The sequence below is a fragment of the Rhizobium sp. GW821-FHT14E12 genome, from assembly GCF_058803745.1.
On sequence record NZ_JBXAPH010000001.1, the window covers coordinates 1,559,654 to 1,617,324 of the forward strand.

48 protein-coding genes (2 of these 48 running past the window's edge) are annotated in these 57,671 nt (G+C 60.1%); 15 read left to right on the plus strand and 33 right to left on the minus strand.

Annotated elements, in window-relative coordinates; all coding sequences use genetic code 11:
- The 9 genes from AC1RO0_RS07665 to AC1RO0_RS07705 all read right to left on the minus strand — a co-directional run.
- A protein-coding gene (locus AC1RO0_RS07665) for an extracellular solute-binding protein (RefSeq protein ID WP_498592398.1) crosses the window boundary here: on the minus strand, nt 1-379 show its beginning. It extends 755 nt beyond the left edge of the window; only the first 379 of its 1,134 coding nucleotides appear in the window; it begins with the start codon at nt 377-379; its stop codon lies off the left edge, out of view.
- The gene (locus tag AC1RO0_RS07670) at nt 376-828 is read right to left on the minus strand and encodes a MaoC/PaaZ C-terminal domain-containing protein (RefSeq protein ID WP_498592259.1); all 453 of its coding nucleotides are present in this window, start codon (nt 826-828) and stop codon (nt 376-378) included. Before AC1RO0_RS07670 ends, AC1RO0_RS07665 begins: the two co-directional genes overlap by 4 nt.
- A 3-nt stretch (nt 829-831) precedes the next feature.
- On the minus strand, nt 832-1,905 hold the full coding sequence (locus AC1RO0_RS07675; RefSeq protein WP_498592260.1) for a Gfo/Idh/MocA family oxidoreductase: 1,074 nt from the start codon (nt 1,903-1,905) through the stop codon (nt 832-834).
- 162 nt (nt 1,906-2,067) lie between these two features.
- Entirely contained in the window at nt 2,068-2,397 is a 330-nt protein-coding gene (locus AC1RO0_RS07680; RefSeq protein WP_498592261.1) for an L-rhamnose mutarotase, read from the minus strand.
- Nucleotides 2,398-2,411: 14 nt separating this feature from the next.
- Nucleotides 2,412-3,524 carry a mandelate racemase/muconate lactonizing enzyme family protein gene (locus tag AC1RO0_RS07685; protein WP_498592262.1) on the minus strand — a complete coding sequence of 371 codons (1,113 nt, stop codon included), beginning with the start codon at nt 3,522-3,524 and terminating at the stop codon, nt 2,412-2,414.
- A gap of 16 nt (nt 3,525-3,540) precedes the next feature.
- Nucleotides 3,541-4,638: an ABC transporter ATP-binding protein gene (locus AC1RO0_RS07690; protein WP_498592263.1), complete on the minus strand. Its 1,098-nt coding sequence runs from the start codon at nt 4,636-4,638 to the stop codon at nt 3,541-3,543.
- 4 nt (nt 4,639-4,642) lie between these two features.
- Nucleotides 4,643-5,509 (minus strand): carbohydrate ABC transporter permease, encoded by an 867-nt coding sequence (locus tag AC1RO0_RS07695; protein ID WP_498592264.1) that lies wholly within the window; start codon nt 5,507-5,509, stop codon nt 4,643-4,645.
- Nucleotides 5,510-5,511: 2 nt separating this feature from the next.
- Nucleotides 5,512-6,405 carry a carbohydrate ABC transporter permease gene (locus AC1RO0_RS07700; RefSeq protein ID WP_034517464.1) on the minus strand — a complete coding sequence of 298 codons (894 nt, stop codon included), beginning with the start codon at nt 6,403-6,405 and terminating at the stop codon, nt 5,512-5,514.
- Nucleotides 6,406-6,584: 179 nt separating this feature from the next.
- The gene (locus tag AC1RO0_RS07705; protein ID WP_498592265.1) at nt 6,585-7,901 is read right to left on the minus strand and encodes a type 2 periplasmic-binding domain-containing protein; all 1,317 of its coding nucleotides are present in this window, start codon (nt 7,899-7,901) and stop codon (nt 6,585-6,587) included.
- Between the two features lie 156 nt (nt 7,902-8,057).
- Between AC1RO0_RS07705 and AC1RO0_RS07710 the strand changes: the two genes are divergently transcribed.
- The 3 genes from AC1RO0_RS07710 to AC1RO0_RS07720 all read left to right on the plus strand — a co-directional run bounded on the left by AC1RO0_RS07710 (nt 8,058) and on the right by AC1RO0_RS07720 (nt 10,971).
- On the plus strand, nt 8,058-8,876 hold the full coding sequence (locus AC1RO0_RS07710; RefSeq protein WP_498592266.1) for an IclR family transcriptional regulator: 819 nt from the start codon (nt 8,058-8,060) through the stop codon (nt 8,874-8,876).
- Nucleotides 8,877-8,939: 63 nt separating this feature from the next.
- Nucleotides 8,940-9,776 (plus strand): amidohydrolase family protein, encoded by an 837-nt coding sequence (locus AC1RO0_RS07715; protein WP_498592268.1) that lies wholly within the window; start codon nt 8,940-8,942, stop codon nt 9,774-9,776.
- A 28-nt stretch (nt 9,777-9,804) separates the two neighbouring features.
- Complete coding sequence (locus AC1RO0_RS07720) at nt 9,805-10,971, plus strand: CaiB/BaiF CoA transferase family protein (RefSeq protein WP_498592269.1); 1,167 nt, start codon at nt 9,805-9,807, stop codon at nt 10,969-10,971.
- A gap of 66 nt (nt 10,972-11,037) precedes the next feature.
- On the opposite strand, the gene tal is transcribed toward AC1RO0_RS07720, so the two are convergent.
- Nucleotides 11,038-12,003, minus strand: a complete 966-nt coding sequence (tal, locus tag AC1RO0_RS07725) for a transaldolase (RefSeq protein ID WP_498592270.1) — start codon at nt 12,001-12,003, stop codon at nt 11,038-11,040.
- 502 nt (nt 12,004-12,505) lie between these two features.
- On the opposite strand from tal, the gene AC1RO0_RS07730 reads away from it, so the two are divergent.
- A complete protein-coding gene (locus tag AC1RO0_RS07730) occupies nt 12,506-13,495 on the plus strand; it encodes a sugar-binding transcriptional regulator (protein WP_498592271.1) in 990 nt (329 codons plus the stop codon).
- A 237-nt stretch (nt 13,496-13,732) separates the two neighbouring features.
- Here AC1RO0_RS07730 and AC1RO0_RS07735 read toward each other — a convergent pair whose 3' ends face one another.
- Nucleotides 13,733-14,605, minus strand: a complete 873-nt coding sequence (locus AC1RO0_RS07735) for a methylated-DNA--[protein]-cysteine S-methyltransferase (protein ID WP_498592272.1) — start codon at nt 14,603-14,605, stop codon at nt 13,733-13,735.
- Between the two features lie 69 nt (nt 14,606-14,674).
- Nucleotides 14,675-15,178: a DUF2244 domain-containing protein gene (locus tag AC1RO0_RS07740; protein ID WP_498592399.1), complete on the minus strand. Its 504-nt coding sequence runs from the start codon at nt 15,176-15,178 to the stop codon at nt 14,675-14,677.
- Between the two features lie 22 nt (nt 15,179-15,200).
- Between AC1RO0_RS07740 and nth the strand changes: the two genes are divergently transcribed.
- A complete protein-coding gene (gene nth / locus AC1RO0_RS07745) occupies nt 15,201-15,980 on the plus strand; it encodes an endonuclease III (RefSeq protein WP_498592273.1) in 780 nt (259 codons plus the stop codon).
- Here the strand turns inward: nth and AC1RO0_RS07750 are convergent.
- Nucleotides 15,942-16,532: a TetR/AcrR family transcriptional regulator gene (locus AC1RO0_RS07750; RefSeq protein ID WP_498592274.1), complete on the minus strand. Its 591-nt coding sequence runs from the start codon at nt 16,530-16,532 to the stop codon at nt 15,942-15,944. The genes nth and AC1RO0_RS07750 overlap by 39 nt on opposite strands.
- A 79-nt stretch (nt 16,533-16,611) precedes the next feature.
- On the opposite strand from AC1RO0_RS07750, the gene AC1RO0_RS07755 reads away from it, so the two are divergent.
- Nucleotides 16,612-17,037 (plus strand): VOC family protein, encoded by a 426-nt coding sequence (locus tag AC1RO0_RS07755; RefSeq protein WP_498592275.1) that lies wholly within the window; start codon nt 16,612-16,614, stop codon nt 17,035-17,037.
- A gap of 14 nt (nt 17,038-17,051) precedes the next feature.
- Here AC1RO0_RS07755 and AC1RO0_RS07760 read toward each other — a convergent pair whose 3' ends face one another.
- Complete coding sequence (locus tag AC1RO0_RS07760) at nt 17,052-17,765, minus strand: sulfate transporter family protein (RefSeq protein ID WP_498592276.1); 714 nt, start codon at nt 17,763-17,765, stop codon at nt 17,052-17,054.
- A gap of 254 nt (nt 17,766-18,019) precedes the next feature.
- Here AC1RO0_RS07760 and AC1RO0_RS07765 point away from each other — a divergent pair, with 254 nt between their 5' ends.
- Nucleotides 18,020-18,871, plus strand: a complete 852-nt coding sequence (locus AC1RO0_RS07765; protein ID WP_498592277.1) for a MurR/RpiR family transcriptional regulator — start codon at nt 18,020-18,022, stop codon at nt 18,869-18,871.
- A 16-nt stretch (nt 18,872-18,887) separates the two neighbouring features.
- Here the strand turns inward: AC1RO0_RS07765 and AC1RO0_RS07770 are convergent, their stop codons facing one another.
- From AC1RO0_RS07770 to AC1RO0_RS07810, 9 genes are all read right to left on the minus strand, one after another.
- Complete coding sequence (locus AC1RO0_RS07770; RefSeq protein WP_498592278.1) at nt 18,888-20,483, minus strand: FGGY-family carbohydrate kinase; 1,596 nt, start codon at nt 20,481-20,483, stop codon at nt 18,888-18,890.
- Nucleotides 20,484-20,503: 20 nt separating this feature from the next.
- Entirely contained in the window at nt 20,504-21,178 is a 675-nt protein-coding gene (locus tag AC1RO0_RS07775; protein ID WP_498592279.1) for an HAD family hydrolase, read from the minus strand.
- A gap of 100 nt (nt 21,179-21,278) precedes the next feature.
- Nucleotides 21,279-22,760 (minus strand): mannitol dehydrogenase family protein, encoded by a 1,482-nt coding sequence (locus tag AC1RO0_RS07780; RefSeq protein ID WP_498592280.1) that lies wholly within the window; start codon nt 22,758-22,760, stop codon nt 21,279-21,281.
- A gap of 122 nt (nt 22,761-22,882) precedes the next feature.
- Nucleotides 22,883-23,881 (minus strand): ABC transporter ATP-binding protein, encoded by a 999-nt coding sequence (locus AC1RO0_RS07785; protein ID WP_498592281.1) that lies wholly within the window; start codon nt 23,879-23,881, stop codon nt 22,883-22,885.
- 11 nt (nt 23,882-23,892) lie between these two features.
- Entirely contained in the window at nt 23,893-24,735 is an 843-nt protein-coding gene (locus AC1RO0_RS07790) for a carbohydrate ABC transporter permease (RefSeq protein ID WP_498592282.1), read from the minus strand.
- A 1-nt stretch (nt 24,736) separates the two neighbouring features.
- Entirely contained in the window at nt 24,737-25,609 is an 873-nt protein-coding gene (locus tag AC1RO0_RS07795; protein WP_498592400.1) for a carbohydrate ABC transporter permease, read from the minus strand.
- A gap of 143 nt (nt 25,610-25,752) precedes the next feature.
- On the minus strand, nt 25,753-27,069 hold the full coding sequence (locus AC1RO0_RS07800) for an ABC transporter substrate-binding protein (protein ID WP_498592283.1): 1,317 nt from the start codon (nt 27,067-27,069) through the stop codon (nt 25,753-25,755).
- A 146-nt stretch (nt 27,070-27,215) separates the two neighbouring features.
- Entirely contained in the window at nt 27,216-28,169 is a 954-nt protein-coding gene (locus tag AC1RO0_RS07805) for a sugar-binding transcriptional regulator (RefSeq protein WP_498592284.1), read from the minus strand.
- A gap of 58 nt (nt 28,170-28,227) precedes the next feature.
- A complete protein-coding gene (locus AC1RO0_RS07810) occupies nt 28,228-28,683 on the minus strand; it encodes an RbsD/FucU family protein (protein ID WP_498592285.1) in 456 nt (151 codons plus the stop codon).
- A 229-nt stretch (nt 28,684-28,912) separates the two neighbouring features.
- Here AC1RO0_RS07810 and AC1RO0_RS07815 point away from each other — a divergent pair, with 229 nt between their 5' ends.
- The 6 genes from AC1RO0_RS07815 to AC1RO0_RS07840 all read left to right on the plus strand — a co-directional run bounded on the left by AC1RO0_RS07815 (nt 28,913) and on the right by AC1RO0_RS07840 (nt 34,476).
- Nucleotides 28,913-29,572 (plus strand): response regulator, encoded by a 660-nt coding sequence (locus tag AC1RO0_RS07815; RefSeq protein ID WP_498592286.1) that lies wholly within the window; start codon nt 28,913-28,915, stop codon nt 29,570-29,572.
- Complete coding sequence (locus AC1RO0_RS07820) at nt 29,569-30,909, plus strand: ATP-binding protein (protein ID WP_498592287.1); 1,341 nt, start codon at nt 29,569-29,571, stop codon at nt 30,907-30,909. The genes AC1RO0_RS07815 and AC1RO0_RS07820 overlap by 4 nt, the downstream gene beginning before the upstream one ends.
- A gap of 93 nt (nt 30,910-31,002) precedes the next feature.
- A complete protein-coding gene (locus AC1RO0_RS07825; RefSeq protein ID WP_498592288.1) occupies nt 31,003-31,929 on the plus strand; it encodes an ROK family protein in 927 nt (308 codons plus the stop codon).
- Nucleotides 31,919-32,629, plus strand: coding sequence for a copper homeostasis protein CutC (locus AC1RO0_RS07830; RefSeq protein ID WP_498592289.1), 711 nt, complete (start codon nt 31,919-31,921; stop codon nt 32,627-32,629). The genes AC1RO0_RS07825 and AC1RO0_RS07830 overlap by 11 nt, the downstream gene beginning before the upstream one ends.
- Before the next feature lie 140 nt (nt 32,630-32,769).
- Nucleotides 32,770-33,657, plus strand: a complete 888-nt coding sequence (locus tag AC1RO0_RS07835) for a DUF6030 family protein (protein WP_498592290.1) — start codon at nt 32,770-32,772, stop codon at nt 33,655-33,657.
- Nucleotides 33,658-33,780: 123 nt separating this feature from the next.
- Nucleotides 33,781-34,476: a class I SAM-dependent methyltransferase gene (locus tag AC1RO0_RS07840; protein WP_498592291.1), complete on the plus strand. Its 696-nt coding sequence runs from the start codon at nt 33,781-33,783 to the stop codon at nt 34,474-34,476.
- A gap of 6 nt (nt 34,477-34,482) precedes the next feature.
- On the opposite strand, the gene AC1RO0_RS07845 is transcribed toward AC1RO0_RS07840, so the two are convergent.
- Complete coding sequence (locus AC1RO0_RS07845) at nt 34,483-34,662, minus strand: hypothetical protein (RefSeq protein WP_498592292.1); 180 nt, start codon at nt 34,660-34,662, stop codon at nt 34,483-34,485.
- Nucleotides 34,663-34,709: 47 nt separating this feature from the next.
- Here AC1RO0_RS07845 and AC1RO0_RS07850 point away from each other — a divergent pair, with 47 nt between their 5' ends.
- The gene (locus tag AC1RO0_RS07850; protein WP_498592293.1) at nt 34,710-36,161 is read left to right on the plus strand and encodes a DHA2 family efflux MFS transporter permease subunit; all 1,452 of its coding nucleotides are present in this window, start codon (nt 34,710-34,712) and stop codon (nt 36,159-36,161) included.
- Nucleotides 36,162-36,173: 12 nt separating this feature from the next.
- Here AC1RO0_RS07850 and AC1RO0_RS07855 read toward each other — a convergent pair whose 3' ends face one another.
- From AC1RO0_RS07855 to AC1RO0_RS07865, 3 genes are read right to left on the minus strand one after another with little or no spacing between them, the layout of a single operon-like run.
- A complete protein-coding gene (locus AC1RO0_RS07855) occupies nt 36,174-37,724 on the minus strand; it encodes a SpoVR family protein (protein WP_498592294.1) in 1,551 nt (516 codons plus the stop codon).
- Entirely contained in the window at nt 37,721-38,992 is a 1,272-nt protein-coding gene (locus AC1RO0_RS07860; protein WP_498592295.1) for a YeaH/YhbH family protein, read from the minus strand. Before AC1RO0_RS07860 ends, AC1RO0_RS07855 begins: the two co-directional genes overlap by 4 nt.
- A gap of 18 nt (nt 38,993-39,010) precedes the next feature.
- Nucleotides 39,011-40,957 (minus strand): PrkA family serine protein kinase, encoded by a 1,947-nt coding sequence (locus AC1RO0_RS07865; RefSeq protein ID WP_498592296.1) that lies wholly within the window; start codon nt 40,955-40,957, stop codon nt 39,011-39,013.
- Between the two features lie 1,149 nt (nt 40,958-42,106).
- Here AC1RO0_RS07865 and AC1RO0_RS07870 point away from each other — a divergent pair.
- Complete coding sequence (locus AC1RO0_RS07870) at nt 42,107-42,583, plus strand: transposase (protein ID WP_498592297.1); 477 nt, start codon at nt 42,107-42,109, stop codon at nt 42,581-42,583.
- A 105-nt stretch (nt 42,584-42,688) separates the two neighbouring features.
- On the opposite strand, the gene AC1RO0_RS07875 is transcribed toward AC1RO0_RS07870, so the two are convergent.
- The 6 genes from AC1RO0_RS07875 to AC1RO0_RS07900 form a co-directional block, all read right to left on the minus strand.
- Complete coding sequence (locus AC1RO0_RS07875; RefSeq protein ID WP_498592298.1) at nt 42,689-43,000, minus strand: hypothetical protein; 312 nt, start codon at nt 42,998-43,000, stop codon at nt 42,689-42,691.
- A 520-nt stretch (nt 43,001-43,520) separates the two neighbouring features.
- The gene (locus AC1RO0_RS07880; protein WP_498592299.1) at nt 43,521-43,877 is read right to left on the minus strand and encodes a hypothetical protein; all 357 of its coding nucleotides are present in this window, start codon (nt 43,875-43,877) and stop codon (nt 43,521-43,523) included.
- A gap of 496 nt (nt 43,878-44,373) precedes the next feature.
- Nucleotides 44,374-44,721 carry a DUF7674 family protein gene (locus AC1RO0_RS07885; protein ID WP_498592300.1) on the minus strand — a complete coding sequence of 116 codons (348 nt, stop codon included), beginning with the start codon at nt 44,719-44,721 and terminating at the stop codon, nt 44,374-44,376.
- A gap of 2 nt (nt 44,722-44,723) precedes the next feature.
- Nucleotides 44,724-46,286 carry a hypothetical protein gene (locus AC1RO0_RS07890; protein ID WP_498592301.1) on the minus strand — a complete coding sequence of 521 codons (1,563 nt, stop codon included), beginning with the start codon at nt 46,284-46,286 and terminating at the stop codon, nt 44,724-44,726.
- Nucleotides 46,287-46,524: 238 nt separating this feature from the next.
- Nucleotides 46,525-46,947: a hypothetical protein gene (locus tag AC1RO0_RS07895; protein ID WP_498592302.1), complete on the minus strand. Its 423-nt coding sequence runs from the start codon at nt 46,945-46,947 to the stop codon at nt 46,525-46,527.
- Between the two features lie 7 nt (nt 46,948-46,954).
- On the minus strand, nt 46,955-57,671 hold the 3' portion of the coding sequence (locus AC1RO0_RS07900; RefSeq protein ID WP_498592303.1) for a two-partner secretion domain-containing protein. Its footprint extends 3,677 nt past the window's final position; 10,717 of the gene's 14,394 nt are visible here — the last part of the coding sequence; its start codon lies off the right edge, out of view — the gene reads right to left on this strand; the stop codon is at nt 46,955-46,957.

Sequence of the window (57,671 nt, forward strand, 5' to 3'; positions counted from 1 at the left end):
GCCGATCCGGTCGGTAAGCCTGGACTTGCGTTGCCGCGTCGATCGGCAAGGCCCATTGCCGGCCCTGCCAATGATAGCTCGGATAGGACCGGCCGACCGTACCGGCTGCGATGGCGGCGAGTTTGTCGGCATGGTCGGCGTCATCGAGCGGCAGCAGGCAATTCTCGCGGGTGATCTGGCCGACATGCGGATGGTCGATGACGATCAGGTCGTAAGCGGCGGCAAGCTCCTCCACCGGAAAGGTCTCGAAATCCTGCAGCGAGCGCTTTTCCCAGGCGATCTCGACGCCGGTCTTCTCCAGCCAGAGTTTTGAGCAGGCTACCATCGGGTCGTAGCCGCGCGGATGTGACCAGGTCATGCCTTTGAGCTTCGCCATCAGCCTGCCGCCTTGCGCTCGACGATCAGGATATGGTCGGCGGCGAGCACGACTTCATTGCGCTGATTGAGCACCTCGCAGCGCTCGACCACCCGGCCGGACACCGGGCGCTTCGGATCGTCCTCTTTCGCCGATATCGTCACCCGCGTGCGGATCGTGTCGCCGATATGGACAGGGCGGATGAAGCGCAGCCGGTCATAACCATAGGAGAAGGCGACGGGATTGATCAGCGACGCCGTCAGCCCGACGCCGATCGAGAAGATCATCGTCCCGTGCGCGATGCGCTGGCCGCCCGGTAGGGTCTTGGCGAATTCCGCATCCATGTGATGTGGAAAGAAATCGCCGGTATGGCCGGCATGGACGACGAAATCGGTCTCGGTGATCGTCCTTCCGGTCGTGATCCTGACATGGCCGAGTTCGTAGTCCTCGAAATGGATCGTCTGTTCGGCCATCACTCACACCTTCGGAAGTTCGGCAATCGGCGTCGCCGGAGCGGCGCTCGATTGATAGGCGGCCTCGACCAGCGCCATGGTCTGCCAGGCATCCTCAACGGAGCCGACCAGCATCTTGTCCTCGCCCGAGGCGAAGCGCTGCAGATTGGCCATGCGGTTGACGAAAGCATCCGGGAACCAGGCGCCTTCGAGCTTCACCTCGACCCACTCACTGCCGCCGGCAGGCTTAATCCACAGCTCGTCCGGCTCGCCACGCGGATAGTCGAGATTGACGCCGAGCTTGATATAGGCCGCACCCTTGGTGCCCGAAATACGAAACTCGCAGGCCTGGAACTTGCGGCCGAAATCATGGTCGTGGTTGACCGAGAGCACGCAGCGCACCCTGTCGCCATAGTCGAGGATCGCGGCGGTCCGCGTCTGCGCCATCTCATGGTTCGGATGGCCGATGGTCTTGGCATGCACGCCCAAGGGATTACCGAGCAGGCCGCGAATGAAATCGAGATAGTGGATCGAGTGCATGGCAATCTCGATGCGCGGCAGGCCTTTCAGGAACGGCCAGAGTCCCCAGGGCGTCGCCAGCGCCAGCCAGGCGTCGAAATCGACGACCTCGCCGAGATAGCCCTTCTCGACCGCATCATGCAGCGCCAGCATCATCGGCGCAAAGCGAAGCTGGAAATTCACCGCCGCCTTGATATCGAGCTCGCGGCAGACCTTCAATATCTCCGTCGCCCCGGCAAGATCGCTACCCATCGGCTTCTGGATCAAAGCGAAAGAACCGTGCGGCAGCTTGGCGAGAATAGCGGCATGAGCCACAGGTGGCGTCGCCAGATCGAAGATCGCCCCTTCGACGGCCAGCGCCTCGGCCTCGGTGGTGAAAGCGCGGATACCCCATTGATCCGCCAGGACCTTCGCCTTTTCCGCATTCGGATCATAGAGGCCGACCACCGGAAAACCGCCCTTCTTGTAGGCCGGCAAATGGGCATCGCCGACGATGCTGCCGGCGCCGAAGACTACGATCGGGCGTGGGGCACTGGGCTTGGGCCACCATTGGCGGAGGGATTGGGGATCGAAGGTCATCACACCCTCCCCTTAAGGGGGAGGGTCGGACCGAAGGTCCGGGGTGGGGTGATCTCTGCTCGCACGGAAACGTCAGATATGAAGATGCCGAGCGTCACCCCCACCCGCGCGTTCCGCGCGACCTCCCCCCTCAAGGGGGAGGTGGTCGCGTCATTCCGATCCCTAATCAAGATGAAACACCTCCTGCATCATCGCCCACCATTCCCCCTCCTTGCGGGTCTCAAACGGCTTCTGGCAGGGGATGCACACCGACCACCATTCCTGGTTCTTCGGGCTCGCCGCCATCTTGGCCATATCGGCCTCGAAGTCCGTGCCGACATATTCCCAATAGCCGAAGAGCAGGTTTTCCGGCTCCTTCAGGAAGATCGAATAGTTGGTGATATTGCATTCGGAGATCAGCGCCAGGATCTCGGGCCAGACAGCCGCATGAAGCGCCTTGTATTCCGTAACCTTAGCCGGCTCCAAGCCGATCACCATACCCATCCGCTGCATGACCGTGTTCTCCCTCAGCCGTGAATCTCTCTGGTGAATTCGCCGATCGAGCGCGCCTTCACCGCTTCCCAATCCCAGGCGATGCCGATGCCGGGCGCGGATGGCGCGATCGCCTTGCCGTCGACGATGTCCATGCCTTTCGTGGTAAGGTCGTCGAGCTGCGGGATATATTCGACATATTTCCCGTTCGGCACGGCGCAGACGAGGCTGACATGCAGCTCCATCAGGAAATGCGGGCAGACCGGGATGTCGAAGGCCTCGGCCGTATGCGCCACCTTCAGCCAGGGCGTGATGCCGCCAATGCGTGCAACGTCGACCTGGACGATCGAGCAGGCGCCCTTCTGCATGTATTCGCGGAAATGCCGGATTGAATAGATGGATTCCCCAACCGCAATCGGCGTCGGCGTCGAGCGGGTCAGCCGGATATGGCCATCGAGATCGTCGGCCGGCAGCGGCTCCTCGATCCAGGCGAGATCCAGCTCCTTGAGGCGCGCGGCACGGCGGATCGCCTCGTCGACGGTAAAGCCCTGATTACAGTCGGTCATGATTTCGAAACCGGAGCCGAGTGCCAGACGCATGGCCGAGAGCCGATCGTAATCCTCCGAGCCATGCGGCTTGCCGATCTTCACCTTCGAGCCTGAAAAGCCCTTGGCCTTCGCCTGCAAGGCATCCTCGACCAGGGCTTCCTTTTCGATGTGCAGCCAGCCGCCCTCGGTCGTGTAGAGCGGGCAGCGATCCCTGGCGCCGCCGGCGAGCTTCCACAGCGGCAGGTTCTGTTTCTTTGCGCGCAGGTCCCAGAGCGCCGTATCGACAGCGGCAAGCGCCAGCGCCGTGATCGCGCCGATGGTCGTCGCGTGGGTGGCGAATTCCATTTTGTGCCAGATCGCCTCGATGCAATCGGCATCCTCGCCGATCAACAGCGGCGCCAGATGGTCGGCTAAGAGCCGCATCACCGACGAACCGCCGGTGCCGATCGTGTAGCTGTAGCCGGTGCCGTCAGCGCCGTCGCTGTCGGTGATGGTGACGATCGGCGTCTCCTGGCTGACGAAGCTCTGGATCGCATCCGTCCGCTTCACCTTCGGCGGCAGGTCGACCATGCGCAGTTCAATTTTCTCGATGCGGGCCATGTCTCGCCTTCCTCGCTCAGATCGCCAGGCTCTTGCCGGTTTCGATGGAGAAAAGATGCGCCTGGCTGAAATCGAAGCTCATCTTCAGCTGCTCGCCGCTTTTCAGGCCGCGTGGATTGAGCATGCGCGACACCCATTCGCGACCGGCGAATTCGACGAAAACAAGGGTTTCGTTGCCGAGCGGCTCGGTGATGGAGACGGGCAGCGTCACCTCATGCACCGCTGCCTCGGGACCAGAATGCAGGCCGTGGCCAGTCGGGAAAATATCGTCCGGGCGCAGGCCAAAGGCGACCTTGTCGCCATCCTTGACCCGATCCGTGAATTGGCCCGGCAGCGGCAGCCTGTCACCATTCTTGAACACCAACGCGCCGGCAGACACCAGCGCCTCCTCGATATTCATCGGCGGTGAGCCGATGAAGCCGGCGACGAAGCGGGTGGCCGGGCGTTTGAACACCTCGTCCGGCGTGCCGACCTGCTCGATATAGCCGTCACGCATGATGACGATGCGGTCGGCAAGCGTCATTGCTTCCACCTGATCGTGGGTGACATAGATCACCGTCGACTGCACCTTGGCATGCAGCTTCTTGATCTCGGTGCGCATCTGCGTGCGCAGCTTGGCGTCGAGGTTCGACAGCGGCTCGTCGAAGAGGAAGACTTCTGGTTGACGGACGATGGCGCGGCCCATGGCGACGCGCTGGCGCTGGCCGCCGGAAAGCTGCGCCGGGCGGCGATCCATCAGCGTATCAAGGCCGAGGATGGCAGCGGCTTCATTGACGCGCTGGTCGATCTCCGTCTGCGGCTGCTTGGCGATCTTCAGCGAGAACCCCATGTTCTCGCGCACGGTCATGTGCGGATAGAGCGCATAGGATTGGAACACCATGGAGATATTGCGGTCGCGCGGCGGCAGGTCGTTGACGACGGTGTCGCCGATTTCGATCGTGCCGTCGGAGATATTCTCGAGGCCGGCGATCATCCGCAGCGTCGTCGACTTGCCGCAGCCGGACGGCCCAACGAGAGCGATGAATTCCTTGTCCTTGATATCGAGATCGATCCCGTGGACGATTTCCAAGGCACCGTAGCGCTTGACGAGTTTTTTGAGCGAGACCTGAGCCATGGGATCAACCTTTGACCGCACCGAATGTCAGACCTGACACCAGATGCTTCTGAATGATGAATGTGAGTGCGAGCGCCGGAACGATCATCACCACGGCGAGGGCACACATGCCGCGCCAGTCGATGGTGAATTCGGCCGTGTAGTCGAGCAGGCCGACCGGCAGCGTCTTGGAATTGACCGAACGCGTCAGCTGCGAGGCCAGGGCATATTCGTTCCAGCAGGTGAGAAAGGCGAAGATGCCCGCCGACGCGATGCCAGGGCCGGCAAGCGGAAACTCCACCTGCCAGAAGGCCTGCCAGCGCGTGCAGCCATCGATCTGCGCGGCTTCGGCCAGATCCTTCGGAACCTGCCGGAAGAAGCCGTCGATCAGCCAGATGGTGAAGGGCACGTTCAGCGCGACATAGGTGAGGATCAGGCCGAAATGCGTGTCGATGATCCCGAGCCGCGCATAGACCATGAACAGCGGCAGCGACAGGGCGACACCCGGCACGGAACGCGTCAGCATCAGGCCGAGGAACACGGTCGACTTGCCGGTAAAGCGGAAGCGGGCAAAGGCATAGCCGCCGGACATGCCGATGACGAGCGCAATGGCCGTGGAAGTAATGGAGATCACCAGCGAATTGCGGAAATAATCCCAGACGGGAATGCCGCCCTGCCCCGCACCGCTGAACATGGCGCGATAGGCTTCAAGGGAAAGTTCGTGCGGAATCCAGACCGGCGGTTTCGCCATGATCTCGACCGTCGGGCGCAGCGAGCTCAGGATGATCCAGAAGCCCGGCAGGCAGATGATGAGCATCGCGATGAAAAGGCCGATGAGATAGGCGACGTTTCCGATACGGCGGCGCAGGCGTTGTTCGGCGTTGCGATCCATGATTACCACTCCGCTCCGATCTGGGTGCGGGCAAGCGCCAGCTTACGGAAAAAATACACTGTGAAGGCGATCGACAGGATGATCGAGACATAGGCCATGGCGTTGGCGAGACCCATTTGTGCGTCGGCATAGGCGGTGCGCCCGACCAGCGTCCAGATCAGCTCCGTGCGCCGTGCCGGACCGCCATCGGTCATGATCTTGACGATGTCATAGGCGCGGGCGACGTCGAGCGAACGGATCGTCATGGCGATGAAGGCAAAGGGCATCAGGAACGGCCAGGTGACATAGCGGAAGGTCTGCCAACCCGTGCAGCCATCGACCTTCGCGGCCTCCACAGGCTCCTGCGGCATGGCGAAGAGGCCGGCGAGGATGAGGATGGCGAAGACGGAGGTGGAGGACCAGACTTCCGCAACGATGATCGAAAACAGCGCCAGATTGCCGTCGATCAGCCACGGAATGGCATCGTTTGTGATCCCGAGCGACTGCAAGGCATTGTTGATGATGCCGACATTGTCGTTGAACATGAATTTGAACTGGAAGCCGACGAGCACGGGCGAAAACATCATCGGAAACATCATCAGCGTGCGCAGGATGCGCTTGCCGTGGGTCGCCTTGTTGACCAGGAGCGCCAATCCTAGGCCGAGCAGCATTTCCAGATTGAGCGCGATCGTCAGCAGCACGACGGTGCGCACGAACGCCGCCAGGAAGACGGGATCGGTCAGAATGCGGATGTAGTTGCGCAGACCGATGAAGGTGAAGAGCGTCGACGGCCGCGTCAGGCGAAACGGCGTGAAGCTGGAATAGAAGGACAGGAGCAGCGGAAACAGCACCACCGCCACAAGCACGATGATCGCTGGAAGAAGCAGCAGGACCGGTGGGGATATTTTCTTGAACATGGTTTGCACCTGTCGGCATTCCTCAGCAGCGTGGTGTGACTGCGTGGAATGCGATTGCATGGGGCCGAGAGGCCGGATTGACGTCCGGCCGGACAGACCGGCCCCTAGAGGCGCAGGTCATAAGCATTTTTCAAAGACATCCCGCACCCGTTTCCGGGCGCGGGACCTGATTGCGTCGATCAGAGCGAACCGGCGTCCTTCAGAACGTCAGTCGCCTTCTGTGCGGCCGTGTCGAGCGCTTCCTTGGAGGTCTTGTCGCCAAGGATGGCGGCCTGAAGCTCAGGATAGACGACGTTGGAAATCTCGATCCATTGCGGCGTGCGCGGAACCGGGAAGGCGTATTTCATCGATTCCTGGAAGGTGCTCAGCACTTCCTTCTTGTAAGGATCGGACGCAGCCTGCTGGATGTCCCACTCCCAGACCGCCTTGCGGGTCGGCAGCGTGCCGTTGGCGGCTTCGAGCTTCTGCGAATCGTCATTGGTCAGGAACCAGACGAGCGAGGCGGCGGCATCCTTGTTCTTGCAGGCTTCGGTCACCGAGAAGCCGTGATGGCCGGACCAGCCGGTATGCTTGCCGGAGGAGCCGACGGGTTGCACGACGACGCCGACATTGCCGGCGACCTTCGAGGATTTCGGATCGTTGAAATAGGTCGCCCAGCCCGGCCAGTCGAGATCGAGCGCGACGGTGCCCGAGGCAAAGCCGGCGCCGAGATCGTCCCAGAGATAGTTGGTGGTGCCGGCCGGGACGGCTTTCGCCTTGTACATGTTCACGAACCAGTCGAGCGCGCGCGCACCGGCGTCGGAATTGAAGGCCGGCTTGCCGTCCTTGTCGAGATATTCGCCGCCTTCCGCGACCAGCATTTCAAAGAAGCGGCCGTTGATCGCCTCTTCCTTGCCGGGGAACTGCGTGCCGAAGAAATTCGGCGGATTGGCGAAGAACACCGCCTGATCCGACACTTCCTTCCAGGTCTTCGGCGGCGCCAGATCGTAGCCATACTTGGCCTTGAACGCCGTCTTCTTGGCTTCGTCGCTATAGAGGCTCTTCTGGTAGTAGAGCGCCGAAACGTCGAACTGCGCGCGCGGCAGCATGATCAGCCGGCCGTCGATGGTGGATGCCCCAATCGTCGAATCAACGAACTGGGCGATCTCTTCCTTCGGCAGCAGCTTGCCGAGATCGGTGTAAAGGTCGGGATATTGCGGCGCGAAGGACGAGTGGTTCGAGCCGACGCACCAGGAGATATCGCCTGACGCCATGTCCGACTTGATTTCCTTGTCGAGCTCGAAATGGTTCTTCTTGGAGAGGATATTGACCTTGGCGCCGGTCTCCTTCTCCCACTCGGTAATACGCGCATAGAGCGGCTCATATTGCTGGCCGCCGATCAGCTTGGCATCGATCGTCACGCCCGGAAACTTGCCGGGCAGGTCGGCGGCGAAAGCCGCGGAGCTCGCAAGCAATGCCAATATGCCGGCGGCAAGACCGGCCTTCAAATTCCTCATTGTCATTCCTCCCTAAAGAACCGGACTCCCCGTCCGATCGCCCTTGCGACCCAAATATGGATCATTGATTTATAAGTAAACATCTTATTCATTGGCCGTCAAGCCGGGATCAACGGCGCTTGCAAATCGCAATCATTCACATATGAATGATGATTCATGTTCATTGATGAGAGGCCCGCCGTGACCATTGAAGACGACAGCGATCGATATCGCGCACCGGCGCTGGACAAGGGCCTCGATATTCTGGAACTGCTGGCGCGTATCGACGGCGGGTTGACGCAGGCGGAAATTGCCAAGGCGCTCGGCAAGAGCCCGAACGAATTCTATCGCATGCTCGACCGCCTGGTGCGGCGCGGCTATGTGCAGCGGCAGGATGGCGACCGCTTCTACCTGACGCTGAAGCTCTTCGGCCTGGCGCATTACCACGCGCCAGTGCGCCGGCTCGTGTCCTTCGCCACGCCGCTGATGCGTGAATTCTCCAACCGCGCCGAGCAAGCCTGCCATCTGGCAATTTTCGACCGCGGCTCCGTCGTGGTCATCGCCCAGCAGGATTCGCCGACCTATTGGGGCATCTCGATCCGCGTCGGCGCCCAGATCAACCTGTTCAACACTGGCTCCGGCCATATCCTGCTCGCCTTCCGCGACGAGAAGCAGCGCCAGATGATGATCAACGAGCAGCGCCGCCAACAGGACCAGGAGGACGACCGACCGCCGGCCGATCTCGACGACAGGCTGCGGGTGCTTCGCGACAAGGGTTTCGAGACCATGGACAGCTTGCAGACCAACGGCGTGCGCAATATCTCCGCGCCGATCCTGGCCATGGACGGCAATGCGCTGGCCGCACTCACCTGCCCCTATATCCAGCCGGTCAATCCCAACGCGCCAACCTATGATCAGGTCATCGATTATGTGCGGGAAGCGGCAAAGCAGATCTCCGAAACGGTCGTCGGCACAGTGGATACCAGCGAGCTATAATTTCTATTTGAATAAATTATTCTTCTGTGAGTATATGCTGACCAGCATGATGGGAGGATCGCCATGCTTTTCGATAGCCACCTGCACATTGTCGATCGCGAGAAACTTGCATATCCCTGGCTGGAGGGGGCCGGCGCGCTAAACCGCGACAGCCTCTACGAGGACTATGCCCGCGAAGCGCATCGCTGCGGGATCACCGACACACTGCATATGGAAGTCGATGTCGCCGAGAGCGATATCGAACGGGAAACGGACTATGTCAAAGGCTTGAGCCAAAAGCCCGGCAGCCTGATCCGCGGCGCCATCGCCGCCTGCCGTCCGGAAGACGCAGCCTTTCCCGCATATCTGGAACGGGTGCTCGCCGAGCCCTTCGTCAAAGGGTTCCGCCGCGTCCTGCATGTCATGCCGGATGATGTCTCCGAAGGTGCTCTCTTCCGCGAAAACCTGAAGCGGCTGGCCGGCACGCGCCTTACCTTCGATCTCTGCGTGCTGCCGCATCAGATTTCCAAGGCAATCGCGCTCGCCGACCTCAATCCCGACGTCCGGTTTATTCTCGACCATTGCGGCGTGCCCGCGATCAAGAAGCAGCTCAGCGAGGTCTGGTCCTCGGGAATAGCTGCGATTGCCAAGCGTCCGAATGTCGTCGTCAAGATTTCCGGCATCGTCGCCTATGCCGATCCCGACAGCTGGACCGTCGACAGGCTGCAACCCTTCGTCGAGCATTCGATCGCAAGCTTCGGCTGGGATCGCGTCATCTGGGGCAGCGATTGGCCGGTCTGCACGTTGGGCGGCGGTCTCTCCACCTGGGTCGCCGCCACGCATGCACTGATGCAAGGGGCAAGCGCCGACGAACGCGACCGGCTCTATCAGCTGAACGCCAAGCGTCTCTGGTCTCTCTGAGCGCTGACGCAGAAATCGAAGGATCCAGATGCCGACGGAAAACAACGAAGGCCTGCTTGCCGGCATAGTGGTGCTCGATATGAGCCAGTTCCTGGCCGGACCGATGGCAGCCCTTCGGCTTGGCGATCTCGGCGCGCGGGTGATCAAGATCGAGCGCCCCGACGGCGGCGATCTTTGTCGGAGGCTCTATCTCAGCGATACCGAAATCGGCGGCGACTCGACACTCTTCCACGCCATCAATCGCGGCAAGGAAAGCTTTGCGATCAACATGAAGGACGAAGGCGATCTGCGAGATCTCAAGACGCTGATCGAGAAAGCCGACGTCATCATCCAGAATTTTCGCCCTGGGGTCATCGAGCGCCTGGGCCTCGACTATGCCTCGGTCACAGCGATCAATCCACGCATCGTCTATGGCAGCATCACCGGCTACGGCCCGGACAATGAATGGCGGCAGTTTCCCGGCCAAGACCTGCTCGCTCAGGCCCGCTCCGGCGCCATGTGGCTGAACGGCGAGGCAGATGGCGGCCCGGTGCCCTTCGGCCTTGCGGTCGCCGACATGCTGGCCGGCAATCTCATCGTCCAGGGCATTCTCGCTGGCCTTGTGCGGCGAAGCGTTACCGGTCGCGGCGTCCATGTCGAAACCAGCCTGCTGGAAGCGATGATCGATTTCCAGTTCGAGGTGCTGACCACGCATCTCAACGACGGTGGCCGTCTGCCGCAGAAATCCTCCGTGCGCAACGCCCACGCCTATCTTTCGGCACCCTACGGCGTCTATCACTGCGCCGACGGCTGGCTGGCGCTGGCGATGACGCCGCTGCCGAAGCTGGCGCAGCTGCTCGACCTGCCCGCGCTTGCCGATTACACAGCGGACGAAGCCTTCTCCCTGCGCGACGAGATCAAGAGCCTGATCGCCATCCGCCTGCATCAGAAGATGGTGGCGGAATGGCTCGCCATTCTCGAACCCGCCGATATCTGGGCGACGGAGGTGCTGGATTGGCCGCAACTGCTCGAAACCGCCGCCTTCCGCCAGCTCGACGTGCTGCAAACCGTGACCCGCGGCGACGGCATTTCCGTCCGCACGACGGCAAGCCCAATTCGCGTCAATGGCCAGCGCCACAAGAACGATCTTGCAGCCCCAACGATCGGCAGCGGCTCCGAGAAAATCAGGGCGGAATTCACAATCACCGCAGACTGACCGCAGCCAAAGAAAAAGCGCGGCCACCCTTCGGTAGCCGCGCCTTGTTCATCTCAGTCCAACTGCTTAAGCAGCAGCGAGCTGCAGTTCCTTGCTGACCATGGCGCGAAGCGTGCCGAGGTCCTTGGCGAATGCGCGGATGCCTTCGGCGAGCTTTTCGGTCGCCATCGCATCTTCGTTCATCTGCCAACGATAGGTCTTTTCATCGACGATGATCTTGGCAACGGAGGTCTTGTTTTCCGGTGAGAGCTTGCGCTCCAGCTTGCCTTCGTCCTTGGCGAGCTCGTCGAGCAGGTTCGGGCTGATCGTCAGGCGATCGCAACCGGCCAGAGCTTCGACTTCGGCAGCACTGCGGAAGGAGGCGCCCATGACGATCGTCTTGATGTCGTTGGCCTTGTAGTAATTGTAGATTTCGCGAACGGACAGAACGCCCGGATCTTCTTCCGGGGTGTAGTCCTTGCCGGTCGACTTCTTGTACCAGTCGAGGATACGGCCGACGAAGGGCGAGATCAGGAAGACCTTGGCGTCAGCGCAGGCGACGGCCTGAGCCTTGCTGAAGAGCAGCGTCAGATTGCAGTCGATGCCTTCCTTCTGCAGCACTTCGGCGGCGCGAATGCCTTCCCAGGTAGAAGCGAGCTTGATCAGAATACGGTCGCGCTCAATGCCGCGCTCCTTATAGGCAGCGATGATGGCGCGGGCCTTGGCGAGCGATGCCTGAGTATCGAAGGACAGGTCGGCGTCGACTTCGGTCGAAACACGGCCGGGAACGAGGCCGGACAGCGCGGAGCCAACGGAGATCGCCAGACGGTCGGCAACGGCAGCAGCAACTGCATCCGGCGTACCGCCCTGCTTCTTGCCCCAGGCGACGCCTTCCTTGATAGCATCGGCGAACATCGGCGTGCCGAGCGCCTTCAGGACGATGGTCGGGTTGGTCGTGCAATCGACCGGCTTCAGACGGGCAACCGCCTCGATATCACCGGTATCGGCCACGACCGTCGTTATGGCGCGAAGTTGGTCAAGCTTGGATGTCATGATACCTATCCTTGTTGAATTGAGCCCATTGGGGTGGGAAATGTTGACCGGCGATTCCGTCCGGTTCGATGGACGATACGAAGACTGCGAGCGGATCACGCCGCACTGTCTCCCATGCCTCGGTAACGGCAGAAACAGCGCGATGGTTCCATTTCCGGCGAACGGTCAGCGCTGCGAAGAAACAACTTTCCGGGACTGGCTTTTCGACGGGTAAGAGCGCCCTATATGGCTCCCTGCCCGACCAAGCATGCCCACGGCGCAGCACTCGCACATTGCCCTCCTCAACTGGACAAAGACCGTATTCCTCAGGCCGACTATCATCAATCTCGCCAGGAAAAGTCAAGCGACATTTGTGCATTTCAATTGACATAAGTTTCAAGCCATAGAATATCTCCAGGCGAAGAGCCGATCTCGCCGCCCCTGCCCTGTGCCACTGCGGCAACCTTGGTTGCTTGCGACCAGTATAACAGAATGGGTAGGCGAAAATCTTGCTGGAGGACCTGTGGCCAAACTCAGACGCGGGACACACACTGCCTATTCCGAGACGGCATCTTTGCGGCTACGCGCCGCCTGGCTCTATTATAATCAGGGCCTGACGCAGAAGGATGTCGCCGAGCAGCTCGGCATCAGCCGCACCACTGTCATCCGCCTGCTCGACGAGGCGATGCGCCGCAGCGAGGTGCAGATCTGGATCAATGAAGGCATTGATGACTGCGTCGAGCTGGCGATCAAGCTGGAGCGTATTTACGGGCTGGACGAGGCGATCGTCGTTCCGGCACCGGCCGGCGGCGACGTCAATGCCCAGGCGAAAAGCGTCGGCCTGGCGCTCGGCCAGTTTCTGACCGAAGCAATCCCTGACAATTACACTATCGGCGTCGGCTGGGGCCGGACGATGACCGCCTCGCTCGCAAGCTTCCGCCCGCCCCGCCGCGACAATTGCAAAGTGGTCTCGCTGCTCGGCGGCATCGTCGCCGTCCACCAGACCAACCCGATCGACTACACCTGGCGCCTGGCAAGCCAGCTCGGGGCGGAATGCTATATGTTCCTGGCGCCGCTGCTGGTCGATTCCATCGAGACCAAACGCAATCTGATCGAAAAATGCGGGCTGGAAGCGATCTACCGGCTGGCCGAAAACCTCGATCTCGCCATCGTCAGCTGCGGCGATATCGGCCCGCAATCCACTTCGCTGTCGGAAGGCTTCATCTCGAAACGGGAGCTGGATCAGTTGATCGAAGCCGGCTGCGTCTGCGACACCATGTTCAATTTCCTCGACGCCGAGGGCAATTCCGTCGACCACCCGATCAACAAGCGCGTCATGTCCGTCGATCTCGACACGCTGAAGAAAGCCAAGCACATCGTCATCTCCTCCGGCGGCGCCCACCGCGCCCAGGCGATCAGCGCCACCATCAAACGCATCGGCTGCAACACGCTGATCACGGATGAAAGCGCTGCCAAGGCATTGTTGCAGATGGCGATGGCAAAGGCGGCTTGAGGCATGGATCGGCTGGTCTGGCTGCGGGGCCGCCTCGTGGCTCGAGGCCCTGCCGTCCACGCTACTGCTTCGACGTCAGGGCACCTCACCATGAGGCGGGGAGAGTTGCCCGACCGAGCGCAAATGATTAGCCCTCATGGTGAGGCGCGAAGGTCCAGAGGACCGTAGCCTCGAACCACGAGTGCGAGTAGTTAGCGAAAACAGCTCTTCAAGCGCGCGCAAACCACGCCAAACCCCTCAAGCCTGCCCCGCCTCCCAGCCAAGCATCGCCCGCTTGCGCGTCAGGCCCCAGTGATAGCCGGTGAGATCGCCGTTCTTGCCGAGCGCGCGGTGGCAGGGGACGACGAAGGAGAGAGGGTTGCGGCCGACAGCGGCGCCGACAGCGCGCATTGCCGTCGGCTGGCCGATATCCCTGGCGATGTCGGAATAGGTGACGGCGCGGCCCATCGGGATCTTCAACAGGCTTTCCCAGACCCGCACCTGGAAATCCGTGCCGATCAGCACCACGCGCAACGGCTGGTCGCTCGACCATTTCGACGGCTCGAAAATCCGTGCCGCATAGGGCATGGTCGCCTGCAGGTCCTCGACATATTGCGCATTCGGCCAGCGGCAGGTCATGTCCTCCAGGCAGGCCTTCTCGTCGCCGGTATCGCTGAAGGCAAGGCCGGCAAGACCACGGTCGGTGACCATGATCAGGGCAAGCCCGAACGGCGAGATGTGGAAGCCGTAGCGGATGGTCAATCCACCGCCCTTCGCCTTCCATTCGCCGGGCGACATCGCCTCATGCGTGACGAAGAGATCGTGCAGCCGGCTCGGACCAGAAAGCCCCACTTCGAACGAGGTTTCGAGCAGCGGCAAATCTTCCTGGCGCAGCAACCGCTTGGCATGATCCAGCGTCACGGCCTGCAGGAAGGCCTTCGGCGACAGGCCGGCCCAGCGGGTAAAGGTTTTCTGCAACTGGGTCGACGATTGCCCGAGCCTGTCGGCGATCGCTTCCAGCGACGGCTGGTCGCGATAGTCCTCGGTGATGAGTTCGATCACCCGGCGGACGGTATCGTAATCCGGCCCTTCCGGCGTGATGTCTTTCTTCAACTGTGCAATGGCATTCATAATCTTTCTCCTTGGAAAGGAGAACACCACGAAGAGAAGGGCAAAACCACCCGTTTCTTGCGCAACCAACTATATCCTCTGGGTTACAGTCGCCAAGGCACGCTTGAAAGCCTTGGCAAAACTCTCGCGGTCTTCCGGATTGAGAAACGAGCCGACATCGGTGTCGTGGCTTTTGTCGCGGACATGCATCGACACCACGCCGATCTCGCTATGGCGACGAACGAGGAAGCGTGTCCAGAACGGATTGAAACGGTGCTCGACCATGCGGCCCGACGGCGAGAACTTGCGGATGGAAACATCGGTGCGCGACACCGTCACCTCTTCGCGCACCCGGCCCGAGCGATAATTCAGCCAGAAGGCGCCGTAGAGCAGGAAGAAGTCCGCACCGAAGAAGATGCCGATCGGCCATGCGCCGCGGATGACAAACAGGATGCCATAGACTAGGCAGAACGTGCCCATCAGCGCCAGCATCACCCTGAACCCCTTTCGCCCCAGCGAGCGATGAGGAAACAATTCGGCGGCAAAAACCGGCCTGCTGTTGTCGGCGCCAGGATCGGCGTTGCGTTCCATCATGGGTCTTGAGTATAGGTCGTTCATGGCAAACCCCAAGATCAAATCCAGCGCCCAAAACATGAAAAAGTCAAATGCGACCGCAAGCCGCAAGCCGGCTTTCAAGTGTCCTTATTCCAAGGCGGAGCTGGAGGAGATTTTCCGCCGCTTCTCCATCCAGCGGCCGGAGCCGAAGGGGGAGTTAGAGCACGTCAACCCCTTCACGCTCGTCGTCGCCGTGGCTTTGTCGGCGCAGGCGACCGATGTCGGCGTCAACAAGGCGACCCGCGCCCTCTTCGCTGTGGCTGATACACCGCAGAAGATGCTCGATCTCGGCGAAGACCGCATCCGCGACTACATCAAGACGATCGGCCTTTATCGCAACAAGGCCAAGAATGTCGTGGCACTGTCGGAAAAGCTGCTCCGGGATTTCGATGGCGAAGTGCCGCAGACGCGCGAGGAGCTGATGACGCTCCCGGGCGTCGGCCGCAAGACCGCCAATGTGGTGATGTCGATGGCCTTCGGTCACGCGACGCTCGCTGTCGACACCCATGTTTTCCGCATCGCCAACCGCCTGCTGCTGGCCCCCGGCAAGACGCCAGACGAGGTCGAACAACGGCTATTGAAGGTGATCCCGGATCAATATCTCTACCACGCGCATCACTGGCTGATCCTGCACGGGCGTTATGTCTGCAAGGCGCGCAAGCCGGAATGCGAACGCTGCGTCATCGCCGACCTCTGTCGCTCGCCGGAAAAGATCTGCGATGTGCCGGCACCGCTGGTTGAACTACCGCAGCAGATGATCACCGCCGAGGCCGGCAATTAGGGTCGCGACGGCCTGCTCGTAGTCCCGGCGGCTACCGCCCGCCTCGATCGCCAGTGCCGCGCGATCGAAAGCCGCAGACAGCAATGTTGTCAACTGAGGCAGCAACGCATCCGGCCCACCCATTTCCGCCAGAAATTCAGCCAGCCCCTCCCGCAGACTTGCCTCCGCATGCTCGCCGTCGATGGCACCGATCGCCTGTGCGCCAAGCACGGCGGGTCCATCCAGCAAGAGAAGTCGGGTACGGCCAGCGACCACCATGGCATCGAAATAAGCGGCGGCGCCGGCAAGCAACCGATCGTAAGCCGAGCCGGACGGTAGAGACCTCTCCTCGATCGCCCGGGTGACGGCCTCCGCCTCCTGCTCGACCACGGACCGGAACAGCGCCTTCTTGTCCTCGAAATGGTGATAGAGCGCGCCCCGCGTCACCCCCGCCGCCTGGACGATGTCGGGCGTGGCCGTCTCCGCATAGCCGTCCCTGACGAAGAGGATACGGGCAGCGTCGATCAAGGCCTGCTTGGTGGCTTCGGTTCGTTCGCGATTGCTGCGGCTCATATCACCTCTTTACATGCATGCTGTATGCATGTTAATTAAACACATACAGATTGTATGTGGAAATCAAACGGAGGAAAAGATGAAATCGACGAGCTACTATCCTGTCATCATGACTGAGGACGTTGCCGGCACAGCGGCCTTCTATTGCGCCCATTTTCGCTTTGCCGCCCTCTTCACCAGCGACTGGTATGTCCATCTGCAATCGACGGAAGATGAGACGGTAACACTGGCGATCCTCGACGGTAGCCATGAGACGATCCCCCTCGCCGGTCGCGGTAAGGTCTCGGGCCTCATCCTCAATTTCGAGGTCGAAGATCCAGACGCGGTATATGACGCCTGCCGCGCCGCGGGCCTCCCCATCCTCAAAGCCCTCTGCGACGAGGATTTTGGCCAGCGGCATTTTATCACCGCGGACCCCAACGGCGTGCTGATCGACATCATCAAGCCGATCCCGCCTAGCGCCGATTATGCCGCCATGTATGAGGCCACGGCTCTGCCCGCCTGAAGGGAGTTGGCGGCTCAGCTACGCTGAGCTGCTTCCTTCCGCGAAATCAGCTTGTGCAGATGCACCATCATCCCCGCAGCGAACAGCGGCGTCAGCAGATTGACCAGGGGAATGGCGAGGAAGGCGGCGATCACCAGTCCCGCGAGAAAGACGGTGAACGCATGCTTGATGCGGAACTGCCGCGCCTCGTCCGGCGAGCGAAAGCGCATGGCGGCGAATTCAAAGAATTCACGGCCGAGCAGATAGCCGTTGACCAGGAAGAAGGCGACAAGATTGACGCCGGGAATGAAGAGCAGAAACAGCGCGATGATGTTGCCGACGATCACGACGCCGAGGAATTTCAGCGAACCCTTCATCGCCGGCCCGAAGGGCAGTGCCTTTCCGGGCGGATCGGCCGGATAGTCCCGTTTCTCCACCACATCGGCGACATCGTCGAGAAACAAGCCCGCGATCAGTGCCGTCACCGGCGCGATCAGCAGCGCCAATGCGAGCGCCAGACCGAGGCCGGCCAATATCCCCAGAAACAAGGTAAGCCAACTCGTCCAGTCCGGCGCTGATGGCAGGAAGCTTTGCAGCCAGGGCAACACAACGGCCACGACGGTGCTGTTCAGCGCAAACCAAAGAGCAAGGAGCGCCAGCAACGTCAGGCCGAGCACCTTCCAAAAAACCTTGCGCGTTTCGGCGGCAAAGAGGTTGGCAAGGGAAAGACGCGCGGCATCAATGATCATTCGTTCGACATCTCCTGGGCAATCATCCGAGAGGTAGGTAGCGATTGCAAATATATCAATATCTTCCCGCCATGCGGGCGCGGATTACGGAAAATTGAATTATTGTAATAAAGTATCTACTAATATATTGTGAGCGTCATACTAAAAACAACAACCTAGACATGATCGACGACTTCGGTAACCTGCACGCTACCCGATTGTTCCCGCAATCGGTGCGATAGCAGATCGGATGAACCGTTAGCGAGGCGCAACATTTGGAAGACCTTGGTCACAAGCTTAGACAATATATGAAGAGCGGTACTCCCGCAGAGCGCCGAATAGCCAAGTATTTTTCCGAACACTTGAACGAGCTGCCTTTCGAAACCGCCTCTTCCGTGGCCGACAGGCTGGAGTTGAGCCCGATGACCGTCGGGCGCTTCCTGCGCTCGCTCGGCTATCAGGGCCTGGACGGGATCAAAGTCCACCTGAAGGAAAATGTAGCTCCGGTGACGCTGCAATTGTCGAGCCTTCTGGAGCAGTTACAGAAGGATGCCCTTGAGGGCCGCCCGATCGCCGGCCAGATCGTCGAGCAGGTCGAGATGCTGCAGTATCTCTACAATCTCACCGGCCAGTCGCAATGGCTCGGCGCCGTGACGGCGTGCTTGTCCTCCAGCGAAGTTTTCGTCGCCACCCATCTCAGTCTTGCGGGCCTTGGCCGCCATTTTTGCGATCGTCTCGAATTCGCCCGCGACCATGTGCGGTTCCTCGACGGCGCCAATGGCAGCTATATCGAGCTGCTCGGCCGCCCGGCAAACGATGCACTGGTGGTGATCATCGACTCACCCCGTTTCATCACATCGCGGCTGCTTGCGCGTTCCGCGCGCCGCGCCGGCTACAAGGTGCTGCTGATCACCAGCCAGTACACCGAATGGGCGCCGGAATTCGCCCACAGCACCTTGTCATTGCCACCCCTGCGCGTCAGCGGCCACGACAATCTGTCGGCGATGACGGCGCTCCTGGAATGCCTGGCCTCCGCCGTCATTCAGGCAGCAGGTGAAGAGGCGGAAAACCGCATACGAAAGATCGAGGAACTGGAAGGCATGTTCACTTACACGCCGCTTCGGTAGGGATCCGAAACAGCGATCAACTGCCGGCCCATTCCAACGAATCCAGCTCGGCACGGTGGCGATACATGGCAAGGAAGCGCCGATAGTCTCGATCGTAAAGCGTCTTCTTGGTGGTATCCGGCAAGCGTTCGTGACCACCGGGATACATCGCGGCACCGGCAGCAGCAAGGTTCTCGTAAAGCCCGCAGGAGACCGAAGCCGCCATTGCCGTTCCCAAAAGCACCGCCTCGTTCATCTTCGGCACCACAACCTTGCAGCCGGTGACATCGGAATAAAGCTCCATGAGCACGGCATTCTTCACATGGCCGCCCGCGACATGCAACGTGTCGGGCACGTAGCCGTAATCATGCATCTTCTCGAGGATATGGCGGATGCCGAGCGCGATGCCGACGCTGGTGCGCCAGTAGAGACGGCAGAGGCCATCGAAGGAGGTATCGAGCGTCAGGCCGCTGATGACGCCGACCGCATGCGGATCGGCAAGCGGCGATCGGTTGCCGTGAAAATCCGGTAGCACATGAAGGCGCTCGGCAAAGGCATCGCCCTCGGCAACACGCAACTCCGCGATGCGCCGGACGATGCGGTCATGCAGCGCCGCCGTCGGTTCGCCGCCGGCCGCATGCATGTTGACGATATGATCGAGCAGCGCGCCGGTCGCCGACTGCCCGGCCTCGGCCAACCATGTGTCGGCAAATACGACTTCGTAATATGGCCCCCATAGCCCGGTACTGCGCTTGCGTTCGCGCGAGAAGGCGACAATGCAGCTCGACGTGCCGGCGATCAGCGCCAGTTGACGCTCCAGCGCATCACGGTCGCCGGCATGGCCGCCGAGCGCACCGAGCGCACCGGCATAGGCGTCGACCATCCCCGCACCGACATGGCATTCACGGTCGAGCCCCAGGGCTTCGGCCGCTTCCGCCGTCAGCTGCCCGACGCTTTGCCCGACGGGCGCGGTCTCCTCCGGCAGGTTGCCGCGTTCCCGCAGATCGCCAAGACCGATCACATCGAGGAAATCCGCCTGCCAGCCCGGCCTGCGATGGGCGAGATAATTCCATTTCGCCGTCAACGTACAGCGCGAACGCGCCAGCGAACCGGTCGCCTTCCAGGTCATGAAATCGGCGAGATCGAAGAAATAACCGGCCCCGGCCCAGCTCTGCGGCAGGTTCTTCTTCAGCCACATCAACTTCGGCATCTCCATCTCCGGCGACATGAAGTGGCCGGAATGCTCGAGAACCTGATGTCCGGTCGCCGTGCAGAAATCCGCCTCGACAAGCGCCCGGTGATCGAGCCAGACGATGGTGTCAAACCGGTCCTCGCCACCGGTCGACACCGTAAGCGGCATGCCCTCCGTGTCGCGCACCACCAGGGAGCAGGTGGCATCGAAGCCGATCGCGCCGATGACGGAGGAGCTGACGCCGGAGGCCGTAACAGCGCTGCGCACAGCCGCGCAGACTGCGGCCCAGATATTTTCGGAACTGTGCTCAGCGTGGTTCTCACGCGGACGGTTCATGAGGATCGGATGTTCGCCCTTTGCAAGCAGGGCGCCGCGCGACGTGAACACGCCAGCGCGTGCGCTGCCAGTGCCGATATCGACCGCAACCACATGATCACGCATCAAAAAGGAGCCCCGTCCACTTATATCTTGTTACGGACAAGGTGTATCAAATCCGGCATCGCGTCAAACACCACCTCGGGCGAAAGTCGCTCCAATTCCGCCCGGTAACTCGGCGAATGGGCATGCGAACCGCCGGTGAAGGCGAAAACCGTCATGCCCGCCGCCCGCGCCGCCATGATGCCGGCCGGGCTGTCCTCGATGACGATGCAGTCCTTCGGCTCGACCCCCATTTGCTCGGCAGCATAAAGGAAAAGATCGGGCGCCGGCTTGCCGCGCTTGACCATGCTGGCGCTGAAAATATGCGGTTCCAACCGCCCCAGAAGGCCGGTGACGCCAAGCGATAGCCGGATGCGCTCCAACTGGCTGGAGGAGGCCACGCAACGCGACACGGTAAGCGCGTCCAGCGTCTCGGCAATACCGTCGATCGGCTTCAACTCATCGCGGAAGCGCTCATAGAGGTCGTTGCGGATGCGATCGAGAAAGACCTGGTCGATGAAGACGTCGAACTCGGTCTCCAGCGTATCGACAAGCGTGGCGAGGCTCTTGCCGAGGAAGCGGCTGTAGACATCCTCCTCGCTCATCTCCACGCCGACATCGCGCATGGCATCGATGAGCACGCTGACGGACAACGGCTCGCTATCGACGAGCACGCCGTCGCAATCGAAGATTACGAGTCCTTTATCCGCATTCGTCATAGCAGATCCAACCCGAACCCTGTTTTGGCCGCGCCTCTTACGAGCATCGACCTAGCCATAAAAATTCGGCCGGGACTTGGGCGCCCCGGCCGACAAACAATTAATCCGCGAGTTTGTTGTCGAGGTATAGCTGCAGGGTGGCGCGGGTACCCTTTTCCCACAGCGTTTTTAGCGCATGCGCAAAGCGCTTGCGGAAAAGATCCGATTTGGCGACGTCGCCGAAGATGTCGTCAAAGACGAGGAAGGCATCCGGATCGTCCTTGGCCTTCAGCGCTGCTGCATGCAGCCGGTCGGCGCTGGCATCGTTGAAGACGATGTCCTGGCCGCTGTCGGTCTTGCCGGCGAAATAGCGGCACCAGAGCGCCGAGACCAAAGCGAGACCGACGACATCCTCTTTGCGGGCAAGACGATCGGCGGTCGACGGCAGGATGAACTTCGGCTGGCGGTTCGAGCCGTCCTGCGCCAGGCGCGGAATGGTGTCGGCGATCTTCGGATTGGAGAAACGGTGCTCGATCAGCTTGAAATAATCGGCCAAAACCGTGTTCGGCACCGGCGGAATGACCGGGATGATCTCGTCATTCTCGAGCTTGGCGAGATAGGCGCGGATCAGCGGCTCTTCCATCGCCTCATGGACGAAATGCACATCCATCAGCGCCGCCGGATAAGCGATGGCCGCGTGGCCGCCATTGAGGATACGGATCTTCATGTGCTCGTAGGGCGTGACATCCGGAACGAAGGTGACGCCGACCTTTTCCAGCGCCGGCCGTCCGGCCGGGAAATTGTCTTCCAGCACCCATTGCTTGAACTCTTCGCAATAGACCGGCCAGTTGTCCTCGACGTCGAAGGCGCTTTTCAGGAGATCGATTTCGCGGGCGCCGGTTGCCGGCGTGATGCGGTCGACCATGCCATTCGGGAAGGCGACATTGGCGGCGATCCACTCGGCAAAGGCCGGATCCGAAAGCTTCGCTGTGCCGACGACGGCGGCTTTGGTGACACCGCCGTTGTGGGGAATATTGTCGCAGGACATGACAGTGAACGGCTGCAGACCGGCAGCGCGGCGGACCTTGAGGCCGGCAACGATCAGGCCGAATACCGTCTTCGGCGCATCCGCGTTCTGGCCATCGGCAACGATGGCGGGGTGAGCCGGATTGAACTTACCGGAGGCGTCGATGAAATAGCCGCCCTCGGTGATGGTCATCGAGACGATACGGATCGAGGGATCGGCAAGCTTGGCGATGATCGCCTCGGCGTCGCCGACCGGCAGGATGTCGACCATCGGCGCCGTGACGCGGGCGGCCGTACGATTGTTGTCCTGCTCGACCACCGTCGTCAGGAAATCCTGGGCGGCGAGCTTTTCGCGCATGGCGGCGTCAGAGGGCAGCACACCGGCGCCGATGATCGCCCAATCGTGATCCTGGCCAATATTGAAAAGATCATCGAGATAGATCGCCTGATGGGCGCGGTGGAAATTGCCGACACCGAAATGAACGATACCCGCCGATAGCGACTTCGGATCATAGGCCGGAATGGCAGCGGTTGTAGCCGCCTCCTGAAGCGTTGCGAGCGATAATTTGCACGTCATGTCTCAAGTCCTTCTGAAAGGTCTTTTTGCTCCGGATGGCTTGGGAGGCCCGCTCCGGTTGGGATGACCCCGGCCCGCCTGCATCGACAGATGCGGGCCGAGTTAAATGGCATTCGCCCCGCTTAGATCGCCAGTCCGTTTCCATCGAAGCGGTGGATGCGGGTCTTGTCGGGCGTCATGTACACGGTATCGCCGGCGCGAGCCGGGAAGTCGCCGGTTCCGCGCGCGGTGATGGCGCCGATGCCATCGGCCTCGATATGCAGGAAGGTGTCGGAGCCGAGATGCTCGGCATGGTTCACCCTGCCCTTCCAGTCTCCGCTTTCCGTCGACAGCAGCACATGTTCCGGACGAACGCCGATCGTGTCGGCGCCGAGCGCTTGCGCATAGGCACCCTTGACGAAGTTCATCTTCGGAGAGCCGATGAAGCCGGCGACGAAGAGATTGCGCGGGCTCTTGTAGAGCTCCAGCGGCGAGCCGACCTGCTCGATATTGCCGCGGTTCAGCACGACTATCTTGTCGGCCATGGTCATCGCCTCGACCTGATCGTGCGTCACGTAAACCATCGTCGTCTTCAGCTGATGGTGCAGATCGCTGATTTCGAGGCGCATGTTGACGCGCAGCGCCGCGTCGAGGTTCGACAGGGGCTCGTCGAACAGGAAGGCCTTGGGCTGGCGCACGATCGCACGGCCGATGGCGACACGCTGACGTTGGCCGCCGGAAAGCTGGCGCGGCTTGCGCTCCAGATAATCGGTGAGATTGAGGACACGCGCGGCGTCGGCAACCTTCTTGTCGATCTCGGCCTGCGGCATGTTCGCCATCTTCAGCGGAAAGGCGATGTTCTTGCGCACGCTCATATGCGGATAGAGCGCGTAGGACTGGAACACCATGGCAAGACCGCGCTGGGCCGGCGCCAGATTGGTGCCATCCTTGCCGTCAATCAGGATCTGGCCGCCCGAGACGTCCTCGAGGCCGGCGATCAACCGCAGCAGCGTGGACTTGCCGCAACCGGACGGGCCGACGAACACGACGAATTCACCTTCGTTGATCTCGAGGTCGATGGAAGGGATGACCTTGGCTTCGCCAAAGACCTTAGAAACCTTCTTAAGGACAATGCTACCCATGTTTCTCTTCCTTACTTAACCGCGCCGAAGGTCAGGCCGCGTACGAGTTGTTTCTGGCTGAACCAGCCAAGGATCAGGATCGGGGCGATCGCCATCGTCGATGCCGCCGAAAGCTTGGCGTAGAACAGGCCTTCCGGGCTGGAATAGGAGGCGATGAAGGTGCTGAGAGGCGCCGCATCGACGGACGAGAGATTGAGCGTCCAGAAGGCTTCGTTCCACGACAAGATGATGTTGAGCAGCATCGTCGAAGCAAGACCCGGGATCGCCATCGGCGTCAGCACGTAGATAATTTCCTTTGCCAGCGACGCCCCATCCATGCGGGCCGCCTCCAGGATCTCGCCGGGGATTTCCTTGAAGTAGGTGTAAAGCATCCAGACGATGATCGGCAGGTTGATCAGCATCAGCACGACGACCATGCCGAGACGGCTGGCGAACTGATTGTTGAGCAGACCAAAACCCTGGAACAGCAGGTAGATCGGAATGAAGGCGCCGACCGGCGGCATCATCTTGGTGGACAGCATCCACATCAGCACGTCTTTGGTGCGCTTGGTCGGCGAGAACGCCATGGCCCAGGCGGCCGGAACGGCGACGATCAGGCCGAGGATGGTCGAGCCGAAGGATATAATCACCGAGTTGGCGAAGTGGAGGAAATAGTCCGAGCGTGACTGCACCTCGAAGTAATTCTCCAGCGTCCAGTGAAAGAACAGGAATTGCGGCGGCGAAGCGATCGCGTCGCCTTCCGACTTGAAGCTCGTCAGGATCGTCCACAGGATCGGGAAGAAGATGAGGAGCGCGACGGCCCAGGCCGCCACCGATACGACCACCTTGCGCCGTGTAGAGACATTGCGTGCCATCTCAGGCCTCCAGGTTCTTGCCAACCGCGCGCATCACGAAGATGGCGACGATATTGGCGAGGATGACGGCGATGATACCGCCCGCCGATGCGCCACCGACATCCTGCGACAGAACGATCTGCGAATAGACGAGATAGGTGAGGTTGGTCGTCGCCGTGCCGGGTCCGCCATTGGTGGTGACCAGGATCTCGGCGAAGGCAGAGAGCAGGAAGATCGTCTCGATGAGGATGACGACCGTGATCGCCCGCGCCAGGTGCGGCAGGGTGATGTAGATGAACTTCGAAACCGCGCCGGCGCCGTCCATTTCGGCGGCTTCCTTCTGCTCTTCATCCAGAGACTGCAATGCCGTCAACAGGATGAGGGTTGCGAAGGGCAGCCACTGCCAGGCGACGATGATGACGATCGAAAACAGCGGCACGGTCTCCAGCCAGGTCAGCGGATCGAGCCCGAAAAACTTGAACAGATGCGCCAGAAGCCCGTTCACCGGGTTCATGAACATATGTTTCCAGATGAGGGCGGCGACCGTCGGCATGACGAAGAATGGCGCAAGCACCAGCATGCGGACGATGCCCTGGCCGAAGATCGGCTGATCGAGAAGGAGCGCGAGAGCGATGCCGCCGACCACGGTGATGACGAGCGCGCCGCCAACCAGCAGCAGCGTCACAATCAGCGAGTTCAGGAAGGCGGGATCGGTGACGAAGTATTCGTAATTGAGCAGCCCGATGAAATCGTGTGCGCCGGGCGACAGAAGATTGTAGTTCAGCGTCGAGAAGTAGATCGTCATCGCCAGCGGGACGATCATCCACGCGAAGAGCAGCAAGACCGACGGCGTCATCATGACGCGGGCAGCAGAACGGGTGTGTAACGTTGCCATGGCAAGTACCGACCTATCTTTTGAGCGGGAAAGGTGGCCGTAGACCGGCTGGATAAAGGGGCCGCCGAAGAACAGTTCAGGCATTCGGCGGCCAAGGGAAGGAAGCACCCGAAGGCGCTTCCCGCCATCCCTCAGAAGGCTGATTATTTCGGATAACCAGCCTTGGTCATTTCACGTGTGGTCAGCTGTTGCGCAGCCTTGAGGGCAGCGTCGACGGTGATCTGGCCGGCAAGGGCAGCGGAGAACTGCTGGCCGACGGCGGTGCCGATGCCCTGGAATTCAGGGATGGCCACGAACTGAACGCCGACATACGGGACCGGCTTGACGGTCGGGTGGGTCGGATCGGCCGAGTTGATCGAGTCGAGCGTCATCTTGGCGAAGGGAGCGGCCTTCTGGTAGTCCGCATTCGCATAGAGCGAGGAACGGGTGCCGGGAGGTGCATTCAGCCAGCCTTCCTTCTGGGCGACAAGGTTGGTGTAATCCTTGCCGGTTGCCCAGGCGATGAACTTCTCGGCCGCTTCGGTCTTCTTCGAGGAGGCTGGGATGGCGAGGTTCCATGCCCAGAGCCAGTTGCCGCGCTTGCCGAGGCCGTTGTCTGGAGCGAGAGCAAAGCCGACCTTGTCGGCGACCTTCGATTCCTTCGGGTCGGACACGAACGAGGCGGCAACCGTCGCGTCGATCCACATGCCGCACTTGCCGGTCTGGAACAGCGAGAGGTTCTCGTTGAAGCCGTTGGACGAAGCGCCCGGAGGGCCGGCGTCCTTCATCAGCTTGACGTAGAAGTCGAGCGTATTCTTCCATTCCGGCTGATCGAACTGCGCCTTCCACTTCTCATCGAACCAGCGGGCGCCGAAGGAGTTCGCCGTTGCCGTCAGGAACGCCATGTTCTCGCCCCAGCCGGCCTTGCCGCGAAGGCAGATGCCGTAGACTTCATGGCTCTTGTCGGTGATCTTGCGGGCAGCGTCGGCGATAAAGGTCCAGGTCGGCGCGTCCGGCATCTTCAGGCCGGCCTTGTCGAACAGGTCCTTGCGGTACATCACCATCGAGCTTTCGCCGTAGAACGGCGCGGCATAAAGCTTGCCGTCCGTGGTCAGGCCGCTGCGGATGGCCGGGAGAAGATCGTCGACGTCGTAGGTCTTGTCGGCGCTGAGCTTGTCGAGCGGCGCCAGCCAACCGAGCTTGCTCCAGATCGGCACTTCATAGGTGCCGATGGTCAGCACGTCATACTGACCGCCCTTGGTGGCAATGTCAGTCGTGACCTTCTGGCGCAGGACGTTTTCCTCGAGCGTCACCCATTGCAGGTCGATGCCGGGGTTCTTCGCTTTGAAGTCGTCCGTAAGCTTCTGCATACGGATCATGTCACCGTTGTTAACGGTCGCAATCGTGAGGGTTTCGGCAGACGCCATTCCGGCAAACATCAGGGCCGAGCAGGCGCTCAGCAGAAAGGTTTTCAATTTCATATCTTCCTCCCCAGAAGATCAAACTTGAGCATTCGCTTCGCTCGTGGGCAATTACTCATATCTTGCGACAAAATGTCAATGCAGATTCGTTGCTGCGATGCCGAACATGCAACTCATCCAATTGTTTTTATGGTGTTATTTTTTGCTCAGTTCTTGAGCAGAAATTCGGCTGTCGCCTCGTCGGTGATCAAACCATTGATCTGATGGCCGGTTACGGCGGCCCTGATCGCCTCGAACTTGCGTTTGCCCTTGGCTATTCCGATGACGGAAGACGTATCGCGCGGCGGGATGGAGGCACTGGCAACGCGATCGTTGACGGCGTCCGACATCAGCTTTCCGTCGCCGTCAAAAACCCAGCCGCAGATTTCCCCGGCCGCGCCCCGCTTCATCAGCGCCATCATCTCGTCTTTCTCGAGAAAGCCGTCGACGCAAAGCGGCGCCTCGATGCCCAGCTCGCCGACACCGACGAAGGTCACGTCGGCCTGCGCGCTGATATCCAGCGTCGAGCGCACCAGCGCCTGCGCATGCAGCAGTTCGCGCTCCTCGGCCGAGGAGACGAGCACCGGCAGCGGCATGGGATAGTGCCGCGCCTTGATCGCGTCGGCCATGCTGAAAATGACGTTGTAATAGGCAGCCGAACCGTCCGGGCCGATATTGCCGGTCAACGACACGATGCGGTGCTGCGGACATTCGATCGCCGGCAGCTGATCGACCGCGGCCTTCAGCGTGCGCCCTGTACCGATCGCCAGAACGATCGGATCGCTGCGCTTCAGCCAGCGCTCGATTTCGGCCGCCCCCGCCTCGGCGATGCCAACCGTGGACGACGTCCCATCAGGATCGCTCGGCACCACCTCGATATGTTTGAGCTTGAATTTTTCGCGCAGCGCCGCGCCATATTCGAGGCAGACGGCAATCGGGTGATCCAACCGCACCTTGATCAGCCGCTCGGCGACGGCGAGCGACACCAGCCGCTGCGCCGACTGCCGGGAGATTCCCATGGCGATGGCGATCTCGTCCTGCGTCCGTCCGGCCACGTAATACAGCCAGCCAGCTCGCGCCGCGTCGTCAAGCCGCCCCTGGGAATCCAACTTTCTGGCCATCATAGTCCTTTGCGAAAACAGCGCCTCTTGCCCAGGCCGAACGACCTGGCCTAGTCGCTCATTCAGTTTCCGGCGGGATGACGCCTTTGGTCAAGGTGAAACAACCGTAGAAGCGGCGCTCGCCGGTCTGGATCACGCAATAGGCCTCTTTCGCCCGCTCATAGAAAGCGTAGCGCTCGACGGGCACGAGCGGCCAGTGCTTGCCTTCGGCGCGATCGATGGCCGCCTGCACTTCATGCTGAACCTTCGGCATTTCCTCCGGCGCGCCCACCACTTCCATGCGCGTCGCGGCATCGTCGATGAAGGTGTCGAGCGGCATCAGCGACAGAAGCGCCTCGACGGCCTCGGCCGCCGACACGTTGTCGATCCTCAGAAGATGGCCGAGCATCGTCTGCTGCGCGATCGACTCGGCGGGGAAGTTCGTATCGACGACGACTAGCATGTCGCCATGCCCCATCGATGCCAGCGCGTGCAGCACATCCGCGTTCAACCGCGGCGAAATTCCCTTCAGCATGAAAGCCTCCTCCAGTGCGTAACCGGCGACGGCCCTGCCCTCGCCCTCTTCTCTTTGGGAGCAAACAAGTAATCGTGGTCACGATCTCTGTCCATAGCCGCCGTGAACCTTATCAGCCGGAGAATCCAGGGATCAGAAAAGCGCTTCTCATCCCGGCTTATTTCAGCCTTTATTGACCAGATAGGTTCGGCGGCGTTAACTGAAGCACAGGCACTGGTTGCGAGGGCAAGTGAGAATTCTTCTGGTTGAGGACGATGAAACGATCGGCGGCGCGGTTCGCGACCATATCGCGGCAACCACTCACGCCGTCGACTGGGTGAAAAATCTCGCGGACGCGACGGAGGTCACCAGCGCCGTGAAGTACGGCCTGATCCTGCTCGACCTGCAACTGCCCGACGGCGTCGGCATCGATTTCCTCAAGAAGCTGCGCCGCAAACCGGATGAGACGCCGGTGATCATCCTCACCGCCCGCGACCAGATTTCCGACCGCATCGAGGGATTGAACAGCGGCGCCGACGATTACCTCGTCAAGCCCTTCAACCTCGGCGAACTCTCTGCCCGCATCCTGGCGGTGGCTCGACGCTACAGCGGCAGCCCGCAACCGACCATCCGCTTTGCCGATCTGGAGATCGATCAGCCGCAACGGCGGGTCCGGCTGGATGGCAAGGATGTCGTGCTCACCGGCCGCGAATGGGCCGTGCTCGACCTTTTGGTGACGCGGCCGGGCGCCATCATCTCCAAGAATCAGATAGAGGAAGCGCTTTATGCCTTCGGCTCGGAGATCGAGAGCAACACGGTGGAGGTCTATGTCAGCCGCCTGCGCAAGAAGATCGGCAAGGACCGCATCCGCACGGCCCGAGGCGTCGGCTATTGCCTGGGTGAGAGATGACCCTGCGTCCCACCAGCATCACCCGGCGCCTGATCGCGGCACTCACGGGTACCGTCGTTGTGTTCTGGCTGATCGCCGTCGGGATCGGCGTCTATGTCGTCAATCATGAGCTTTCCGAAACCTTCGACGGCGCACTGCAGGAAACCGCCGAACGGCTGATGCCGCTGGTGGTCGACGATCTTGCCAATCGCGAACCCTCCAGCGATCCGCAAAGCCTTGAGGAGCGAAACAAGGGGCTGAACCGGGAATACCTGACCTATCAGGTGCTCGACGCCTCGGGTAAGGTCATCCTGCATTCGCACGACGCGCCGCCGGTGGCCTATGAGGTGCCGCTGAAGATCGGCTTCCATAATACGCCGAAGTACCGGATCTACACCGAATCCTCGATGAACGGCACGATCTTCCTGCATGTGGCCGACGCTTTCAAGAACCGGCGGGAGGCATCGCGCGAGAGCGGCGTCGCCCTGCTCTGGCCGCTACTCGCCCTCATCCCGGCCAGTATTCTCGCCATATGGTTCGCCGTCGGCCGCTCGCTGCGTCCGATCGACCGGTTGCGCGCGGACATCGCCACCAAGGACGGCGGCAACATGGTCCCGTTGGAAAGCGACGCGCTACCGCGCGAACTCCAGCCGATCGCCCGTTCGGTCAACCTGCTGCTCGAGCGCCTGCGCTCGGCGCTTGAAGCCGAGCGGGAATTCACCGCCAACAGCGCCCATGAACTGCGCACCCCGATCGCCGGCGCGCTCGCGCAGACACAGCGTCTAATCGCCGAACTGCCGAAAGGGCCGCTTGTCGAGCGCGCCGGCCGGATCGAAACCTCGCTCTCCAATCTCGGACGGCTGGCGGAGAAATTGCTGCAGCTCTCCCGTGCTCAGGCAGGCATCGGCACCGGCGACAAGCCCGCCGACCTGATGGCCGTCATCGAAACCATCATCGGCGACTACGACCGCGACACCGGCACCGCCGGCCGCATCCTCCTGGAAAGCAACCCGGGCGAGACGCTGATCCGCAACGTCGATATCGATGCCTTCGCCATCGTCATGCGCAACCTGATCGAGAACGCGCTGATCCACGGCCCGACCGACGACGAAGTGACCGTCAAGATCGATGGCAACATCATCCGCATCCTGAACGGCGGTCATGCGCTTTCCATGGAAGAATTGGCCGGCTTGAAAAAACGCTTCCAGCGCGGCAAGACGAAAGCCTCAGGCTCCGGCCTCGGCCTTGCCATCGCCGAACGCATCATCGGGCAGATCGGCGGACGTCTCGATCTCCTCTCGCCCGCCGCCGGCCAGACGGATGGTTTCGAAGCCCGGATCACCTTGCCAGAAGCCTGACCCGACCTCGGCGGATGTCGCGCGCTTATTGGCCTTGCAAAGAACGGCAAAGGGTGCGAGCAAGTGCCGCATGTTTCCTGCAGGTGAAGTTTTATGATCGTTTCCTTCGACATCGGCGGCACCGCCATCAAGGGCGGTATCGCCCGCTCCGTGACGGATATCACGCCGCTCGCCCGCCGCCCGACGCCGAAGGATGATTTCAGCGAATTCGTCGCGGCCCTGCGTGCCGTCATCGCCGAGGCCGGTGAGAAGCCGGACTGCCTCTCCTTTTCCATCGCCGGCGTCGTCGATCCCGACACGCAGGCGCTGATCTGCGCCAACATTCCCTGCATCCACGGCCGGCGTCTCGCCGCCGAACTGGAAGCGGAACTCGGCTATCCCGTCCTGATTGCCAACGATGCTGATTGTTTCACCATGGCAGAGGCCATGTCCGGCGCGGGGCGCGGTCATCGCATCGTCCTCGGTGTCATTCTCGGCACCGGCGTCGGCGGCGGCCTTGTGGCGGACGGCCGTCTCGTCAACGCTGCCGGTGGCTTTGCCGGTGAGTGGGGTCACGGCCCGATTATCGCCTCCTTCGCCGGCAATCCACCGGTCGCCATCCCTGCCTATCCCTGCGGCTGCGGCCAGAAGGGCTGCGTCGACACCGTCGGCGGTGCTCGAGGCATCGAGCGCCTGCACAAGACCCTGCACGGCCTGGAATTTTCCAGTGAGGAGATCATCGGCCAGTGGTTGGCGGGCGATGCCAATGCGGCGCGAACGATCGAGGTCCTGGTTGATCTCGTCGCCTCACCGCTGGCTCTGACCGTCAATATCACCGGCGCCACCATCGTTCCCGTCGGCGGCGGCCTTTCCAATGTCGAACCGCTGCTGGAGCGGCTGGACGCGGCGGTACGCACCCGCATTCTGCGCAAATTCGACCGCCCGCTCGTCGTGCCGAGCGAGTGCAAGCTCGAGCCCGGCCTGATCGGCGCGGCCCTGCTGGGGCTGAAATTCGTCGAGGAGCGGAACCATGCTGCTTGAGGTCTGCGTCGAGGATACCGCTGGCCTTGCCGCCGCCATCGCCGGCGGCGCCGATCGCATCGAGCTTTGCAGTGCGCTCGCCGTCGGCGGCCTGACGCCGAGCGCCGGGCTGATGGCGACAGCGGCCCGCGCGCCCATCCCCGCCTACGCCATGATCCGCCCGCGCGCCGGGAGCTTTGTCTACTCCGCAGACGAGCTTGCCGTCATGAAGGGCGATATCGACGCGGCCCGCCAAATGGGCCTGCCCGGCGTGGTCCTCGGCGCCTCGCTGCCGGATGGCCGCCTCGACCGCGAGATGCTCGATGCCCTCGCCGCTCATTCCGTAGGCCTCGGCAAGACGTTGCACCGCGCTTTCGATCTCGTACCCGATGTCGAGGAGGCCGTAGAACTCGCCATTTCCCTCGGTTTCGAACGCATCCTGACCTCGGGCTGCGCGAAGACGGCCGTGGAAGGCATCACCATCCTCGAACAGGCCATCGCCATCGCCGCCGGCCGCATCTCGATCATGCCCGGCTCGGGCGTCAATATCGAGACCATCGGCGCGCTGTGGCCGCGACTGGCGATCAGCGAAATTCATGCCTCCTGCTCCATCCCTCAGGCGGAGACGGATGAACGCCTGCTCGCCTTCGGTTTTTCCGCACCCACGACGCGCCGCACGGACACCGCGACCGTCAGGGCGCTCAAGGCGTATTTCGCCTGAACGGCAACCGCGAATTGACAAAGAAACGGTAGAATGATCAATCGTTCATAAACGTATATTCTGTAGCTATAGCTCGGCTGCGGAATGCCAAGCCATTGCAGTTAAGCGGGTTTCCTCTGGAGTAGCTGTAGATCTGAACCATGTCGGTGGCGCCACCTCGCAAGAAAAGCAGGGCTGTCTTCTGGATTGCGGCGATCGTCATCGGCTCGATCATTTTGGCGACGGCGCTGCTTGCCAATGACATGCGCAATCTCAGGGCGCTCGACACCCGTTATCATCTGAACCTGTTCAGCCAGCCGGCGCCTCCGCCTGCCCCTCCTGCGGCAGCCATAGCCGCCCCGCAAGCCGCCAACGTCACCCATCCCGCGCCGACCCCGGCCGCCACGTCAGCGCCAGCGCCCGCCAAGCCCGTCAAAGCGGCACAGGCTGCACAGACGGCGAAACCGGTGCATGCCCGGCCCTCGTCCCACATGCTCGACCCGCCCGTCGATGCCCTGCGCGGCGCATTCCTGCGAAGCTGGCGGATATCGGGCCAGGCGCTTTGCTCCAGCCTCGTGAAGTCCGGTTTGCCGGTCGGCGAATGGAAACAGAGTGCGCTCGGCGTTGGCACGTTCGAATGCAGCTACGCGATCCAGAAGGGCATCTACGGAGACCCCGACGCCGCCTCGTTCTTCATCATCGCGCGTGGCGCGCCAACCGGCGAACTCACCAATATCCGCATCAAGGTGATCATGCCCGACAGCACCGATGGACGCGCCGTCGCCGGCACCTTCATCGACACGGTCGTGCTGCTGTTGAGCGAAACCCACTGGCTCGACTTCCAGACGGCGTTGGACAATATCGGCAAACTACAGGATCTGACGCAAGACGCCTTCGGAGCGAGACTGAGCTTCCTCCGGGAATTCCAGAGCAACAGCAACTTCAACCTTCAACTGGAGCTGCGCAGAACGACGCCGGAACAGATCCGCACCGCCATCGTCTTCGACAAGGCACGATGGACGCTCCAGTCGGTCCCACCCGGCAACTAGGCTCAGGACTCCTCGTTCAAGGCTGAAAACACGACCTTGCTGGAGAAATTGCGTGTCTATAAGGTGGGGCTGTCAACCATATGAGATGCTGCTGAATATGCCGTTCCTCGGCGGGGAGCAACATTGTCTGAGAACAATTACGATGCGTTCGCAGCTGCTTATCAAGCTGACAACGAGAACAACGCCTGGAATGCCTATTATGAGCGACCGGCGATTCTTTCACTGGCTGGTGATGTGGCTGGACTTCGGGTCCTCGATGCGGGATGCGGTGGCGGGGCTCATGCCGCCGCACTCGTTGATCGAGGAGCGATCCTAACTGGAATCGATGCAAGCGCGGGCTTGCTCGAAATCGCGCAACGTCGCCTTGAGGGGCGTGCGAGATTGTTGCTGGCTGATTTGAACAAGCCGTTACCCTTCGAAGATGGCGCTTTCGATTTGATCATCGCCTCATTGGTCATGCACTATCTGCCCGATTGGTCGCCGGCTCTTTCACAGTTCAACCGTGTCCTGTCCGAGGGCGGTCGCCTGGTTTTTTCGACACACCACCCCTTCATGGATCATCAGTTGGCCGGCAGCGACAACTATTTCGAGACCTACAGCTTCAGCGAGACATGGCAGCGCGGAGGGAAGGCCGTCATGATGCGATTTTGGCACCGACCGCTCCATGCCATGTTTGATGCGCTCAAATCGGCTGGATTTCAGATTGATGTCGTGAGCGAGCCTCAGCCCGACCCTCAAATCAGCACCCTTTTCCCAGCGGCACACCAGAGCCTGACGACCAAGCCCCGGTTCCTCTTCTTCTCGACGGTGAAGGCATGAGCACACTCAAAGCCAGAAGATGACGGCGGCGGCGATAGAACGTCTCCATCGACCCACTTTTTGTTGCGCCGCGCCATCGATGGTGATCATATGGGCCTGATTTCGATGGCCGGCGGAAAGCGGGCCGACCACAGCATGATTCCCAAAAATGCGAAGCGGTTCTTGGATCAGATCATGCGCCAGCATTGACGCGCCGGACCTCCCATCCGGCCGTGGAAAGTCATAGCATTCCCATGGACTCGCCAGATACCGCCCCGCAAGGCCAGACCTTCGCGATCGACCGCGACCCTCGCCTGCGCTACATCATCCCCGCCGTGGTCGCCGTCGCATTCCTGATGGAACAGCTCGATTCGACGATCCTCATCACCGCCGTTCCAGACATCGCCAGAAGCCTCGGCACCACGCCCGTCCGCATGAACCTCGCGGTCACGACCTATATCCTGACGCTCGCCATGTTCATCCCGGTGAGCGGCTGGTTCGCCGACCGTTTCGGCGCCAGGCGCATCTTTGCCCTGTCGCTATTCATCTTCACGCTCGGCTCGATCCTGTGCGGCCTGGCGACAAGCCTGCCGATGCTGATCGCCACCCGTGCCCTACAGGGCCTCGGCGGCGCGATGATGACCCCCGTCGGCCGCCTCATCCTCATCCGCAGCTTCCCGCGCAGCCAGCTCGTCACGGCGATGACCTACATGACATTGCCGGCGATCATCGGTCCGGTGATCGGGCCGCTTCTGGGCGGTTTTCTGACGACCTATCTCTCCTGGCGCTGGATCTTCTGGGTCAACCTGCCCTTCGGCATTATCGGCATGGCGATGGCGTTGAAATATATCGAGGACACTACTCGCGACACGTCGATCAAGTTCGACTTTCCGGGCTTCATCATGGTCGGCCTCGGCTGCCTGCTGCTGCAATATGGCATCGAGAATATCGGCCGACCGACCATCCCCGTCTGGGCCATCGTCGCGGTGCTTGCCGCCGCCGGCCTGCTGCTCGTCGGTTTCGTCCGCTATGCCAGGACGGCGGAATCGCCGGCAGTCGATCTCACTCTGTTCAAGCTGCGCACCTTCCGCGTCGGTACGCTTGCCGGCGGCGTCTGTCGCATCGGTCTCAACGGCGTGCCCTTCCTGCTGCCCCTCATGCTACAGGTCGGCTTTGGCCTGAGCCCCATCATCTCGGGCACGCTGACCTTCGTCAGCGCCCTGAGTTCGCTTGCCGTGCGTCCGATCTCCTCGAAGATGCTGCGGTTGTTCGGTTTCGATCGCGTGCTGACCGCGAGCGCCATTTTCGGCGCCGCCATCGTCGCCGGCTTCGCCCTGATCGGGCCGGATACGCCGCACTGGGTCATCATCGTCTATGTCTTCATTTTCGGCCTGGCGCGTGCCTCGCAGTTCATGACCTCCAACACGCTATCCTATTCCGATACCCCGGCCGCCCAGCTCAGCCGCGCGACCAGCCTCGGCGGCGTGCTCCAACAATTGAGCGTCAGCTTCGGCGTCTCCATCGCCGCCATGCTGCTCGGTCTGGTCACGCTGGACGGCTCTGCACTGACGCCGGAAAAATTCCATATGGCTTTTCTGCTGATGGCGGTGATCCCGCTGCTCGGCTTGCCCGGCTTCCTGAAGCTGCGGCCGGAGGACGGCCGGCAGGTCAGCGGCCATTATCGCCGGTCGAAGGAGGTGGCGTAAGACCTCACGCCATCAGGCTGCAACGGAAGACAAGCGCGGATGGGCGAGATGCTCGCGCAGCACCAGACCGGTGCTGTCGATCTCCTGCATCAGCACGTCGTAGCTCCAGAGATCGGCAAGGTGTTGCAGCACGCGCTTGGCGTCGGCATCCTCCAGAAAGCCGCCGTTCAGCACGGTATGCTTGACCAACAGCCTGCGATCGCCGGCGAGATCGACATCGACGATCTCGATATGCGGATCGATCCAGCCGACATCATATTGCCGCGCCAGCTCGCGCCGGATGCGGCGATAGCCGCGCTCATCGTGGATCGCCGCCACCCGAAGCCCCTCCTCCTCTTCCGGATCGTCGGTGAGGTGGAACATGCGCATCTTGCGCATCAAATGCGGGCTGAGGAACTGCGACACGAAGCTTTCGTCGCGATAGTTGGCCCAGAGATCGCGTAGCACCGCCATAGCGTCGCCGGTACCGGCAATATCGGGGAACCATAGCCGGTCCTCTTCCTTCGGCTTGGTCACGATCCGCTCGATGTCCTGCATCATCGCAAAACCGAGCGCATAGGGGTTGAGGCCGGAATAGCGCTGATCGTTGAAGGCCGGCTGGAAGACGACATTGGTGTGGGATTTCAGGAATTCGAGAAAATCACCATCGCCGATGCCGCCGAGCTCATGCAGCCGCGTCATGATGCGGTAGTGCACATAGGTCGCCGTACCCTCGTTCATCACCTTGGTCTGGCTTTGTGGATAGAAATATTGCGCGACATGCCGAACGATGCGCAGGATCTCCCGCTGCCAGGCCTTCAGGCGCGGGGCCATCTTCTCGAGGAAATAAAGGACGTTCTCCTGCGGCAGACCGGCCAGCGAACGCCGGCGCTCGAAGTCCAGGTCGGGCATGACCTTGCCTTTTCCGACCGGAACCGTGCGCCAGAGATCGTTGAAGATCCGCTCGTCATATTCGCGGCGTTCGCGCTCGCGCGTTTCTTCCTCGCGCAAGCTCGGCGTCTTCCTGCCGGCATAGCGATGGACGCCGTGCGACATCAGCGCATGCGCGGCATCCAACGTCCGCTCGACGGCGGCATGGCCGTAGCGCTCCTCACAGCGGGCGATATAGCCCTTGGCGAAATTGAGATATTCCAGAATGCCCTCGGCATCCGTCCAGAGCTTGAACAGGTAATTGTTCTTGAAGAAGTGATTGTGACCAAAGGCGGCATGCGCAATCACCAGCGCCTGCATCGTCGCCGTATTCTCCTCCATGAGATAGGAGATGCAGGGCGAGCTGTTGATCACGATCTCATAGGCAAGCCCGCGCAGACCCTTGCGGTAGAAAGCCTCGTGATGGGCGAAATGCTTGCCGAAGGACCAGTGCTTGTAGAACAGCGGCATACCGATCGAGGAATAGACGTCCAGCATCTGCTCGGCGGTGATGATCTCGATCTGGTTGGGATAGACGTCGAGGCCGAGCTCGTCGATGGCGATCCGCTCGCAGGCATCATGGATCCGCTGAATGGTGGAAAAATCCCAATCCGCACCATCAAAAAGCCGTTCCATCGATGCTTTCGCCATCATCCGCTCCTTGTTTCCGCCGCCCGCCGTTGAAAGAGATCATGGAAGACCGGGTAGATCTGGCTGCGATCGCTGACGCGCCGCATCGACAGCACCGGCCAGCCCGCCTGGATGCGCTCGTAGAGCGACCAGAGCGCCGAGCCGGAGGAGATCGCGACGCTCCGCGCCTCACCCACTTCGAGATAGGCGAAATACTGGCTGACCGGCAGGATGGCGTCGGTGAGCAGCGCCGCCGCCGTTGCATTGTCGGAATAGGCATTGTCGCCATCCGACGCCTGCGCGGCATAGATGTTCCAGTCCGACGGCGGGAACCGGTCCTGAACGATCCGCCGCATCGCTTCGAGCGCGCTCGACACCTGCGTGCCGCCGGTCGCCGGGCTGCGGAAGAACGTCTCCTCGTCCACCTCTTCGGCCACATCCGTGTGGCGGATGAAGACGATCTCGACGCGGCGGTACTGCCGGGTCAGGAAGATGTAGAGCAGCATGTAGAAGCGCTTGGCGAGATCCTTCATGTGTTCCGACATCGAGCCGGAAACGTCCATCAGGCAGAACATCACCGCTTGCGCCACCGGCTTCGGCTCGTTCTCGAAACGACGATAGCGGATATCGATCGGATCGATATAGGGAATACGCCGAACCTTCGATTCCAGCATCTTGATCTCAGCTTCGAGCGCCGCGCGGCGCTCGTCGTCCTTACATTCGGCAGCCTCGGCGGCGAGCTTGGCGACCGTCTCCGGTTTCGGGCGATGCAGCGCCACGCGCCGCATCATCGCCAGCCGCATGGTGCGGTTGATGGCGAGATTGGCAGGCGACCCGGTCACCGAATAGCCGGACCGAACCGGATTGATCTGATCGGCCGACACCAGCCGCTTCTTGGCGAGATCGGGAAGTTCGAGGTCGTCGAGGAAAAGATCGAGGAATTCGTCGCGGGTCAGGATGAAGCGGAAGGCGTCCTCGCCGCTGCCCTCGCCGCCGGCTTTCGGTTTGCCGCCGCCGCTCTCCGGCCGTGGAAGGATGTCGCCCTCCAGGAATTCCTTGTTGCCGGGGAAAATATGCTCCCGCAGCCCCTCCGGGCCGCGATGGAACCGAGGCTCCTCGGTTCCATCTAGGGGAATGCTGATCTCGCCACCCTTCAGAATGTCCTGAATGTCGCGATTTTGAGAGGATTCATAGACCGCTCTCTGCACCAGCGCTTTTGCTCTTCGCAAAAACCGTTGACGATTTTCTAGACTTTTTCCGCCTGGGTTCAGGCGTCGGTCAACAATGTGCATTCCTTCTTCCTTGGTGGCTCATCCTGCCTGTTTCACACGCATGTACCATTCCACAAGCCGCCGAACCTGACGCTCGGTATAGCCGCGCGCCATCATGCGTTCGACGAATTCGCCATGTTTCTTTTCCGAGTCGCCGTCCTTCTTGGACCCGAACGAGATGACCGGCAGCAGATCCTCGACCTGGGAGAACATCCGCTTTTCAATGACTTCGCGGATCTTCTCATAACTCGTCCAGGATGGATTCTTGCCGCTATGGCCCGCCCGCGCTCGCAAGCAGAACTTGACGATCTCGTTGCGGAAATCCTTCGGATTGGCGATGCCCGCCGGCTTCTCGATCTTGGTCAGTTCCTGGTTGAGAAGCTCTCGGTCCAGAAGCTGGCCGGTGTCGGGATCCTTGAAATCGACATCCTCGATCCAGGCGTCGGCATAGTCGACATAACGGTCAAAGAGATTCTGGCCGTAGTCTGCATAGGATTCCAGATAAGCCTTCTGGATCTCATGTCCGATGAATTCCGCATAACGCGGCCCGAGCTCGCTCTTGATGAATTCGATATAGAGCTTCTCGGTTTCAAGTGGCAGTTGTTCGCGACGGATCGACTGCTCCAGCATATACATCAAATGTACCGGATCGGCGCCGATCTCCGTCGTATCGTAGTTGAAGGTCGCCGCCAGCACCTTGAAGGCGAAACGGGTAGATGCCCCGTCCATGCCTTCATCCACACCGGCCGAGTCGCGATACTCCTGCACGCTACGCGCCCTCGGATCGGTCTCCTTCAGGCTTTCGCCGTCATAGACCCGAAGCTTGGAGAAGGCCGTCGAGTTCTCGTGCTTGGCGAGCCTCGTCAGAACCGTGAAGCGGGCGAGCGTTTCCAGCGTCGACGGTGCGCAGGGCGCATCGCTGAGTTCGGATTCCTCGATCAGCTTCTCGTAGATCTTCTGCTCTTCGGTCACCCGCAGGCAATAAGGGACCTTGACGACGCAGATGCGGTCGATGAAGGCCTCATTGTTCTTGTTGGCCTTGAACGTCTGCCATTCCGACTCGTTCGAGTGAGCGAGAATGATGCCGGAGAAGGGAATGGCGCCGATATTCTCGGTGCCGATATAATTGCTCTCCTGCGTCGCCGTCAGCAGCGGATGCAGCATCTTGATCGGCGCCTTGAACATCTCGACGAATTCGAGAATGCCCTGGTTGGCGCGGTTCAGAGCCCCGGAATAGCTGTAGGCGTCGGGATCGTTCTGTGCCAGGCTTTCGAGCTTGCGGATATCCACCTTGCCGACCAGCGAGGAGATGTCCTGGTTGTTCTCATCACCCGGCTCGGTCTTGGCGATGGCAATCTGCCGCAACCTGGATGGCTGTATCCTGACAACGCGAAAGCGGGAAATATCGCCCTCGAACTCTTCCAGCCGCTTCAGGCACCATGGACTCATCAGCCCGGTCAGTCGGCGGCGCGGAATGCCGTAGCGCTCCTCGATCATCGGTCCCATGGTGACGGGGTCGAAGAGGCTGAGCGGGCTTTCGAACACCGGACTGAGCTCATTGCCGGCCTTCAGCACATAGATGGGATGGACTTCCATCAATGACTTTAGCCGCTCGGCAAGCGAGGACTTACCTCCGCCGACCGGGCCGAGCAGATAGATGATCTGCTTGCGCTCCTCCAGCCCCTGCGCCGCATGGCGGAAGAAGGCGACGATACGTTCGATCGTCTCCTCCATGCCGAAGAAGCCGGCAAAGGCGGGATAGGTCCGGATCGTCCGGTTCATGAAGATACGCCCAAGGCGAGTGTCCTTGGCCGTATCGATCAGCAACGGTTCTCCCATCGCGGCCAGCAGGCGCTCCGACGCATTCGCGTACATGAGCGGATCGTCCCGGCACGCTTCCAGGTATTCAGAGAATGACATCTCGACTTCGCGCCGTGCTTCGAAAGAACGGGCGAACGTGTTGAATAGGACATCGTTGTTTGACATGGCGCCTCGTTAGCTTGCTACTGCAATAAACGTGGACTTAGCGAGACACTTTCCCGCTAGTATCTAAGGTGCGGTAATAGTCGCTTCGAATCAATAGGTGACCCTTCAATAATTCGTACGCTTGATTACGGCGGCCATCAATATCTTGAAAGGTTCTTTCACCGGAATTAATTTTAATTTCACCCAAAGTTGAATGAATTTTATAAATTCCATCAATAGGGGCATGCACCGGATCGCGGAAAACGCGAATCCGGATTTACCCATGCGGTCCGGCCCGGGTCACGGCATCCCGATCGAAACAATGGGAAATTCGGGACGAGGAATACCAGCGGCACCGGAATCTCCGCTTCCATTCTCGGCCGTCATGCACACCTATTGCGATCCTGCCCGGCACTCCATCGCCGCCACAACCGTCAAACAACATCTAGTGCGTCACCAAGGCGCAAATAATCCAGGCCGAACAGGCGGGAAAACCACCATCAAATTCGCCGCATATCTGAAAGTTTTGTGATTTCTTGCGGAAAGTGGTGGCCAGAGCCGGAATCGAACCAGCGACACGCGGATTTTCAATCCCCGCCTAACCCTTTCCTTTCACCTCAACGCGCCTGCAGTCCTTCACGACCTGGGCGTTGGTCAGGAGCCACCCATCCGACGTAACGGCAAATCCGGTCCCCGACGAAGTTGGATCGCCGGCAAGACAATTGGAAGCGATAACTGTGGACAAGCCGGCAGCGAGAAGTACGCGATATAGGACAGACATCTGAAGTTCCCCATGCGAGTGGAGCCTAGAATTTCCGACACATCATACGCAACCTTATATTGCAACGATCATTAACGCCGGGACTTCCATGTCTCTAGGCTGTCTTCGACCGACAGGTTCCAATCCTGCGGGCCAAAGGCATGTCCCGGAGCTGACCGACCGTAGCCGTGTCTGCGTTCGAGTTGAAAGCTTTGCCCTGCCGTCCGTCGGCGCGTTAGATAAGCTTGAAAAGCTGGTGTCCAAGGGTGCATCGCGGGCCGCCATCGAGGCGGAAATTGCAAGACTTTATGAGATTGGTGACGCATGCTTGACATCCTAGCCTGGCCCGACACTCAGGTCCGATTACGTGAAATCTTTCCTGAGGGCACCCCGCACAGGAACTATGCAACTTGGGAAATCGCAGCAAAACGGTGTTCGTGATGATTTACGTCGATGCCGTCGAAGGTCGGGATCAATGGCTTCGACCGGACCAAGTGCGCCGTATGACGGATGCCCAATCAGTCCAGACCGATGAAAATGATCGAGATGCGTGGGCAAAGCACTCGGTGATCCTGGTGGTGGCAATCGAAGTGAACGTTCCTGAACTGATAGTCGCCCGCACCGTCATTGGCGACTTCCAATCCATGATCCGCTCGAAGACAGTACGAAAGCTCGATGAATGGCTTGAAGTTGCTAAAAACAGCCTGGTCGGATCGTTTGCCACCGGCGTCGAGAAGGACCTCAACGCTGCGAGAAACGCAATCATCTCACCTTGGTCAAATGGGCAAACGGAAGGTCAGATCACACGACTGAAGCACATCAAACGACAGATGTACGGGAGAGCAAAACTCGATCTTCTGCAGGCGCGATTGATCGGCACATCGTAGGATCTGCACGTCAGCAAAAGTGCGTCAGAGCCATTTCGCGACGGAAAGTAACACTATTGGCCGCCAATATCTGCAGGTTGCAGTATAAGGGAAAATTCCATCATCTTAGAATTTCGGATGCTTCACGTATTGCCTTAGCAGGGCGTGAATTTCGTCAATTTTTCTAGCCGCACCCCAGTTGCCGGAGTTGTCAATATCTGGTGGAGGAATCATTCCAACTTCAATCTCAAACCGTGGGTGAGTCCATTCATATAGCTTATCTATGTCCGTATCATTCGCTTCTCCGGCAATGGCGCGCTCAATGGGCGGAAATAACGAGGAAATATTCCTTTCCGATTTGTCCCAGCCGTTGCGAATGAAGTTATCCCTCATCCAGACCAAACCACTCACGGTGCGATCATCTAATAATGCGGTCATTTTAATGATCCTCCGGGAACAAAGACTTGCCATCCGCACTTTGGCGCCGGGTAGCGGTATGGTATCGACACAGCTGTCTGCAACCATAGGCTAGCAGTTTTCCGTGATAGTGAAGCGTCCTGGACCTGACCATTCGACCCTTCGATAACTTCCGATCAATAAACCTTGGTCCCTTAAGTACTCGAATACCTCTGAGGGAGACCAAGCTGCTCCCCCAGAAAAACACACCCCATAGTCTCGCAGATCCACCAAAACCTTCACCTTCGCATTCGGCTCTGGGACGCTCTTGGAGAATGTGTTTAATCGCCCGTCTCCAACTGGTGAGAAGCCCATTGTAAGAAGCTGTTCCAAAAACGTGTCATCCAAAAGCCGCACCAAGACACGAGACATGGAGGCCTCCGCCACAAACGCTTTCACGGAAGATTTTTCTGGGTTCATTTTACTCGTCAAGAGCCGTCAGTAAGGCGCGTCCCAGATCGGGGCTATTCAAGTCGCATTCGATGGTTTTCTCTGGAACGGATTATTTCTCACGCAGATAGCCGGTCTTTGCATAGGCCCGCCAGTCATGGACCCAATCCATATCGGCGCAGCGAGCCTTGTATTGGCTCATGCCGTTTAGCAATGGCTGCTTCAAAACACCCAGTTTGTCTGACCATGTGAGTTCCGCAAGCGTCTTATCGACCTTTCGACGCTCATCGCTAGAAAGGACATGACACTTGTCGTCAATTTTTGCGGTGTGGCCTGCAAGTATAAACACCAACCCAAACCGGGATGTTTGGCCTTGCGTCGCATCGACCTGACCGCAGAAAGATGCACCGGGGGCGATCAGCATGGCTATCGCGAAAATAATGATGTTCAACTTTGTCAGGGGCCGCATTTTCTACTCAGATCGTTAAAAGCGTACTGATGCACCCTAGCGTGTCTGCGGGAACAGATCTTGTTCTAGCCCCATAATACTGAACACTAGATATTTAACCTTTGCTTTAGAAGCTCAACCCTTACGCTGTCTTTCAGGTCGAGTACGTAGAAATCCTTGATATAGGATAAAATTTCCATCTCCTCTTTTTGTGACCGTGCCATCGATGAGACCACATGAATGGCTTTCATAAACTTCTCAGCGTAAGCTGTTTCAACACTACTGAAGTCTCGTTCAGAGATCGTGAGTTCATAGATGAGATTTATAGCGAACATGGGGACGACTCCTTCGCAAGTATGTCACTCCAACGGAAAGAATGGTTGACGTGCATATTTTGCCTGACTCAAGCCGAGGTATAAGATTATACGGCACTGACCGCTATTCGCGCGGCAAGGTCAGGCGGCGCCGACATCTAATTGCGTGGCAGAGAAAAGGTTTGTAATAGACTAGAGGCTCTTCAGATCCCGAAAACTACACGATACTGCTTTCTTAAATTTGGCCCAAGTGCATCAACTAGCCAATGTCCAGCATCGGTCGAGGCAGGCAAGTGTTCGATAAACGAAACTGCAATAAGCTCACGAATCTCCGCTTTTTCTTCAGTCATTGCCTGTTCGAGGCACTCTAAAAGGGCAGATTTCCATTCTGCAAGCTCTGAGTTGTCTTCAACCATTCTCAAGTAGTCAGCCATGATTAAATGCGGAAGAACTTGACCTCTATTGTCATTCAAACTCTCTGCCAGAGTTGGCATCAATTCTCGGCAAACGAACGCCAAGTGGCAAATAAAAGAAACCGTCAACGCGCTCATTTTTACTTTCCTGCCAATGCGTTTTGAAGATCATACAATATATCTTCAGCGACTCGCCTATCGACCGCGAGAGCGTCCGGATTATTTGCAAGCCAGTTTTGGAGACCATTTATGGTTTGCTCGGCTTTGATCGAATGGTATGAACCGTAAACTGGTTGCCCTGTGCGAAGCTCGTACCTCACTGTGTCTCCTAAAGTGCCATCACCAATCAGACCCTCCGTGTGGACGATTCCTTTGTAGACGTTGTCAACAAGGTTTTGCAATTTTTGATCCATGACTTGCGGCTTTATCGCCGGCTTATTTTTCTCTTGGTCCCCTCCAGAGTTGTTATCATCGTCTGGATCTGGCGATCCAGTGGCTGCAACCGAACCACCAGTCGTGGTGCCATCGCCGTTCCCCGATCCGCTTTTCTGGTTATAGACGACCAGCTTCTTTCCGTCGCGGGACATCATGTTGGCCCAGTCGCCGAGATCGGCCGCCGACATTGGTGTGCTACCAATTTGGCCTCCGATCAGGGTGAATGATCCATCGCTCTCTTCGCGCAGCGTCAGTGACAGAGATATGCTCCCGCCTCCCGGCAATGGAACATCGGTCGATACCGTGGTGCCGAAAGAGTAGGACGTCCAGGTCAGGGTCGTGCCATCATCCAGACGCTGCGTTTGAGCACTCAATTTGCCCTTCAACAGCTCATAGCCCATTCCCGTCACGAACGAAGTAACCGCGAGAACCTGTTTCGTCCTGTCGGCAATCTGGTTCAGGATGAGCGTCGCAAGCGATGGGGTCAGATCGAGGATATCGCCGTCGGGTGTCGTGACTTTGCAGGAGGGCGCATCCGCATAAGCGGGCGTGATCAGCCAGTCGAAGATGCTGTGCCTGATTTCGCCATGCTGGCCGCATGTTTGCAGACCAGCCATCATTTTCGGATCATCCTTGTACTTGATGATCTTCTTGACGACCTGATTTTCTTCCGGCGTGATCTGCTTTGCCGCCTCCAACTTATCGAAGGCGTCGCCGATTGCCTCCGCAATCGTCTTTCCTGCAGCGACGACTGCAAGCGCGCTCTGCACCGAGACATATGGCTCAAGCAGAATATGCTTGTCCTTGGTGATAACGCTCTGCAGTGCCGGATCGGTGTTGATCTGATCCACCGGCCGGGTCGTGCCGTTTTGTTCGAGCGCCGCCTGCTGGTCGGGGTTGCGGATGGTAATGTTGCCGGGAGCTCCGCTGCCGCTGATCGTCGCCTTGACGGACTGCTCGACATCGTCAAGCTGGTATTTGCCCTCCGCGCTCGAATTGTTCTGCGTCTTGCCGTTGGCATCCTTGCCGCTGTAGAGGTCGATATTGGCATCGACCTGATAGCCCTGATATTTTTGCGTGCCGACAAAGTCCGGCCAGGTCAGCGTGCCGGTGTCGAGATTGACCTGTCCATCGCTGGAGATCAGGCCGGAGGCGGCCAGGTTGGTGTTGCCGCCGACGGTGATGGTCTGGTCGCCGGTCGAGTAGAGGCCGGACGGCTGATCAATCCAGCTGGTCGAGCCGCTGCCCTTTCCGAAGCCCGGCTGCACGCCGCCGAGCGTAAGACCACCGAGCGCCGTCTTGGCGTTGTCCGTCGTCAGCAGTGGCGAACCGTCGTCACTCTTGCCAACCGTCGGGCCGGTGAAGGAGAAGCCGAGGGATTGTGAGCTGTTGGACTGACTGCCGAGAGTGTGGACGCTCTTTGCACCGAGGACGGTGAGATAGATACACTCATTGTGTGTCTAATCATCAGCTATACACGGGATAGATTGCAACGATGATATCTGTCTAAATTTTAGCATATATAGCTGACAACGCCGCACAGAGGCCTTCATGTTCGTCCGCAGCGAATGAATCCCAATTGTGTAGACCGAACCTATTTATCATATCAATTAGTATTTTTGTTCCGCTGAAATACAAAGAATCCCATAATATGTCAGCGCCTACATCGCTTTCCCTGTCTCCACCCAACAACAACTCCCTTAAATATTCCGCGCCCATAATTGAAGAAAATTCTGGCCGATTCGTACTTTCAATAAACCCACATTTCAGATTAGTATCCAAAAATTCAACTACAGCTAGTCGCCAAGTGCCAGAATCCTTACCGAACTGGCCTCCGCAATAATTTGGGAATGTTGCATTTGGTGTAAAGTCATCAAGACTCGCAAATATTAACTGCCGTTGATATTCAATCTTCAGGAATTCTTCCACAGCGCCCTCACTGTCCTGGAAATTTGAACTTCGCCACATTTCCATTATTAATTGACTTTATCGCGGAACTATTAATTTCAACTGTAGCAGTTGTTGGATCGGTTTGCGAAGATGCCTGACCTGCCGGCCTATAAGTAATTGCAGTCCCATCGGGCATGATGGCCACCCAGCTCCCTTGACCGGTTATATTGTTAACTACTCTTGTTGGAGCTTGGCCATTAAATGCCGCTGTAGCAAATTGTTCCGCAGTTGCATCTGGATTCGCGCTAACTGGCATTGGAATCGGTGTACCACGTCCGCCAATTCCCGGCGGTAGACTGCCGTCAGTCCCCAGGATGGAGGGTGGGATACTGGCGCTGTCGTTTTGAGACGAATTATTACCAGCGCCGGGCGGAACGATGACGAGTTGCGGTCCGCCGCCATTATTATTTCCGCCATTTGGTTGATTGGTACTCACACCCGCATCATCAAGCGGCGGACCACCATTGTGACCAATCCCACCGTTCGACCCGCTCTGCTGATTATAGACGACGTCCATTCCGCTTTGCTGGGAAATCTGTTGGGCCAGAGCGTCAAGCATTGACGCAGGCATGATACCGCCCAAAGCAGTACCCGACATTATTTCAAATCCACCATTGCCGGTAATTTGTAGCGTCAGCGATATGGTGCTCTTATCAGGCAACGTAATGGTTGCCGTGCGCCTCAACTCGCCAGTCTGCCCCATCAAATGGACAACCGTCCCATCGCTGAGCGATTTAGTCTCATCAATGGCGCCGGCGGTTGAGGTCGCCGACATGAGAAGGAAGCCTCCCGTCAATAGGCCGGCAACAACAGTCCCTCCGATTGTTGCATCTGCGACGACCATCTTTGTCACGTTCTGGAACAACTGCAGGCAGCTCTGCGCGGCATCCGGTGAGATAACGTAACTGCCGCTGGCTGTGTTGATGACGCAACTCATCGAGTCGGCGTAAGCGGGCGTGATCAGCCAGTCGAAAATGCTGTGTTTGATTTCGCCATGCTGGCCGCAGCTCGCCAGCGCGGCCAGTACTTTCGGATCGTTCCGATAAGCGGAGAGTGCTGCTGCCGATCGCAGGTCTTCCGGCGAAAGTTTCTTATCCCCCGCCATTTTGGCAAGAGCGTCACCGATCGCCTGTTCGATCGTCTTGCCTGCGGCCACCGCCCCCTTCAAACTCTGCACCGAAACATACGGTTCCAGATCGATATGCTTGTCCTTGGTGATGACGCTCTGCTGGGCCGGATCGCTGTTGATCTGATCCACCGACCGGGTCGTGCCGTTCTGCTCAAGCGAGGCCTGCTGGTCGGGATTGCGGATGGTGATATTACCGGCGCCCCCGCTGCCGCTGCCGCTGATGGTCGCCTTGACGGACTGCTCGACATCATCGAGTTGATACTTGCCCTGCGCACTGCTGTTGTTCTGCGTCTTGCCGTTGGCGTCCTTGCCGCTGTAGAGGTCGATATTGGCATCGACCTGATAGCCCTGATACTTCTGCGTGCCGACAAAGTCCGACCAGGTCAGCGTGCCGGTGTCGAGATTGACCTGTCCATCGCTGGAGATCAGGCCGGAGGCGGCCAGGTTGGTGTTGCCGCCGACGGTGATGGTCTGGTCGCCGGTTGAGTAGAGGCCGGACGGCTGATCAATCCAGCTGGTCGAGCCGCTGCCCTTTCCGAAGCCCGGCTGCACGCCGCCGAGCGTCAGGCCACCGAGCGCCGTCTTGGCGTTGTCCGTCGTCAGCAGTGGCGAACCGTCGTCACTCTTGCCAAGCGTCGGGCCGGTGAAGGAGAAGCCGAGGGATTGTGAGCTATTGGACTGACTGCCGGTGCCAGGCGTCGAGACGATGGAAAGATCGCCGCCGACAGCCCCGATGATCGTGCCTACCGAGAAAATCGTGTTGTCGAGCGTCGTGTTGCCCTTCGACGTGAAGGTGATGCCGTTCGAGGCACTAACGACCGACACCACAGGCGTCGTCGAGGTGGAACTCGACTTCGACTGTCCGGCCGAAACGCTGCCGGTCGGAGTGATGCCGGTCACGCTGCCAGCACCGACGCCGACAGAGACGCCGATGCTGGCCCCCGCCGACTTGCTGCTGCTGGAAGCCTCACTCGATGCCCACGCGCCGCCCATATCAATATTATTGGCCGAGATCGACACGCTGCCATTGTCTGGATCATCGGCATGGTCGGAGCTGGCCAAGGCCGAGATTTGCAGGCCGCGGCTAACAAAGTCGCCATTTGTCGAGATATCGACCGAGCTGGCGCTGATTGTCGGCACGACCGGCGTCGAGGTGGTGAGAGATGTCTCCGTCTTCGAATAGGTGAAGCCCGCCGTCAGCGAAATCGAGGCGAGGTTGCCGGCTTTCAGGCCGTCGGAAAGGCTCGACAGCGCGTCATAAGCCTTCATGCCGGCAAAGGCGGCGTTGGCTGCCGAGTAGCCGTCCGTGACATTGCCGATCTTCGATGCCAGGTTCTGCACACTTTGTCCGGCGCTGAGGATGCCTGAGGATACACCGAGGCTGACGCCGGCAAAGAAGCTGGTGGCCACCTGGTCGAAGTTGCTGACATCATTGCCAGAAAGGAAGTTGACGCCGTTCTGGCCGAAGATGGTGACATTGCCACCGGCAGAAATCTGGCCGGCCTGATCGTTGAAGGTATCGCCCGCCTTGAGGGTGATATCGCCGCCGGCTTTGATCGTCGATACCGCATTGGTGTCGGAGCTCTGGGTCGTCTTGTCGGTGAAGCGACCTGCCCCGATGCCGATCGAGACTCCAGAACTGCTGGCCGATACCTGAAGGCCGAAGCCGGAGCGCTTGTCGTCCTTTGAGCTCTCGGTGCTTTCATGGCCGGGCAGGATGTTGATGTTGCCGGAAGCGATACCAGTCACGTCGCCCATGTTTGCCGTGATCGACGAGCCGATGACGTTGAGATCGCCCGCCGTTGCCGTCAGATTGACATTGCCATTGGCGGCGGAAAGTTGCGATCCAACATTGTCGGTCGAACTCTCGCTGATCGTCTTGCTGTGGCTGCCATAGATCGAGATAAACCCGCCACCAGAGCCCACGCCAATGCCGGATTTCTTGGTCTGCTTGTCGCTCTCGTGTTCTTCCTCTGCCCCCATGACGGTAACGGTCGAGCCCGAGAGGCTGAGATTGTTGCCCGCCGCCATACTTGAGCCGGAAACAACGGCCTCATTGGCGGCGTTAACATTGACATTGCCCGTTGCCGAGATCGACGATCCAACATTGGTCTCGTCGTAGGTATGGGTGTGGGTCTTCGAGGACGACAGGAAGCCGCTCTTCTTGCTGTCGGAGGTGGTTTCGTCCGTGTCCTTGCCGGAGGCGATGACGATGTTGCCGGCGGCCTGGATATTGGCGTCGGCTATGTGCGTGGCATCACCGGCCGTGACGTCGGAGGCCGAGATCGTAACGTTACCGCCGGTTGAGGCGATATTGACCCCGGTTTGGCCGGAAACCGACGAGCCCTCTGCCGTCGTCGTCGCCTCGCTCGCTTTCTTCGAGCCGGACTTGCTGGACGACGAGGCAATGCCGGTTGCCTCGCCAATAGTGACATCGCCCTTGGCGCTGAGGGTGGCCGTGCCGCCCTTGGCATCGATATCCGAGCCGATGACACTGATATCGCCCTTGTCGGCCTGGACGCTCACGTTGCCGTTTTGCGAGGTAATCGACGAACCGTTGCTGGTGACCGAGGTCGAGGACGAACTTCCGCTCTTGTAGTCGTTGGCCGAGCCAGCCTTGGTCTTCGAGCTCGAACTCGTCTGATCCTGGGAGGCTGTGATGGCGATATTGCCGTTCTGCGAGACGATGCCGAGATTGCCGCCGGCATCGAGCGACGAGCCGCCGATCAGAACACCCTGGTCGCCAGATACGAGCATGGTGCCGCCAGAAACAAGCGACGATCCCTGCTGCGTCTGGCTGGTGGTCTTGGTGGTGGTGCCTCCTTCGGCAAGGCTCAACCGATCCTTGCCGAGCACAGTGTTTTCCACACCGGCAGAGATGATGTTGACCGCACCGTTCGTGGAGAGGACGGAGAGATCGCCGCCGGCCTTGGCGGAGCTTGCGATAATGTTGACGCCGCTTGCGCCGGCGATGCTGAGATCGCCGCCCGTCGTCACCGTCGTGCCAACCAGCGTCTGGACGCCGCCATTATCCTGTTTCACAGCCCCGACTGTCACAGTCTGACCGGAGAGCTGTGCGGAGCCACCGCTCGTCACCTTGGTGCCGGCAAGTGTCAGGCTGCCGGCGCCGGCATCGACCTTCAGGCTGCCACCGGCTGTTATGCCGCCATTGGCAGCGACGATCGTCTGGCCGCCGATGTTCATGGTCTGCGCGGCGAGCGTGATGCCGTTGGAGGCATTCAGGTTCATATTGCCGCCGGCAAGGAAGGCACCGCCATTCGCCTTGATGTCGGTGGCGTTGATGGTCATGCCGTCGGCCGCGGCGATCGCGCCGGAATTGTCGACGGAGCCAGCGTCGATGCTGACGGTATTGCCGGCGATGGTGGCGGCGGACGTGGTCTTTGCCCGATCGGCGGCCGAGAGATAAACGACGGGCACCAGCACCGACGCACCATCGACGACTTCGGTCTGGTAGATCACCATCGACTGGGTGAGATTGGCCGCTTGCTCGGGGCTGAGCGCCTGCCCAAGGCCAAGTCCGTTCGCCTCGGCATAGGCAACGCCGTTATCGAGCAGCGTCTTCATCTGATCGGTGGCGTTGTTGCCGGGCACGAAGGAGCCAGCACCAAGGCCGTCGCCGACCAGTTGCCGCATCTGCTCGTCGACGAGCTGGTTGTCGAAATAGGCGTCACCCAGGAAGGGAACCTTGGTCTCGGGCGTATAACCAATCCGGTCGATGAAATAGCCGGAACCATAAAATTTGGAGACGTCGAGGAAGGCCGCCCGCGTCTCGAACAGGAAGACCTGTCCCGGCACGGTGCCTCCGACCCCGCCCGACTGCGGCTTGGCAAGCGCGGCAAGCTGAGCGCCATTCACCTGCAGGATCTGGGTGAGATTGCCGCTGTTGCCGATAGCAGCGGTGAGCTTGCCCATCAGGCTGTTGGGGTTGATCGAAGCGCCACCCGCCGTCAGGGTGTTCGAACCGATCGAGGGGCCGGTCGCCGCCGTGACGCCGTTGCCGCTGACCGAGGCACCGCCGGCTGCCGTCAGACTGCTGCCACTGATCGAGGCACCGCCAGCCGTCAGGTTGCTGCCGTTGACCGAAGCACCGCCGGCCACGGTCAGATTGTTGCCACCGATCGACGTCGCGCCGGCAACTGCAAGGCTATTACCATTGATGGCCGGACCGGAACCGACCGTCAGGCCGCCGTTTGCCAGTGACGGGCCGCTGCCAGCTGTTACGCTGCCGTTGGCTGCCACACCTGTAAGAGCGGCGTTAACGTTGAACAGGGCGCCGCCGGCCGTCATGCTGTTCAGGGCGCCAAGCGGATTGTTCGCAGTTGCCGGCGCGTCGATTGCCACTTGCCCTGCGATCGAACCGTTGGAAGCGACGTTGTTGACCGCGCCGGCGGAGATATTGAGTGCGCCCCGCGCCTGGATGACGCCCGACAGGACGCCAATGGCCTGGACGCTCACTGCGGTGCCGGCCGCCAGATCCTTCGATGGGTCGCGTGTGCCGTTGGGGTTATCCGAATAATTGACCGTAGGAACAGTGCGGTCGATACAACCCCGGTTGGGGCCGCTACAATCCAGTCCGCCCGTGCTGCCGGGGGAGGCGACATCAGGGTAATATTGGCAGGGCGTCGAGCTGTCGCAGGTCGTTGTGACCGTGCGGTTCAGCGTTGCGCCCTCGTTGGTCAGCGTTCCCCCGACCGTGAGCGCCATGTCGCCGTCGGATTTGATCGAGCTGTAGGAATTGTCGAGATTGGTCGCGTTGATCGTCAGGTTGCCACCGGCACGGATCTTGGCGTCAGCACCAGCACCCGCCGTCAATTGGTCCTCGGCAATAAGCTGGCTGACCAGATGATCGATAGTCTGGACCGTCTCGTAAGTCGGTCCGTCATGATCGCCCGAGCCATTGCACCGCGTAACGCATCGGGTTGTCTCGGTTATTACATCATAGGGCGACAGGATCGTATTGGAGATCTGCACATTGCGCTGGATCGCCGGTGTCGACGTCGTGGTGTTGATCAGCGTATTGGTCAGGATCGACATGGTGCCGCCGGACTGAATGAGGCCCGCGGAATTGACGACGGCGCCATTGCGCTGACCGCCACCAGGCCCTGCAATGGTGAGCCCGTTGCCGGATAGGATCGCACCCTGATTGTTGTTGAGCGTGCCGCCGACGAAGAGATTGGCGTTGTTACCAGCAAAGACGAGACCGGACGGCGTATTGTTGAAATCGCCGGCGATGTTGAAGGTAACGTTATTGGCGGCTGCCAATTGCCCGGTATTGCCGAGCGATGGCAGGGTCAGCGTCAAATCATGCGCCGCGAGCAGCTCGGTATTGGCGTTGGTCGTGAGACCACCGGCAGCCGAGATGGCGATGTCGCCGGAACCGCCAGCATTGGTAACGGTACTGACCTGCGCGTTGGAGAGATCGGCGCTGCCGGAAAGATTGAGCGCCAGGCCGCCGAAGACGAGATTGCTGCCCGACAGATTGGCCGATGATGCGTTGACGATCAGTGTGCCGCCGCCGGCGATCTTGCTCCCCCTGGCGCCGGACAGATCCAGCGCACCTGTGTTGAGCGTCAGATTACCGCCGACGCGGGTGGTGCTGGTATAGGCGATGCTGCCAGGCGCTGTGAGGGCAGCGTTGCCAAGGCTCTGCAGGCTGGAATAGCCGATATTTTGCGTGGCCGTGGCGGCAAGATTGCCGCCGGAGAGCAGAGAATTGGCATTGATGCTGCCGTTTGAGGCCGACAAAGTCATCGTACCCGCACGCCGCAGCATGAGGCCGCCGGTCGATGATGCCTTGGTGGCGGCGAAATCTACGCCGGATACCAGCGTATCGATATTGATCGACCGGGCGTTGAGGTTGACGTTGCCGGTACCGAGCGATTGGCCCTTGAGCGTAATGGCGTTGCCGGCGCTGATGGCCAGATCGCCATGGGCAACCGCATTGGTGCTGACATTGTTTGCTGCGTTGGCGGTGATGGTCCCCGCAGCGAGCAGGCTGTTGAACGCGATATCTCCCGCCGTTGCGGTGAGCGTTAGGTTGCCAGTCTGGCCAAGGATGACATTACCTGCCCCCGATTGGTTCGTCGCCGCAAAATCGACCCCGGCCGCGATGACATTGCCGCTAATAGCAGAGCCGGTGATCGAGACACCGCTTGCACCGAGGAGCTGGCCGTTGATCTTGACCGCTCCAGGGTTGGTGGACGAACCGATCGAGACTGCGCCGTGGCTTGTAATGTTCCCGGCAGTGACCGAATTAGCCACGGCGTCGAGGGTGCCCGCAACGATCAGTGTGCTGGCGGTGGCGCTTCCTGCATTGATGTCGAGATCGCCGCTTCCTCGAAGAGCGATGGCACCGTTTGATGATTGCGCGGTGGCGGCAAAGTCGACACCGCTGATGGCCTGGCCAAGCTGGACGGTCTGGCCGGAGAGCGAGACGTCGTTGGCGCCGAGGAGCTGGCCCGTGACATTGACGCTGCTGCTGCCGGCAAGGGTGATATCTTTGTGGCCAGTGACAGACGCGACGGAGATATCGGTGGCGTTGGCATTGATGCTGCCGGCCGCCAGCATGGTTTGCGCGGATAGCTTCGTGGACGCTGCAAGCGTCATGTCGCCGGCCTGCCCCAACACGATGCTGCCACCGGCGGCGTTGGTGGCAGCAAAGTCGATGCCCGAGATCAGCGTTGGTGCGCTGATGCTACCGCCGTTAATGGCGAGGTTGCTCGCGGAGAGGATCTGATTGGAGACAGCGACGTCTCCGGTAATGCCGACCTTTCCATGGCTCGTGATGCTGTCGGCGGTTAGATTCACTGCCTTCGCCGTGAGATCGCCGACAGACAGGATCGTTCCAGCCACGATATTGCCCGAGGCGGTCAGATTTATGGTGCCGGACGAACCCAGCACGATATTGCCGCCAGCAGCGTTGGTGGCGGCAAAGTCGATGCCGGAGATCAGAACCGGCGCGGTGATACTGCCGCCATTGATGGCGATGTTGCCGGCTGCGAGAACCTGGCTCGTCGCATCGACGTTGCCGGTAATGCCGACTTTGCCGTGACTGGTGATGCTATCGGCCGTGAGATTGGCCGCCGTCGCCGTGACATCGCCAGCCGAAAGGATCGTGCCGGCAGTGGCGTTACCGGAGACGGTGAGGTCCGTGGCGCCGGAGTTGGCAAGCTTGATATTACCGCCGCTGGCCCCGGTCGCCGCAAAATCGACGCCAGAAACGAGAAGGCCGGCGTTGAGGCTGTTTGCGTTGACCGAGAGAGCGCCTGCCGACAGCACCTGGCCGCTGATGTCAACGCGACCGCTTGCGCCAGTGCCGCTGGCCTTCAGGTCTGTGTCACCATGGGCGGTCAAGCTGGCCGCCTTGAGATTGGCGCCCTCGGCGGTGAGACCGCCGGCCGACAGCAGCGTGCCGACGGTGATATCGCCGGTGGAGATCAGCGAAACGTCACCGCTTACCGTCTGGACGATGTTGCCATTGGCGGCCGCTGTTCTGGCAAAATCGACACCGGAGACGATGGTGCCGGCCGTTATGCTCCGGCCCGAAATGGCAACATCGTTACCGCCGAGAATCTGGCCGCTCACATCTACGCCGCCGGCAGCCGTGCTGGAAAGAGTGATGTCCTTATGGCCTGTGATCGCATCAGCGGTGATGGACGTGCCACTGACATCGATGGCGCCGGCTGCCTGCAGTTTTAAAGCCGCCGCACCGCCGCTGACCGACACGGTCAAATCGCCAGCATGACCAAGAATGATATCGCCGCCGGCCGCATTGGTTGCATCGAAGTCGATGCCAGAGACAACCGTCTGGGCAGACAGGCTCAGACCGGTGATCAAGACATTGCCCGCACCGAGAATTTGACCACTCACGGTGGTTGCACCATCGAGCGTGACAGTGCCATGCGCCGTGACGGTATCGGCGGCCAAGGTTGAGCCGGCAGCCTTGAGATCGCCAGCCGACAGCAGTGTAGCGGTGTTGATATTGCCTGTTGAAGCAAGGTTCAGATCACCGCTGTTGGCGAGTGCGATGTTGCCATTAGCGGCAGTTGTTGCAGCGAAATCGACGCCAGAGACGATGGTGCCGGCTTTGATGTTTGGCCCGGAGATGTTGACATCCCCTCCACCCAGGATTTGACGATTTACGGTCGTGGCACCGGAAAGGGAGATATCTTTTTGGCCCGTGATCGCGTCGGCAGCGACGGACGCGCCGCTGATATCAATGACGCCGGCCGCCTGTATGGTCGGCGCCGCAACGGCGCCGTTCACCGACACGCTCAGATCCCCGGCCTGGCCGAGAACGATATTGCCACTGGCCGCATTGCTGGCATCGAAGTCGATGCCAGCAACGACCGTCTGGGCGGACAGGCTTTGACCCTTGATCAGGACATTGCCGGCGCCGAGAATCTGGCCGCCGACGGTGGTGGCGCCATCAAGCGTGATGTCGCCATGGGCAGTAACGCTATCAGCGCTGACAGTCGTACCGGCGGCACTGAGATCGCCGGCCGACAGCAGCGTGCCGGCGTCCACTGAACCGGCCGAAGCAAGCGTCAGGTTCCCGCTTGTCGACTGGACGATGTTTCCATTGGCGGCTGCGGTTGCAGCGAAATCGACACCAGAAACGACAGTGCCGGCCTTGATGCTCGAGCCGGAGACACTGACATCCCTTCCACCCAGGATCTGACGATTAATGGCCGTGGCACCGGAAAGAGTTATGTCCTTGTGGCCAGTGATCGCATCAGCAACAAGCGTTGCTCCGCTTGCATCGATGGCGCCAGCTGCCTGTATGGTCGACACTGCTGCGGCACCATTGACGGACACCGTCAAGTCGCCGGCCTGGCCGAGAACGATATTGCCATCCGAGGCATTGGTAGCGTCAAAATCGATGCCGGCGACGAGGGTCTGCGCCGAAAGGCTCTGGCCGGTGATCAGCACATTGCGGGCGGCGAGAATCTGGCCGCGAACACTGGTCGCGCCATCAAGCGTTACAGCGCCATGGGCTGTAACATTGCCGGCGGTGATGGTTGCGCCATTGGCGTTGAGTTGATCAGCCGACAGAAGCGTGCTCGCCGTCAGGCTACCCGTCGAGGTCAGCGAGAGATCGCCGCTCGTCGTCAAAACGATATTGCCGCCCGCAGTCGCCGTCCTCGCGAAATCGACACCGGAGACAATTGCACCGGCCTTGATGCTGGAGCCGGAGATGCTGACGTCGCCGCCGCCAAGGACCTGGCTGGTGATATCCACGCGACCGCCTCCCGTCGTCGTGCCGGTCATACCGGAAAGGGTGATGTCCTTGTGGCTGGTGATCGCTTCGGCAGTGATGGATGCGCCGCGTGTATCGATGGCGCCGGCTGCCTCCATGGTCGACGCCGCAACGGCGCCATTGACTGACACCGTCAAGTTGCCGGTCTGGCCAAGGACGATATTGCCATTGGCCGCGTTGGTGGCATCGAAGTCTGCGCCTGAGACAATGGTCCGGGCGGACAGGCTCTGGCCCGTGATGAGCACATTCCCGGCCCCAAGGATTTGGCCGCTTATAGCGGTTGCACCATCAAGC

Excerpts from the sequence above, each read along its gene's own strand:
- AC1RO0_RS07780 (WP_498592280.1), bottom strand. The coding sequence starts at position 22,760 with ATGACGTGCAAATTATCGCTCGCAACGCTTCAGGAGGCGGCTACAACC.
- AC1RO0_RS07715 (WP_498592268.1), top strand. The coding sequence starts at position 8,940 with ATGCTTTTCGATAGCCACCTGCACATTGTCGATCGCGAGAAACTTGCA.
- AC1RO0_RS07705 (WP_498592265.1), bottom strand. The coding sequence starts at position 7,901 with ATGAGGAATTTGAAGGCCGGTCTTGCCGCCGGCATATTGGCATTGCTT.
- AC1RO0_RS07750 (WP_498592274.1), bottom strand. The coding sequence starts at position 16,532 with ATGAGCCGCAGCAATCGCGAACGAACCGAAGCCACCAAGCAGGCCTTG.
- AC1RO0_RS07845 (WP_498592292.1), bottom strand. The coding sequence starts at position 34,662 with ATGCTGGCGCATGATCTGATCCAAGAACCGCTTCGCATTTTTGGGAAT.
- AC1RO0_RS07700 (WP_034517464.1), bottom strand. The coding sequence starts at position 6,405 with ATGTTCAAGAAAATATCCCCACCGGTCCTGCTGCTTCTTCCAGCGATC.
- AC1RO0_RS07680 (WP_498592261.1), bottom strand. The coding sequence starts at position 2,397 with ATGCAGCGGATGGGTATGGTGATCGGCTTGGAGCCGGCTAAGGTTACG.
- AC1RO0_RS07855 (WP_498592294.1), bottom strand. The coding sequence starts at position 37,724 with ATGATGGCGAAAGCATCGATGGAACGGCTTTTTGATGGTGCGGATTGG.
- AC1RO0_RS07860 (WP_498592295.1), bottom strand. The coding sequence starts at position 38,992 with ATGCACATTGTTGACCGACGCCTGAACCCAGGCGGAAAAAGTCTAGAA.
- nth (WP_498592273.1), top strand. The coding sequence starts at position 15,201 with ATGGCAAACCCCAAGATCAAATCCAGCGCCCAAAACATGAAAAAGTCA.
- AC1RO0_RS07795 (WP_498592400.1), bottom strand. The coding sequence starts at position 25,609 with ATGGCAACGTTACACACCCGTTCTGCTGCCCGCGTCATGATGACGCCG.
- AC1RO0_RS07685 (WP_498592262.1), bottom strand. The coding sequence starts at position 3,524 with ATGGCCCGCATCGAGAAAATTGAACTGCGCATGGTCGACCTGCCGCCG.
- AC1RO0_RS07830 (WP_498592289.1), top strand. The coding sequence starts at position 31,919 with ATGCTGCTTGAGGTCTGCGTCGAGGATACCGCTGGCCTTGCCGCCGCC.
- AC1RO0_RS07865 (WP_498592296.1), bottom strand. The coding sequence starts at position 40,957 with ATGTCAAACAACGATGTCCTATTCAACACGTTCGCCCGTTCTTTCGAA.
- AC1RO0_RS07825 (WP_498592288.1), top strand. The coding sequence starts at position 31,003 with ATGATCGTTTCCTTCGACATCGGCGGCACCGCCATCAAGGGCGGTATC.
- AC1RO0_RS07670 (WP_498592259.1), bottom strand. The coding sequence starts at position 828 with ATGGCCGAACAGACGATCCATTTCGAGGACTACGAACTCGGCCATGTC.
- AC1RO0_RS07720 (WP_498592269.1), top strand. The coding sequence starts at position 9,805 with ATGCCGACGGAAAACAACGAAGGCCTGCTTGCCGGCATAGTGGTGCTC.
- AC1RO0_RS07805 (WP_498592284.1), bottom strand. The coding sequence starts at position 28,169 with ATGGCCAGAAAGTTGGATTCCCAGGGGCGGCTTGACGACGCGGCGCGA.
- AC1RO0_RS07810 (WP_498592285.1), bottom strand. The coding sequence starts at position 28,683 with ATGCTGAAGGGAATTTCGCCGCGGTTGAACGCGGATGTGCTGCACGCG.
- AC1RO0_RS07695 (WP_498592264.1), bottom strand. The coding sequence starts at position 5,509 with ATGGATCGCAACGCCGAACAACGCCTGCGCCGCCGTATCGGAAACGTC.
- AC1RO0_RS07760 (WP_498592276.1), bottom strand. The coding sequence starts at position 17,765 with ATGATCATTGATGCCGCGCGTCTTTCCCTTGCCAACCTCTTTGCCGCC.
- AC1RO0_RS07770 (WP_498592278.1), bottom strand. The coding sequence starts at position 20,483 with ATGCGTGATCATGTGGTTGCGGTCGATATCGGCACTGGCAGCGCACGC.
- AC1RO0_RS07880 (WP_498592299.1), bottom strand. The coding sequence starts at position 43,877 with ATGCGGCCCCTGACAAAGTTGAACATCATTATTTTCGCGATAGCCATG.
- AC1RO0_RS07785 (WP_498592281.1), bottom strand. The coding sequence starts at position 23,881 with ATGGGTAGCATTGTCCTTAAGAAGGTTTCTAAGGTCTTTGGCGAAGCC.
- AC1RO0_RS07820 (WP_498592287.1), top strand. The coding sequence starts at position 29,569 with ATGACCCTGCGTCCCACCAGCATCACCCGGCGCCTGATCGCGGCACTC.
- AC1RO0_RS07875 (WP_498592298.1), bottom strand. The coding sequence starts at position 43,000 with ATGACCGCATTATTAGATGATCGCACCGTGAGTGGTTTGGTCTGGATG.
- AC1RO0_RS07790 (WP_498592282.1), bottom strand. The coding sequence starts at position 24,735 with ATGGCACGCAATGTCTCTACACGGCGCAAGGTGGTCGTATCGGTGGCG.
- AC1RO0_RS07850 (WP_498592293.1), top strand. The coding sequence starts at position 34,710 with ATGGACTCGCCAGATACCGCCCCGCAAGGCCAGACCTTCGCGATCGAC.
- AC1RO0_RS07740 (WP_498592399.1), bottom strand. The coding sequence starts at position 15,178 with ATGATGGAACGCAACGCCGATCCTGGCGCCGACAACAGCAGGCCGGTT.
- tal (WP_498592270.1), bottom strand. The coding sequence starts at position 12,003 with ATGACATCCAAGCTTGACCAACTTCGCGCCATAACGACGGTCGTGGCC.
- AC1RO0_RS07690 (WP_498592263.1), bottom strand. The coding sequence starts at position 4,638 with ATGGCTCAGGTCTCGCTCAAAAAACTCGTCAAGCGCTACGGTGCCTTG.
- AC1RO0_RS07885 (WP_498592300.1), bottom strand. The coding sequence starts at position 44,721 with ATGAGCGCGTTGACGGTTTCTTTTATTTGCCACTTGGCGTTCGTTTGC.
- AC1RO0_RS07835 (WP_498592290.1), top strand. The coding sequence starts at position 32,770 with ATGTCGGTGGCGCCACCTCGCAAGAAAAGCAGGGCTGTCTTCTGGATT.
- AC1RO0_RS07675 (WP_498592260.1), bottom strand. The coding sequence starts at position 1,905 with ATGACCTTCGATCCCCAATCCCTCCGCCAATGGTGGCCCAAGCCCAGT.
- AC1RO0_RS07800 (WP_498592283.1), bottom strand. The coding sequence starts at position 27,069 with ATGAAATTGAAAACCTTTCTGCTGAGCGCCTGCTCGGCCCTGATGTTT.
- AC1RO0_RS07710 (WP_498592266.1), top strand. The coding sequence starts at position 8,058 with ATGTTCATTGATGAGAGGCCCGCCGTGACCATTGAAGACGACAGCGAT.
- AC1RO0_RS07755 (WP_498592275.1), top strand. The coding sequence starts at position 16,612 with ATGAAATCGACGAGCTACTATCCTGTCATCATGACTGAGGACGTTGCC.
- AC1RO0_RS07775 (WP_498592279.1), bottom strand. The coding sequence starts at position 21,178 with ATGACGAATGCGGATAAAGGACTCGTAATCTTCGATTGCGACGGCGTG.
- AC1RO0_RS07735 (WP_498592272.1), bottom strand. The coding sequence starts at position 14,605 with ATGAATGCCATTGCACAGTTGAAGAAAGACATCACGCCGGAAGGGCCG.